47 protein-coding genes and 3 rRNA genes (2 of these 50 cut by a window edge) are annotated in these 57,671 nt (G+C 70.0%); 6 read left to right on the top strand and 44 right to left on the bottom strand.

The genetic code is table 11. The features are described from left to right. The 7 genes in view from BJ986_RS13940 to pyrR are tightly spaced (each overlapping or abutting the next) and all read right to left on the bottom strand, a layout consistent with a single transcriptional unit that may run on beyond the window. Positions 1-453: the 5' end (the start) of an iron-sulfur cluster-binding protein gene (locus BJ986_RS13940; protein WP_179422611.1), read on the bottom strand. The gene continues 453 nt to the left of window position 1, outside the view; the window shows 453 of its 906 coding nt (coding positions 1-453); its start codon is at positions 451-453; its stop codon lies off the left edge, out of view. After that, positions 450-3,791: a carbamoyl-phosphate synthase large subunit gene (gene carB, locus BJ986_RS13935; RefSeq protein WP_179422609.1), complete on the bottom strand. Its 3,342-nt coding sequence runs from the start codon at positions 3,789-3,791 to the stop codon at positions 450-452. Before carB ends, BJ986_RS13940 begins: the two co-directional genes overlap by 4 nt. After that, positions 3,791-5,059, bottom strand: a complete 1,269-nt coding sequence (gene carA, locus BJ986_RS13930) for a glutamine-hydrolyzing carbamoyl-phosphate synthase small subunit (RefSeq protein WP_202881260.1) — start codon at positions 5,057-5,059, stop codon at positions 3,791-3,793. Before carA ends, carB begins: the two co-directional genes overlap by 1 nt. Beyond that, on the bottom strand, positions 5,056-5,655 hold the full coding sequence (locus BJ986_RS13925) for a PH-like domain-containing protein (RefSeq protein WP_179422607.1): 600 nt from the start codon (positions 5,653-5,655) through the stop codon (positions 5,056-5,058). Before BJ986_RS13925 ends, carA begins: the two co-directional genes overlap by 4 nt. Next, positions 5,652-6,947 carry a dihydroorotase gene (locus tag BJ986_RS13920; RefSeq protein ID WP_179422605.1) on the bottom strand — a complete coding sequence of 432 codons (1,296 nt, stop codon included), beginning with the start codon at positions 6,945-6,947 and terminating at the stop codon, positions 5,652-5,654. Before BJ986_RS13920 ends, BJ986_RS13925 begins: the two co-directional genes overlap by 4 nt. Further along, a complete protein-coding gene (locus BJ986_RS13915) occupies positions 6,947-7,921 on the bottom strand; it encodes an aspartate carbamoyltransferase catalytic subunit (RefSeq protein ID WP_179422603.1) in 975 nt (324 codons plus the stop codon). The genes BJ986_RS13920 and BJ986_RS13915 overlap by 1 nt, the downstream gene beginning before the upstream one ends. Next, a complete protein-coding gene (gene pyrR, locus BJ986_RS13910; RefSeq protein WP_179422601.1) occupies positions 7,918-8,598 on the bottom strand; it encodes a bifunctional pyr operon transcriptional regulator/uracil phosphoribosyltransferase PyrR in 681 nt (226 codons plus the stop codon). Before pyrR ends, BJ986_RS13915 begins: the two co-directional genes overlap by 4 nt. Positions 8,599-8,753: 155 nt before the next feature. On the opposite strand from pyrR, the gene BJ986_RS13905 reads away from it, so the two are divergent. Together BJ986_RS13905 and BJ986_RS13900 are read left to right on the top strand one after the other, a co-directional pair. Then, positions 8,754-9,089 (top strand): hypothetical protein, encoded by a 336-nt coding sequence (locus tag BJ986_RS13905; protein ID WP_179422599.1) that lies wholly within the window; start codon positions 8,754-8,756, stop codon positions 9,087-9,089. Positions 9,090-9,256: 167 nt separating this feature from the next. After that, complete coding sequence (locus tag BJ986_RS13900; RefSeq protein WP_179422597.1) at positions 9,257-12,271, top strand: S8 family serine peptidase; 3,015 nt, start codon at positions 9,257-9,259, stop codon at positions 12,269-12,271. A 542-nt stretch (positions 12,272-12,813) separates the two neighbouring features. Here the strand turns inward: BJ986_RS13900 and nusB are convergent. From nusB to BJ986_RS13835, 13 genes are all read right to left on the bottom strand, one after another. Beyond that, entirely contained in the window at positions 12,814-13,227 is a 414-nt protein-coding gene (gene nusB, locus BJ986_RS13895; protein WP_179422595.1) for a transcription antitermination factor NusB, read from the bottom strand. Positions 13,228-13,242: 15 nt separating this feature from the next. Continuing rightward, positions 13,243-13,803 (bottom strand): elongation factor P, encoded by a 561-nt coding sequence (gene efp / locus BJ986_RS13890; RefSeq protein ID WP_179422593.1) that lies wholly within the window; start codon positions 13,801-13,803, stop codon positions 13,243-13,245. 155 nt (positions 13,804-13,958) lie between these two features. Then, positions 13,959-15,074: an alpha/beta hydrolase gene (locus BJ986_RS13885; protein WP_179422591.1), complete on the bottom strand. Its 1,116-nt coding sequence runs from the start codon at positions 15,072-15,074 to the stop codon at positions 13,959-13,961. Between the two features lie 112 nt (positions 15,075-15,186). Continuing rightward, positions 15,187-16,272 carry a 3-dehydroquinate synthase gene (aroB, locus tag BJ986_RS13880; RefSeq protein WP_238338101.1) on the bottom strand — a complete coding sequence of 362 codons (1,086 nt, stop codon included), beginning with the start codon at positions 16,270-16,272 and terminating at the stop codon, positions 15,187-15,189. After that, the gene (locus BJ986_RS13875; protein ID WP_179422589.1) at positions 16,269-16,808 is read right to left on the bottom strand and encodes a shikimate kinase; all 540 of its coding nucleotides are present in this window, start codon (positions 16,806-16,808) and stop codon (positions 16,269-16,271) included. Before BJ986_RS13875 ends, aroB begins: the two co-directional genes overlap by 4 nt. Next, positions 16,802-18,025, bottom strand: a complete 1,224-nt coding sequence (gene aroC / locus BJ986_RS13870) for a chorismate synthase (RefSeq protein ID WP_179422587.1) — start codon at positions 18,023-18,025, stop codon at positions 16,802-16,804. The genes BJ986_RS13875 and aroC overlap by 7 nt, the downstream gene beginning before the upstream one ends. A 37-nt stretch (positions 18,026-18,062) precedes the next feature. Further along, entirely contained in the window at positions 18,063-18,758 is a 696-nt protein-coding gene (locus tag BJ986_RS13865; RefSeq protein ID WP_179422585.1) for a prepilin peptidase, read from the bottom strand. Then, complete coding sequence (locus tag BJ986_RS13860) at positions 18,755-19,573, bottom strand: shikimate dehydrogenase (protein ID WP_179422583.1); 819 nt, start codon at positions 19,571-19,573, stop codon at positions 18,755-18,757. The genes BJ986_RS13865 and BJ986_RS13860 overlap by 4 nt, the downstream gene beginning before the upstream one ends. Further along, on the bottom strand, positions 19,566-20,747 hold the full coding sequence (gene mltG / locus BJ986_RS13855) for an endolytic transglycosylase MltG (RefSeq protein WP_179422581.1): 1,182 nt from the start codon (positions 20,745-20,747) through the stop codon (positions 19,566-19,568). The genes BJ986_RS13860 and mltG overlap by 8 nt, the downstream gene beginning before the upstream one ends. Then, positions 20,744-21,259: a Holliday junction resolvase RuvX gene (ruvX, locus tag BJ986_RS13850; RefSeq protein ID WP_179423901.1), complete on the bottom strand. Its 516-nt coding sequence runs from the start codon at positions 21,257-21,259 to the stop codon at positions 20,744-20,746. The genes mltG and ruvX overlap by 4 nt, the downstream gene beginning before the upstream one ends. A 20-nt stretch (positions 21,260-21,279) precedes the next feature. Further along, positions 21,280-23,982 carry an alanine--tRNA ligase gene (gene alaS, locus BJ986_RS13845; protein WP_179422579.1) on the bottom strand — a complete coding sequence of 901 codons (2,703 nt, stop codon included), beginning with the start codon at positions 23,980-23,982 and terminating at the stop codon, positions 21,280-21,282. A gap of 111 nt (positions 23,983-24,093) precedes the next feature. Continuing rightward, entirely contained in the window at positions 24,094-24,408 is a 315-nt protein-coding gene (locus BJ986_RS13840) for a DUF6167 family protein (RefSeq protein ID WP_179422577.1), read from the bottom strand. 5 nt (positions 24,409-24,413) lie between these two features. Then, positions 24,414-24,797 (bottom strand): DUF948 domain-containing protein, encoded by a 384-nt coding sequence (locus tag BJ986_RS13835; RefSeq protein WP_179423899.1) that lies wholly within the window; start codon positions 24,795-24,797, stop codon positions 24,414-24,416. A gap of 191 nt (positions 24,798-24,988) precedes the next feature. Between BJ986_RS13835 and BJ986_RS13830 the strand changes: the two genes are divergently transcribed. After that, positions 24,989-25,888, top strand: a complete 900-nt coding sequence (locus tag BJ986_RS13830) for a DUF559 domain-containing protein (RefSeq protein WP_179422575.1) — start codon at positions 24,989-24,991, stop codon at positions 25,886-25,888. A gap of 51 nt (positions 25,889-25,939) precedes the next feature. On the opposite strand, the gene BJ986_RS13825 is transcribed toward BJ986_RS13830, so the two are convergent. Continuing rightward, positions 25,940-27,280 carry a replication-associated recombination protein A gene (locus BJ986_RS13825; RefSeq protein ID WP_179423897.1) on the bottom strand — a complete coding sequence of 447 codons (1,341 nt, stop codon included), beginning with the start codon at positions 27,278-27,280 and terminating at the stop codon, positions 25,940-25,942. An 82-nt stretch (positions 27,281-27,362) separates the two neighbouring features. Here BJ986_RS13825 and BJ986_RS13820 point away from each other — a divergent pair, with 82 nt between their 5' ends. Together BJ986_RS13820 and BJ986_RS13815 are read left to right on the top strand one after the other, a co-directional pair. Further along, on the top strand, positions 27,363-29,588 hold the full coding sequence (locus tag BJ986_RS13820) for an MMPL family transporter (protein WP_337795321.1): 2,226 nt from the start codon (positions 27,363-27,365) through the stop codon (positions 29,586-29,588). 88 nt (positions 29,589-29,676) lie between these two features. Then, positions 29,677-30,501, top strand: a complete 825-nt coding sequence (locus tag BJ986_RS13815; RefSeq protein ID WP_179422571.1) for an alpha/beta fold hydrolase — start codon at positions 29,677-29,679, stop codon at positions 30,499-30,501. 97 nt (positions 30,502-30,598) lie between these two features. On the opposite strand, the gene aspS is transcribed toward BJ986_RS13815, so the two are convergent. Together aspS and BJ986_RS13805 are read right to left on the bottom strand one after the other, a co-directional pair. After that, positions 30,599-32,398: an aspartate--tRNA ligase gene (gene aspS, locus BJ986_RS13810; RefSeq protein ID WP_179422569.1), complete on the bottom strand. Its 1,800-nt coding sequence runs from the start codon at positions 32,396-32,398 to the stop codon at positions 30,599-30,601. An 85-nt stretch (positions 32,399-32,483) separates the two neighbouring features. Continuing rightward, positions 32,484-32,876, bottom strand: coding sequence for a YchJ family metal-binding protein (locus tag BJ986_RS13805; protein WP_179422567.1), 393 nt, complete (start codon positions 32,874-32,876; stop codon positions 32,484-32,486). Positions 32,877-33,097: 221 nt separating this feature from the next. Between BJ986_RS13805 and BJ986_RS13800 the strand changes: the two genes are divergently transcribed. After that, positions 33,098-33,565: a hypothetical protein gene (locus BJ986_RS13800; RefSeq protein ID WP_179422565.1), complete on the top strand. Its 468-nt coding sequence runs from the start codon at positions 33,098-33,100 to the stop codon at positions 33,563-33,565. Here BJ986_RS13800 and BJ986_RS13795 read toward each other — a convergent pair. The 21 genes from BJ986_RS13795 to BJ986_RS13695 all read right to left on the bottom strand — a co-directional run. After that, on the bottom strand, positions 33,562-34,233 hold the full coding sequence (locus BJ986_RS13795) for an NUDIX hydrolase (protein WP_337795319.1): 672 nt from the start codon (positions 34,231-34,233) through the stop codon (positions 33,562-33,564). The two genes, BJ986_RS13800 and BJ986_RS13795, sit on opposite strands and share 4 nt — an antisense overlap. Next, entirely contained in the window at positions 34,230-35,936 is a 1,707-nt protein-coding gene (locus BJ986_RS13790) for a CTP synthase (RefSeq protein WP_179422563.1), read from the bottom strand. The genes BJ986_RS13795 and BJ986_RS13790 overlap by 4 nt, the downstream gene beginning before the upstream one ends. An 11-nt stretch (positions 35,937-35,947) precedes the next feature. After that, entirely contained in the window at positions 35,948-37,084 is a 1,137-nt protein-coding gene (locus tag BJ986_RS13785; RefSeq protein ID WP_179422561.1) for a glycosyltransferase, read from the bottom strand. Next, complete coding sequence (gene murJ, locus BJ986_RS13780) at positions 37,081-38,727, bottom strand: murein biosynthesis integral membrane protein MurJ (RefSeq protein ID WP_179422559.1); 1,647 nt, start codon at positions 38,725-38,727, stop codon at positions 37,081-37,083. The genes BJ986_RS13785 and murJ overlap by 4 nt, the downstream gene beginning before the upstream one ends. 16 nt (positions 38,728-38,743) lie before the next feature. Continuing rightward, the gene (locus BJ986_RS13775) at positions 38,744-39,604 is read right to left on the bottom strand and encodes a hypothetical protein (RefSeq protein WP_179422557.1); all 861 of its coding nucleotides are present in this window, start codon (positions 39,602-39,604) and stop codon (positions 38,744-38,746) included. A 5-nt stretch (positions 39,605-39,609) separates the two neighbouring features. Further along, entirely contained in the window at positions 39,610-40,551 is a 942-nt protein-coding gene (locus tag BJ986_RS13770) for a copper transporter (protein WP_179422555.1), read from the bottom strand. After that, a complete protein-coding gene (gene steA, locus BJ986_RS13765; protein WP_179422553.1) occupies positions 40,548-41,732 on the bottom strand; it encodes a putative cytokinetic ring protein SteA in 1,185 nt (394 codons plus the stop codon). The genes BJ986_RS13770 and steA overlap by 4 nt, the downstream gene beginning before the upstream one ends. Before the next feature lie 93 nt (positions 41,733-41,825). Beyond that, on the bottom strand, positions 41,826-43,547 hold the full coding sequence (recN, locus tag BJ986_RS13760; RefSeq protein ID WP_179422551.1) for a DNA repair protein RecN: 1,722 nt from the start codon (positions 43,545-43,547) through the stop codon (positions 41,826-41,828). 55 nt (positions 43,548-43,602) lie between these two features. Next, positions 43,603-44,565 carry an NAD kinase gene (locus BJ986_RS13755; protein ID WP_179422549.1) on the bottom strand — a complete coding sequence of 321 codons (963 nt, stop codon included), beginning with the start codon at positions 44,563-44,565 and terminating at the stop codon, positions 43,603-43,605. Positions 44,566-44,590: 25 nt separating this feature from the next. After that, on the bottom strand, positions 44,591-45,397 hold the full coding sequence (locus BJ986_RS13750) for an SAM-dependent methyltransferase (protein ID WP_179422547.1): 807 nt from the start codon (positions 45,395-45,397) through the stop codon (positions 44,591-44,593). Next, positions 45,394-45,735, bottom strand: a complete 342-nt coding sequence (locus BJ986_RS13745; RefSeq protein ID WP_179422545.1) for a hypothetical protein — start codon at positions 45,733-45,735, stop codon at positions 45,394-45,396. The genes BJ986_RS13750 and BJ986_RS13745 overlap by 4 nt, the downstream gene beginning before the upstream one ends. Next, positions 45,732-46,484: a hypothetical protein gene (locus tag BJ986_RS13740; protein WP_179422543.1), complete on the bottom strand. Its 753-nt coding sequence runs from the start codon at positions 46,482-46,484 to the stop codon at positions 45,732-45,734. Before BJ986_RS13740 ends, BJ986_RS13745 begins: the two co-directional genes overlap by 4 nt. Positions 46,485-46,533: 49 nt before the next feature. Continuing rightward, entirely contained in the window at positions 46,534-47,547 is a 1,014-nt protein-coding gene (locus BJ986_RS13735) for an HAD-IIA family hydrolase (protein ID WP_337795308.1), read from the bottom strand. A 1-nt stretch (position 47,548) separates the two neighbouring features. Then, complete coding sequence (locus BJ986_RS13730; protein WP_337795307.1) at positions 47,549-48,274, bottom strand: tetratricopeptide repeat protein; 726 nt, start codon at positions 48,272-48,274, stop codon at positions 47,549-47,551. 530 nt (positions 48,275-48,804) lie between these two features. Then, positions 48,805-48,921 (bottom strand): 5S ribosomal RNA (gene rrf, locus BJ986_RS13725). 77 nt (positions 48,922-48,998) lie between these two features. Then, a 23S ribosomal RNA gene (locus BJ986_RS13720) occupies positions 48,999-52,111 on the bottom strand. Between the two features lie 352 nt (positions 52,112-52,463). Beyond that, a 16S ribosomal RNA gene (locus BJ986_RS13715) occupies positions 52,464-53,989 on the bottom strand. The 16S, 23S and 5S rRNA genes sit together here, the layout of an rRNA operon. Positions 53,990-54,667: 678 nt before the next feature. Further along, on the bottom strand, positions 54,668-55,939 hold the full coding sequence (tyrS, locus tag BJ986_RS13710; protein WP_179422541.1) for a tyrosine--tRNA ligase: 1,272 nt from the start codon (positions 55,937-55,939) through the stop codon (positions 54,668-54,670). 62 nt (positions 55,940-56,001) lie between these two features. Further along, the gene (locus BJ986_RS13705; protein ID WP_179422539.1) at positions 56,002-56,661 is read right to left on the bottom strand and encodes a DNA-3-methyladenine glycosylase; all 660 of its coding nucleotides are present in this window, start codon (positions 56,659-56,661) and stop codon (positions 56,002-56,004) included. Continuing rightward, positions 56,625-57,377: a succinate dehydrogenase/fumarate reductase iron-sulfur subunit gene (locus tag BJ986_RS13700; protein ID WP_179422537.1), complete on the bottom strand. Its 753-nt coding sequence runs from the start codon at positions 57,375-57,377 to the stop codon at positions 56,625-56,627. Before BJ986_RS13700 ends, BJ986_RS13705 begins: the two co-directional genes overlap by 37 nt. After that, positions 57,374-57,671 carry the final stretch of a fumarate reductase/succinate dehydrogenase flavoprotein subunit gene (locus BJ986_RS13695; protein ID WP_179422535.1) on the bottom strand. 1,622 nt of this gene lie beyond the right edge of the window, so only the last 298 of its 1,920 coding nucleotides appear in the window; its start codon lies beyond the right edge, outside the window — the gene reads right to left on this strand; the stop codon is at positions 57,374-57,376. The genes BJ986_RS13700 and BJ986_RS13695 overlap by 4 nt, the downstream gene beginning before the upstream one ends.

Raw genomic sequence — 57,671 nt, 5'->3', positions numbered from 1 at the left:
GACGTGGCAGCCACGCTCGCGCAACGCCTCGGCGAGCCAGAACAGCGGCGCGCTGCCGTAGCCACCTCCCACGAGTACACACGCCACCGGCTCCGTGGGCAGCGGGAAGGGGCGACCCAGCGGGCCGACGATGTCGACCTCGTCGTGCGCTCGCAACGTGCTGAGCCACCGGGTGCCCGGCCCGACGGCCGAGATCACGACGTCGACCGTGCCGCCATAGGTGCCCGACGGACTGACCTTGTGGATCGAGAAGCACCGGCGCAGCAGGGTGGCGCTGGTGTCGCCACCGACCGCAAGGGCCACGAACTGGCCGGGACGGGCCAGCTCGGCCAGCCCCGGGGCCACGAACGTGAGGTGGTGGTAGGCGCCGACCCGTCGGGTCGCGATGAGCTCTCCGGTCACCTGCACGACGCCACTGCCCTGCGAGGTATGCCGCGTGGTCGCCGCGCTCACGCGACCCCACCCGTCCCCGTGGCTGTGCCCGGGCCGGTGCCCGTGCCCGTGCCGAAGAGGTCGAGGTCCCGGGCGTGCTCCTGCAACGGCTTCACGGTGAACTCCCCCTGCATCTGGGCCTCGATGCCCTGGACGGCCGCGGCCAGCTCCTGCACGGTGGTGACGATCGGCCGGTCCATCGAGGTCGTGGCCGCGCGGATGGCATAGCCGTCGGCCCGCGCGTTGGGACCGCTCGGGGTGTTGACGACCATCGCGATCTCGCCGGCCAGGATCAGGTCGACGATGCTCTCGTCCCCGGCGTCGCGCTCGCTGTGCTTGCGGGCGACCTGGGACGGGATCCCGTTGCGCCGCAGCACATCCGCGGTGCCCGTCGTGGCGACGATGGTGAAGCCGAGGTCGGCGAGGCGCTTGACGGGGAAGATCATGGCCCGCTTGTCACGGTTGGCCACCGACACGAAGATGCGCCCTTCGCGCGGCAGGCCTGAGCCGGCCGCGAGCATTCCCTTGGCGAACGCCGTCCCGAAGTCCTGGTCGATGCCCATGACCTCGCCGGTCGAGCGCATCTCCGGGCCGAGCAGGCTGTCGACGACCTGGCCGTCGCGGGTGCGGAACCGCTTGAAGGGCAGCACCGCCTCCTTGACCGCGACCGGTGCGTGGCTGGGCATCGAGCCGCCGTCGCCCTGTGGTGGCAGCAGGCCCTCCTCGCGGAGCTCCTTGATGGTCGCCCCGAGCATCACCCTGGCCGCCGCCTTCGCGACCGGCACCCCGGTCGCCTTGGCCACGAACGGCACGGTGCGCGACGCCCGGGGGTTGGCCTCCAGGACGTAGAGGATGTCCTGGGCCAGCGCGAACTGGACGTTCATCAGGCCGCGCACGCCGATGCCCTCGGCCAGCCGCAGGGTCGCCTCGCGGACGCGCTCCAGCTCGGCCACGCCCAGCGTCACCGGCGGCAGGGTGCAGGCCGAGTCCCCGGAGTGGATGCCGGCCTCCTCGATGTGCTCCATGATCCCGCCGAGGTACATCTCGCTGCCGTCGTAGAGCGCGTCGACGTCGATCTCGATCGCGTCGTCGAGGAACCGGTCGACCAGGACCGGGTGCTCGGGACTCGCCACGGTCGCCCGGGTGACGTAGGTGGCCAGGGTCTCGTCGTCGTAGACGATCTCCATGCCGCGTCCGCCCAGGACGTAGGAGGGCCGCACGAGCACGGGGTAGCCGATCTCGCGGGCCACCTCCACCGCCTCGGCTGCGCTGTAGGCCGTGCCGTGCTTGGGTGCCGGCAGCTGGGCCTCGGCGAGGACGCGTCCGAAGGCGCCACGGTCCTCGGCGAGGTCGATGGCCTCGGGGCTGGTGCCGACGATGGGCACGCCGGCCTCCTTGAGCGCCTTGGCCAGGCCCAGGGGTGTCTGGCCACCCAGCTGGACGATGACCCCGGCGACCGGGCCGGCCTGCTGCTCGGCGTGAACGACCTCGAGCACGTCCTCGAGGGTCAGCGGCTCGAAGTACAGCCGGCTGCTGGTGTCGTAGTCGGTGGAGACGGTCTCGGGGTTGCAGTTGACCATGACGGTGTCGTAGCCCGCGTCGCGCAGGGCGAAGCTGGCGTGGACGCACGAGTAGTCGAACTCGACTCCCTGGCCGATCCGGTTGGGGCCGCTGCCGAGGATGATGACGGCGGGCTTCTCGCGCGGCGCCACCTCGGTCTCCTCGTCGTAGGTGCTGTAGTGGTACGGCGTCGTGGCGGCGAACTCGGCCGCACAGGTGTCGACCGTCTTGTAGACCGGCCGCACCCCCAGCGCGTGCCGCACACCGCGGACGACCGCCTCCGGCATACCGCGCAGCGAGGCGAGCTGTCCGTCGCTGAAGCCGTGTCGCTTGGCCAGCCGCAGCACCGCCGGCGTCAGCTCGGGTGCAGCGACGACCCGGTCGGCGATCGCGTTGATGAGCGCCATCTGGTCGAGGAACCAGGGGTCGATGCCCGTCGCCTCGTGGACCTCCTCGACCGAGAGCCCACCGCGCATCGCCTGCTGGACGGTGACGATCCGCCCGTCGGTCGGCGTCCTCGCGATGTGCAGCAGGGTGCGGGCCTGCTCCTGGCTCGGCGTCGGGCCGTCCCAGTGGAACGTGCTGTCCTTGCGCTCCATCGAGCGCAGCGCCTTCTGGAGGGCCTCGGTGAAGTTGCGGCCGATGGACATCGCCTCGCCCACCGACTTCATCGTCGTGGTCAGGGTGGGGTCTGCCGCCGGGAACTTCTCGAAGGCGAACCTCGGCACCTTGACGACGACGTAGTCCAGGCTGGGCTCGAAGCTGGCAGGCGTCTCCCGCGTGATGTCGTTGGGCACCTCGTCGAGGGTGTAGCCGATGGCCATCTTCGCGGCGATCTTGGCGATCGGGAACCCGGTCGCCTTGGAGGCCAGGGCCGACGACCGCGACACGCGCGGGTTCATCTCGATGACGATGATGCGACCGTCGACGGGGTTCACCGCGAACTGGATGTTGCAACCGCCGGTGTCGACCCCGACCTCGCGGATGATCGCGATCCCGATGTCGCGCAGGCGCTGGTACTCGCGGTCGGTCAGGGTGAGTGCGGGGGCCACGGTGATCGAGTCACCGGTGTGCACGCCCATCGGGTCGAGGTTCTCGATCGAGCACACGACGACGACGTTGTCCACGTGGTCGCGCATCACCTCGAGCTCGTACTCCTTCCAGCCGGTGATCGACTCCTCGAGGAGCACCTCGGTGACCGGGGAGTACTGCAGACCGTCGCCCGCGATGCGCCGCAGGTCGGCCTCGTCGTAGGCGAAGCCCGACCCGAGGCCACCCATGGTGAAGGACGGGCGTACGACGACCGGGTAGCCGAGCTCCGTTGCGGCACCGAGGCATTCGTCCATCGAGTGGCAGATCATCGACCGGGCCGACTCGGCGCCGCAGCGCTCCACGACGCCCTTGAACTTCTCGCGGTCCTCCCCCAGCTGGATGGCCTCGACGTTGGCGCCGATGAGCGGGCAGTCGTACTTCTCCAGGACGCCGGCCTCGTGCAGGGCGATCGCGCAGTTGAGGGCAGTCTGCCCACCCAGGGTCGCGAGCACCGCGTCGGGCCGCTCCCGCGCGATGATCGCCTCGACGACCTCCGGGGTGATGGGCTCGACGTACGTCGCGTCGGCGAACTCCGGGTCGGTCATGATCGTGGCGGGGTTGGAGTTCACCAGGATCACCCGGATGCCCTCCTCGCGCAGCACCCGACAGGCCTGCGTGCCCGAGTAGTCGAACTCGCAGGCCTGGCCGATGACGATCGGTCCGGACCCGATGACCAGGACGCTCTTGATGTCTTCCCGCTTCGCCATCAGGCGCGGTTTCCCTTCTCCATGAGCTGCACGAACCGGTCGAACAGGTAGCCCGCGTCGTGCGGTCCGGCCGCAGCCTCCGGGTGGTACTGGACCGAGTAGGCGGGCAGGTCGAGGCACTCCAGCCCCTCGACCACGTCGTCGTTGAGGCACACGTGCGACACGCGCACCCGCCCGTATGCCGTGCCGTCACCGTCGCTCGGTGCGGTCACCGCCCCGTCGAGCGGGGCGTCCACGGCGAAGCCGTGGTTGTGGGCCGTCACCTCGACCTTGCCGGTGCTGCGGTCCATCACCGGCTGGTTGATCCCGCGGTGGCCGTACTTGAGCTTGTAGGTGCCGAAGCCCAGCGCGCGCCCGAGCAGCTGGTTGCCGAAGCAGATGCCGAAGAACGGGATCCGTGCGTCGAGCACCTCGCGCAGCACGGCCACCTCGGCGTCGGCAGTGGCCGGGTCGCCGGGCCCGTTCGAGAAGAACACGCCGTCGGGGCCGGCCTCCCCCACCGCGCGGATGTCCTCGATCGTGGACGCCGCCGGCAGGACGTGCACCTCGATGCCCTGCTGGGCCATCAGCGCTGGGGTCATCGCCTTGATCCCGAGGTCGAGAGCGGCCACCGTGAAGCGCCGTTCGCCCACCGCCGGCACGACATAGGCCTGCTCGGTGCTCACCTCGGCCGCGAGGGCCGCCCCCTTCATGAGGGGGGCCTCCCGCACGGCGGCGACGAGCTCGGCCACCGGCGCCGTGGCGCGGTCGCCCGAGAAGATGCCGACTCGCATCGCACCCCGCTCACGCAGGTGCCGGGTCAGGGCGCGGGTGTCGATGCCGCAGACCCCGACGACACCCTGGTCGACGAGGGCGTCCTCGAGCGACCTCGTGGACCTCCAGCTCGAGGGCCGCAGGGCGGGGTCTCGCACGACGTAGCCGGCGACCCAGAACCTGCTCGACTCGTCGTCCTCGTCGTTGACCCCGGTGTTCCCGACGTGGGGGGCCGTCATGACCACGACCTGCCGGTGGTAGCTCGGGTCGGTCAGGGTCTCCTGGTAGCCGGTCATCCCCGTGGAGAAGACCGCCTCGCCCACCGTCTGACCCGTGGCGCCGTAGCTGTCGCCCCGGAAGACGCGACCGTCCTCGAGGACGAGGACGGCAGGCTCCCTGGCGAGCTCCTTGTCGAGCACCCTGTCGAAGTCGAACCCGGCGGCGTCGAATCCGGCGGCGTCGAATCCGGCAGCGTCGAATCCGGCAGCGTCGAATCCGTGTGCAGCGGCGCTCATGATGTCGTCGTTCCTTCGGTGTGTTGATCGGTGGGCGGCTCGCGGAGGGCATCCGACGTGTCGCCGGTGTGCCACCACAGGGCCGACTCGACGCGGTCGACGTCCGCCTTGTAGCGCGGCAGGAAGCCGGTCTCGTAGATGTCGTCGTTCTCGGCGCGCCACTGGAGCACCACGAGACGCGGGGCCCCGACGAACTTGCCGACCATGCCGCGGTCCCGTCGGACGGAGAGGAGCCGGCCGGCCGGGATGATGACGCTGGACTCACCCTGCCGGTCGATGCGGACCAGCTCGTCGACGTCACCGCGGCTGATGATGATGGTCGCCTTGGCACGGTTGCCCAGGCCCTCGACGGCGACCCGCTCGAGCCTGCTCTGCGCGGTCGTCGTGCTGACGTAGGTCCCCTCGGCGGTGACCTGCGCCGGCTTCTCCTTGACGGCAGACGCCTCCTTGTCGTGGTCGCTCGCCATCCGGGTGCGTTCGGCGGCGATGGCCGCCGACGCGTGGTCGCGCCCCTTGCGCAACCACGCGGCATACAGCAGGGCGTAGATCAGGCCGAGGGCCACGAGCATCACGCCGACGGCTTGGAGACGGGTCACGCGATGACTCCTTTCTGGGCCGTCACACGGCCGGCGAAGACGGTGGCGTGGACCGCGCCGCGCAGGGTGCTGCCGTGCCAGGGGTTGTTGCGCGACAACGACAGCGAGGAGCCGCGGTCGACGGTGACCGTCGCGGTGGGGTCGACCAGGGTCAGGTGGGCGGGCGATCCCACGGCGAGCGGCTGGCCGTGGGAGGCCAGCCCGGCGATCCTCGCCGGAGCGACCGACATGACGCGCGCGACCCCGTCCCAGTCGAGCAGCCCGCCGCCGACCATGACGTCGCTGACGACCGACAGGGCGGTCTCGAGGCCGAGCATGCCGAATGCCGCGTCGACGAAGGCGTGCTCCTTGTCGTGGCGGGCGTGCGGCGCGTGGTCCGTCGCGACCGCGTCGATGGTGCCGTCGGCCAGCGCGGCGCGCAGCGCGTCCACGTCCTCCTGGGGTCGCAGCGGCGGGTTCACCTTGTAGGTCGGGTCGTAGCCCGACAGCAGGTCGGTGGTGAGGACGAGGTGGTGGGGGGTGACCTCGGCGGTCACGTTGATGCCCTGGGCCTTGGCCCAGCGGACCACCTCGACGGTACCGGCGGTGGAGACGTGGGCGATGTGCACCCGCGAGCCGGTGTGGCGCGCGAGCATGACGTCCCGGGCCACGATGGACTCCTCGGCGATGCCGGGCCAGCCGGGCAGGCCGAGGCGGCCGGAGAGCTCTCCCTCGTGGGCGCACGCCTGGGGACCCGCCAGGTGCGGGTCCTGGGCGTGCTGCGAGACGACGCCACCGAAGGAGCGCACGTACTCCAGGGCCCGGCGCATCACGCGGGCGTCGTGCACGCAGTGCCCGTCGTCGGAGAAGACGGTGACCGAGGCCCTCGACCGGTGCATGAGGCCGAGCTCAGCGAGCTCGTCGCCCGCGAGGCCCTTGGTGACCGCGCCCACCGGGACGACGTCGACCAGGCCTGCCGCCCGACCCAGGTCGAGAATGCGTTCGGCCGACTCGGCGGTGTCGGTCACCGGACTGGTGTTGGCCATCGCGAGGATCGCCGTGAAGCCACCGACCGCGGCGGCGGCCGAACCCGAGGCGATGGTCTCGGCGTCCTCACGGCCGGGCTCGCGCAGGTGCGTGTGCAGGTCGACCAGGCCCGGGAGCGCGACGAGGCCGTCGGCATCGAGGACGTCGCGGTGCCGTTGCCCCTTGGCGCTGAGCCGTCCGACCTCGGTGATGACCCCGTCCTCGATGAGCAGGTCCTGGGCCCCGGACCCGAGCAGGTTCGCCCCCGTGACGAGCAGCGCGGCCATCAGCTCTCCTCTCCTACGCCGGCAAGCAGGTGGTAGAGCACCGACATCCGCACGGCGACGCCGGCACTGACCTGGTCGAGGATGAGCGACTGGGCACTGTCGGCCGCGTCGGCCGCGATCTCCAGGCCGCGGTTCATCGGCCCGGGGTGGCAGATGACGGCGTCCGGGTTGGCTGTCGTGAGCGCGTCGAGCCGTGCCCGGGTCAGCCCGTAGCCGACGGTGTACTCCCGTGCCGTCGGGAAGAACCCGCCGCTCATCCGCTCGCGCTGGACCCGCAGCATCATCACCGCGTCCGCCGTCGGCAGCACGGCGTCGAGGTCGTTGCTCAGCTCGAACCCGTCGGTCCGCGCCCAGGTCGTGATGCCGCTGGGCATCAGGGTGGGCGGGGCGACCAGCGTGACCCGGGCGCCGAGGGTCTTGAGGGTGATGAGGTTGGAACGCACCACGCGGGAGTGGGTGAGGTCGCCGACGATGACGACGTGCCGACCCTCGAGGTCACCGAGCCGGCGCTCCATCGTGTACGCGTCGAGCAGCGCCTGGGTCGGGTGCTCGTGCATGCCGTCGCCGGCGTTGATGACGTGCGCGTCGACCCACCGGCTGACCTGCTCGGCTGCTCCGCTCGCGTGGTGCCGGATCACCAGAGCGTCCACGCCCATCGCTGCGACGGTCAGGACGGTGTCGCGCAGCGACTCCCCCTTGGAGGTCGACGACCCCTTGCCACTGATGTTGATGACGTCGGCAGACAGCCACTTGCCCGCGATCTCGAACGAGCTGCGCGTGCGCGTGGAGTCCTCGAAGAAGAGGTTCACCACCGTGCGTCCCCGCAGGGTCGGGAGCTTCTTGACCTCGCGTTGCTGCACGCGGTGCATCTCCGCGGCGGTGTCCAGGATGGCCCGGACCTGGTCGCGGCTCAGGTCCGCGGACGACAACAGGTGCCGACGGGTGAGCGTCTCGGTCATCGCTGTGGCGGTCATCGGGACTCCCCTCCGGCGATGGTGACCTGGTCCTCGACCTGGTCCGGCTCACTCAGGCGCACGCGCACCTTCTCCGTGCTCGAGGTGGGCAGGTTCTTGCCCACGTGGTCGGCTCGGATCGGCAGCTCGCGGTGACCCCGGTCCACGAGCACGGCCAGCCGCACGATCCGGGGGCGGCCGAGGTCGGAGAGGGCGTCCAGGGCCGCGCGGACGGTGCGACCGGAGTAGAGCACGTCGTCGACGAGCACGACGACCTTGTCGTCGATCCCGGACACGGGGATGTCGGTGTGCATGGGGCTGCGGGTCGGCTGCCTGCGCAGGTCGTCACGGTGCATCGTGACATCGAGAGCGCCGACCGCCACAGGCACGCCCTCCACCTCCCCGATGAGAGTGGCGAGGCGGCGAGCCAGCGCGACCCCCCGGGTGGGGATGCCGAGGACGACCAGGTCGGCCGCGCCCTTGTTGTGCTCGAGGATCTCGTGGGCGATGCGTCGCAGCACCCGGGACACGTCGGCCTCGGTCATGACCGTGCGCGAGTCCTCATCGGGGACATCAGCGTCACCGGGGACAGCTGCGTCGGCCGACGCGGCAGCGTCAGCGGAGGGGGCAGCATCGACGGAGGGGGCGACGGGGCCGTCGGGGTCGACCGCCGAGGGTGCAGCAAAGTCAGGACGCATCGCGCCAGGACCTCCTTCCCTGCCTCACGGGACAGGTCGTTAAAGGATGTCGTTCGTCGATGACTCTACAGCCCCTCGCCTCTCGCCTGGCAACGTGGCCACGTGTCGGGAGAGGAGTCCATTGCCAGGGCGGCCGGGACTACTACCGTGGATGGATGAGCGGCGAAGATGTCCTGCGGCCCGCGGCGGACCTACCGGTCGCTCGCCCGCCCCGCCAGCGCGTGGTGGTCGACGGGGTGGACCCAGAGCTGCTCGACTGGGCCGAACTCGCCCGTGCCGACCTGGCCACCCGCCTCCACCTGCCCGTCGACACGGTCCTCGTGACGGCTCTGGGGTCTGTCACGTGGTCGGACCACTCCTGCGGGTGCCCTCAACCAGGAATGGCCTACCCTCAGGTCCCCGTCGACGGCGCCTATGCCCGGCTCGAGGCCGCGGGCCGTTCCTGGCACTACCACGGCGGTCCGCGGGGCCCCTTCCTCTGCGAGCCCTGAGCCCGACCAGAGGGCTCCCGGCTCCCCGGCGACTTTTCGAGGTGTGGGGTGGCGTGAACGGGTCTAGATTCCGGCCAGGGACGGTCGGGGGGAATCAGGTCACTCCGTACAGGGACGTCCTGTCCGTTGGCTGGCTCCGGTACGCGTACCGGACGGGAGGAGATGACGTGAGACGCATTATCGCCATGGCAGGGGCTGCAACAGCAGCTCTCTGCGTCGCCACCACACCAGGCTGGGCGGCGACCTCGTCGCCGGGGGCCAGCGCCTTGGGCTCGGGGGTCGTCAAGAGCAAGACCGGCAGCTACATCGTCGTGATGAAGGCGGACCCGCTGGTGCGCTCGATCGCCACCAAGGACCTCGGCACGCCCAGGGCCAAGCAGCGCAAGGCGGCCCTCAGGGCCAGCCACGAGGCCGTCCTCAGGGCAGCGGGGGTGGCGTCGTCGCGCAAGACGTCCGACTACAGCAACGCCCTCAACGGGTTCGCGGTCCGCACCGACCTGCGTAGCGCCGACGCCATGGCGCACAACCCCAACGTCGCGCTGGTCCTGCCCGACGAGCTGCGCCAGCCCACAGCGGTGCGCAACGACGACCATCAGGGCGAGCAGGGTTCCGGGGCGGTCAACGGGCTCAACGCCTTCCTGGGCCTGACCGGCAAGGGGGACGCGTATGCCTCGGGCGTCACGGGACAGGGGGTGCTGGTCGGTGTCATCGACACAGGCATCTGGCCCGAGCACCCGAGCTTCGCCGACGACGGCACGTTGCCGCCCGCGCCCAAGCTCGACTCCAGCGGGCGGTCCGCCTGCGCCTTCGGGAACACAGCGTGGAACCCCAACGACAAGCCGTTCACGTGCAACAACAAGCTCGTCGGCGCGCGCGAGTTCCTCGACACCTACAAGGCGAACGCAGGCCTGACCCCGCACGAGTTCGACTCGGCGCGCGACAACGAGGGCCACGGCACCCACACGGCATCGACCGCGGCCGGTGACGCCAACGTCCACGCGAGCATCTCCGGCGTCAGCAAGGGCGTCATCTCCGGGATCGCCCCGCGCGCCCAGGTCATCGCCTACAAGGCCCTCGGCGACGGCGGTGGCTTCACCTCCGACCTCTCCGCTGCCATCGACCAGGCCGTCGCGGACGGGGTCGACGTCATCAACTACTCGATCGGCGGGGGTGCCCAGACCGTCTCGGGAGACACGATCGCCTTCCTGTTCGCTGCAGACGCGGGCGTTCTCACCGCGGTGTCAGCCGGAAACAGCGGCCCTGGCGCCGCGACGATCGGCGGCCCGGCGGACGTCCCGTGGGTGACGGCGGTCGGCGCGACCACGCATCCCACCTTCTACCGCGGGATCGTCAAGCTCGGCAACGGAAAGTCGTACGTCGGCGGGTCGGTGACCAAGGGCTTGGGCAGGGCCCCCATGGTCGACGCGGCGAGGGCCGGGATGGCGGGGGCGAGCAGCCCAAGCCTGTGCACGGCAGGATCTCTGGACCCCGCCAAGGTGTCCGGCAGGATCGTCATCTGTGGTCGGGGCAGCAACGGTCGCATCGCCAAGAGCTTCGAGGTGCAGCGGGCGGGCGGTGTCGGGATGGTGCTCTACAACCAGAACGACGTCGACAACATCTTCACCGACAACTTCTACGTCCCGACCGTCATGGTCGACAAGACGCCGGGCCAGGCCATCCTCGACTGGGCCAACTCTCGGCCCGACGCCGAAGGCCAGCTGGTGGCCGGGGGCATCACGACCGCCCCGTTCCCGACGCCGACCGTCGCGGCCTTCTCGAGCCGCGGTGAGAACCCGACCGCCGGGGACATCATCAAGCCGGACATCAGTGCTCCCGGAGTCCAGGTGATGGCCGGCAACACGCCGTTCCCGAGCCCTGGCAGCCAACCTGCGGGCGAGCTCTTCCAGGCGATCGCAGGGACGTCGATGTCCAGCCCGGTCGTCGCAGGGTCCTACGCCCTGCTCAGGCAGGTCCACCCGGACTGGTCCGCGGCCGCGGCCAAGTCGGCCCTGATGACGACGGCTGACACGAACGTCCGTGACAACGACCGCCGGAGCAAGGCGGGACCGTTCGCCATGGGTTCGGGCTTGGCCATGGTCGGGCAGCCGCGGGAACGGGGTTCGGCCTTCCAGCCTGGCCTGGTCTACGACGCCGGGCTCACCCAGTACCTCGGCTTCCTCTGCGCGGAGGGGCCGGAGATCTTCAGGAACCCCGCGGCCACCTGCGCCAACCTCGCGGCCTCCGGCGTCCCGACGACAGCTGCCGGCCTCAACTATGCGGCCATCGGCGTCGAGGCCGTCCCGGGAAGCACGACGGTCACGCGCACGCTGACCAACGTGTCGGGCCGGCGGATCTCGGTCCGGCCGTCCATCTCGGCGCCGCCCGGGTACTCGGTCAAGGTCTCTCCGTCGACGCTGGCCATCGCGGCCGGCGACTCGGCCTCCTTCACCGTGGCCATCACAAACACCGGCGCGGCACCGTCGGGTGAGTGGCGCTTCGGGTCCCTGACCTGGGAGGGCGGCGGCTACTCGCTGCGCAGCCCGATCGCCGTGAAGGGAGTCGACATCCAGGCGCCGTCCGCGGTGTCCGGCAGCGGCACCAGCGGGAGCACCTCGCTCAGCGTCCAGTTCGGCAAGAGGGGCGCCTACACGGCGACGCCTCACGGGCTGGTCCCGGCCACGGACAACCCTGGCACGATCGACCAGGACCCCGACCAGACCTACCCGAGCCCTGACGACGGCGCGGGAGTCAAGCAGATCCCGTTCACCCTGTCGGGAGTCACCTTGGCCAAGTGGTCGCTGGTCCTGCCCGATCCCACCGACCTGGACCTCTACCTCAAGGGTCCGGACGGGCGGATCATCGCCTCGAGCACCAATGGCGGGACGAAGGAGCAGATCACCCTGACCAACCCGGCCGACGGCACGTACACCATGGTCGTCCACGGGTGGGCGGTCCCGGCACCGGGCACGGCGTTCGACCTGCGCAGCTGGCTGGTCCCGTCCACCTCCGGCGGCAGCCTCGCCGTGACCTCGGGCAGCCCGGTGGCTGCGGTGATCGGCGGGACCACGACGGTCGGCCTGTCGTGGACCGGCCTGACCGCGGGGACCGACTACCTCGGTGTCGTGTCCCATGCGATCGACGGCACCCCGGTCGGCTCCACGGTCGTCTCGGTCACCGGCTGATCGACCGCAGAACCGCACCTCTCACCCTTCGGGGGCTCGGCGCTCGCCGGGCCCCCGAAGGTCGTCCTACCGAGGTGCGTAGCCGCCTGGCGCGGGCGTCATCTTCTCGACCTGCTGGACCTGGAAGGGAACCCCCGCCTGGCAGGTCGTCCTCAGGGAGGGGGCCGGCCGGCCGGTCAGCCTGACACGCTCCCCCGCCACGACAGCGGTGGTGTCACCCACCAGGAGGTAGACGCGGCCAGCGGCACTGAGTACGAGGCACGAGCCCTCGACCCCCGCCGCGACGGTCCCCTCGATGGTGAGCTGGGGCTGCTTCGGACCAGAGGGCTGCGTCGTGGTGAGATCCGTCGAGGACGACGGCGATGCCGAGGGCCCACGCGAGCCCGAGCCCGAGCTGCCCCCTGGGCCCCTTGGGCCCCCTTGGCTGCCGCACCCCGTGGCCAGGAGACCTGCCACAAGAGCTGCCGTGAGCAGCCTGGCGGAGCCGGACCTCATCCGTGGCATACCGGTGTGACGTCTGGCGGTACCCGAAGGGTTCCGCGTCAGGCGAGCGTCGGCTTGACCTCGGCCAGGCGGCCGAGCAGGCCGTTGACGAACTTCGGCGAGTCGTCCGTGGACAGGCTCTTGGCCAGCTCGACGGCCTCGGCGATGGCGACGCTCTCGGGGACCTCGGTGGCGTAGAGCACCTCGAACGCCCCGAGCCGCAGGATCGCGCGGTCGACGCTGGGCATCCGGTCGAGGGTCCAGCCCTGCGAGTAGGTCGCGAGCAGCTCGTTGATGTCGGTCCAGTGCGCGACCACGCCTTCGACGAGGTCGGAGGTGTACTGGTTGAGCGGAGCCTCGGTGACCGGCTTCGCGAGTCGCTCGGCGAGCAGGTCGCGAGCGTTCAGCCCGCGGTTCTCGGCCTCGAAGAGGAGGTCGATCGCGCGCTTGCGCGCTTTGCTTCTGGCAGACACAGGGTCGGGGCTCCGTTAGTTGACGCGGCCGAGGTAGGAACCGTCGCGGGTGTCCACCTTGACCTTGGTGCCCTGCTCGAGGAACAGCGGGACGTTGATGGTCGCCCCGGTCTCGAGGGTGGCCGGCTTGGTGCCACCCGTGGACCGGTCGCCCTGCAGGCCCGGCTCGGTGTAGGTGATCTCGAGGACGACCGAGGTGGGCAGCTCGACGTAGAGAACGGTCCCGTCGTGGGTGGCGACCTGCGCCGTCTGGTTCTCCAGCAGGTAGTTGGCGACGTCGCCGACGGTCGCCTCGGGGATGTGGATCTGCTCGTAGGTGGACCCGTCCATGAAGACGAAATCGGACCCGTCCTTGTACAGGTACTGCATGTCGCGGCGGTCGACGTTGGCGGTCTCGACCTTGACGCCCGCGTTGAAGGTCTTGTCGACCACCTTGCCCGACAGGACGTTCTTGAGCTTGGTCCGCACGAACGCCGGGCCCTTGCCGGGCTTGACGTGCTGGAACTCCACGACGGACCAGAGCTGGCCCTCGAGGTTCAGGACCAGGCCGTTCTTGAGGTCGTTGGTCGATGCCACGTGTGTTCTCTTCTCTTCAAGGCAGCCGGTATGCCGCGCGCGCGTGAGCGCGCGACAGTCCCGGACGTTTTCATTTCCTGCTACGCCCGGATGGTTCGGGGTGGGAGTCGGCGGACAGTCTAGCCGTCGGCCCCACGCTCCCCCGAATCGCTCACCTACGCGTGGAAGCCCGGCAGCGTCTGGCCGAGCCAGGCCATGGCGTCGGGGATGTGCGGGTCGAAGACCGCAGCCCGGTGGCCGCCGTGGGCGAGCACGGTGGCCACGATGTCGAGGGGCGGTCGCGCCACGCTGAGGAACTTCGACGTGGTGGGGTAGGACAGCGAGTCCTCGCGGGAGGTGAGCACCCACATCGCGACGGGCGGAGGGTCCCTGCGGGCGAGGGCGATCAGGTCGTACGCGTGGAGGCTCGCCTTGCCCAGTGGGTCGTACCCGGCGCTGAAGTCCGGCCGGAAGTACCCCTGCAGGAGGACCGCGGCGCCGAAGACGTCAGGGTGGCGCAACGCGAGCGACGCGGCGCACCAGGCACCGTAGGAGTACCCCACGGTGGCCCACGAGGTGCGGTCGGTGCGGACGTGGAAGTGGCGCAGCGTCCACGCCGGGATGTCCTGGGAGAGCCAGGTGTCGGTCTGCTGCTGACCCGCGGCACCGTTGACGCACTCGGTGTCGAGGGTCGAGGGGGTGTCGATCCTCGGGATCACGACGATCGACGGCGCGAACCGGTGCTCGGCGGTGAGGGAGTCGATGCTCTTGAGGAAGCTGAGCCGCACGAAGCTCTGCGGGCCACCCGGGAAGCCGTGCAGCCCGAGGACCACCGGGTAGGTGCGCGACGACGTCGGGTCGTAGCCGACGGGCAGGTAGACGAGCACCTGGCCCTGGGCGTCCGAGCGATGGTCGACCACGTTGTAGGTCTGCAGCCGCGAGCCGGGCTGGGGAAGCGGTGGAAGCGGGCCCAGGCTGACGACGTGAGACAGGCCCGGGCCGGCCACCTGGGCAGCGATCGCCTGGTGGGCCGTCCCACCGTGGTGGAGCCTCACCTGCGTCGCCCGAGAGCCGAACATGTCCGCCCAGCTCGAGTAGAAGACGTACTGGTCGTTGAGCACTGCCCCGCACAGAGCCACCACCACGAGGTTCAGCAGCAGGACCTGGGCAGCGCGCATGGCGCGAACCGCCAGGACGTTGTGGAAGCGAGGCACCCCGGCCACGACGAGGCCGAACAGCGCGAGGGCCACCAGGCCCAACAGGACCAGCAGGCTCACGTCAGTGATTTCCATCAGTCGCCCCACCCTGATCGACGGCGACTTCCCATGGGGCGACTATGGACTGGGGTTCTGAACGTCGGCTGAACGTTGGCTCTGAAGGATCTGGAAATCTCTCGGGCCCTGGTCAGTCGCGGCTGACCTCGGCATACGCCGCCTGGAGCAGCGCCGGATCGGGCCCCTCGAGACGGACCGGCCGCCCCACCCCCGACAGGATGACGAACCGCAGCAGCGACCCACGCGACTTCTTGTCCCGCTTCATCGCCTCGAGCAGCTGCGGCCATCGGTCGCCCCGGTAGGACACCGGCAGGCCCACGGAGCCCAGGATGGAACGGTGCCGCTCCACCAGGGCGTCGTCGAGCTTGCCCGCGAGGCGTGCGAGCTCCGCGACGTAGACCATGCCGATCGAGACCGCGGCGCCGTGCCGGAACTCATAGCGCTCGACCTGCTCGATGGCGTGCCCGAACGTGTGGCCGTAGTTCAGGATCTCGCGCAGGTCGGCCTCCTTGAGGTCCTGCGAGACGACGTCCGCCTTGACCCTGACCGCTCGCTCGATGAGCTCGCGCACGTGGGGTCCGTCGGGGCGCTTCACCCCTTCGGGGTCGGCCTCCACCAGGTCGAGGATGACCGGGTCCGCGATGAACCCGCACTTGACCACTTCGGCCAGCCCGGCCACGAAGTCGTGGGGCGGCAGCGTCCCCAGCGTCGCGAGGTCGCACAGGACCCCGGCCGGCGGGTGGAAGGACCCGACGAGGTTCTTGCCCTCGGGCGTGTTGATCCCGGTCTTGCCTCCCACGGCGGCGTCGACCATGGCGAGCAGGGTGGTGGGGACGTGGACGACCTTGATGCCGCGCAGCCACGTCGCCGCCACGAACCCCGCGAGGTCGGTCGTCGCTCCTCCCCCGATGCCCACGATGGCGTCGGAGCGGGTGAAGCCGGCCTGCCCGAGGACGCCCCAGAGGAACGCCGCGACCTGCGCGGTCTTGGCCTCCTCCGCGTCCGGGACCTCCGCGGCATACGCCTCGAAACCCTTGGCCACCAACGCCTCACGCACACCCTCGCCCGTGGCGGCCAGCGCGCGTGGGTGCACGACGAGGACTCGCTGGACGCCCTCCCCGATGAGGCCGGGCAGCTCGTCGAGCAGCCCGGTCCCGATGACGACGTCGTACTCTCCACCGACGCTGATGCGGCTCGCGCTCATGCTCGTGCTCATGCCTGGCCTCCTGCGGTCACGGCGCCGAGGAGCCCGACGATCTCCTCGACCACGGCAGCCGGCTTGCGTCCGGCGGTGTCGACCGTCAGGGTGGCCAGCCGCTGGTAGGTCGGTCGGCGCTCGTTCATCATCCTGGTCCAGCTCGCCCTGGGGTTGACCGTCAGCAACGGGCGGCTCGCGTCGAACCCGATCCGCCGCGCCGCATCGGCGATGCCCACGTCGAGGAAGACCACGGTGCGTCCGGTCAGGGCGGCCTGCACCTCGGGGTCCATCGGGGCTCCCCCGCCGACCGACACGACCCCGGTCTCCTGACTCAGGGAGCGCAGCACCTCCGCGCGCTCGAGGTCGCGGAAGTGGGCCTCCCCGTGGTCGACGAAGAGGTCCGCGATGGACTGTCCCGCCGACTCCTCGACGGCCCGGTCGGTGTCGTGCCAGCTCAGGTCGAGTGCCTTGCCCAGGCGACGGCCGATCGTGCTCTTGCCCGCTCCCGGGGGTCCGATGAGGACGACACGGGGTCCGGTGACGGCGTTCACCACGTGCGCATCGCCTCGGGGATGGAAGCGAGGTATGCCGCGTGGTTGCGGGCCGTCTCGCTCACCGAGTCGCCGCCGAACTTCTCGACGCACGCCTGTGCGAGCACCAAGGCGACCATCGCCTCGGCCACCACCCCCGCCGCCGGCACCGCGCACACATCGGACCGCTGGTGGATCGCCTTGGCCGCGTCGGCACCGGTCGTGTCGACCGTGTCGAGGGCGCGGGGCACCGTCGAGATGGGCTTCATCGCAGCCCGCACCCGCAGGACGTCACCGGTGGACATGCCGCCCTCGGTGCCGCCCGCGCGACCGGTGCGCCGCTGGATGACCCCCGACTCGTCGCGCTCCATCTCGTCGTGGGCCGCGGACCCGCGACGGGCAGCCGTGCGGAAGCCGTCGCCGACCTCGACGCCCTTGATCGCCTGGATGCCCATGAGTGCGGCCGCGAGCTGGGCATCGAGACGCCGGTCCCAGTGGACGTGGGAGCCCAGGCCAGGAGGCAGGCCGTACGCCAGGACCTCGACCACGCCGCCGAGGGTGTCGCCGTCCTTCTTCGCGGCCTCGACCTCGGCGACCATCGCGGCGGAGCCGGCCGCGTCGAGGGTGCGCACCGGGTCCGCGTCGATCTGCTCGACCTGGTCGGGGGTGGGCAGCGGGGCGTCCGGCGCGACCCCGGCTGCCCCGATGGCAACGGTGTGCGAGACGAGACGGATCCCGTATGCCTGGTCGAGGAACCGCGAGGCGACCTCGCCGAGCGCCACCCGGGCCGCGGTCTCCCGCGCCGAGGCCCGCTCGAGCACGGGACGAGCATCGTCGAAGCCGTACTTCTGCATCCCGACGAGGTCTGCGTGACCGGGGCGGGGGCGGGTCAGGGGCCGGTTGCGGGCAACTTCCTTGTCGGCGTTGACGTCGTCGGACGCGGCATACGCCTGCGCGGAGACGGGGTCCGGCGACATCACCGTCTCCCACTTCGGCCACTCGGTGTTGCCGATCCGGATGGCGACCGGGGAGCCCATCGTCACGCCGTGGCGCAGGCCACCGAGGAACTCGACGTCGTCCTGCTCGAACTTCATCCGGGCACCACGGCCGAAGCCGAGGCGGCGCCGGGCCAGGGCGGCCGCGATGTCCTTGGTCGTCACCTGCACCCCGGCCGGCAGACCCTCGATCGTCGCGAGGAGGGCCGGGCCATGGGACTCACCTGCGGTCAACCAGCGAAGCATGCCCCGATCCTCCCATGCAGGCCACGGGCCGGTTCGGCTAGGCCAGCACGTGGTACTCGAAGACCAGCGCGACGAACGCGCCGGCGATCATCGACGGCCCGAACGCGATGTGCGAGCGCAGCCCGACCCGTTGCCCGACCAGCATGACCACCGCGATCAGCCCACCCACGACGAACGCCGCCAACAGGCCGACCACGGCCTGCCCGACGCCGATCCACCCCAGCAGCAGCCCGATCAGGCCGGACAGCTTGACGTCGCCGAAGCCCAGCGAGCTCGGCGAGACGAACGCCAGGACGAAGTACAGGGCGTACATGCCCGCCAGGCAGGCCAGCGCCCGCACGAGGGCGCTCCAGTCACCCAGGCCGGCCGTGGCGATGACGACCAGCACGAGCAGGGCAGGGTAGGCCGGCAGCACCAGCCCGTCCGGGAGCCGGTGCACGTCGGCGTCGATCCACACCAGCCCGACGGCCAGCCAGGCGAACAACAGGTACGGCGGCAGGGCGGCCCAGCCCGCGAAGTCGCCGAACCGCCAGCCCACCAGCGCCCACAGGAGCGCCAGCTCGACGGCCGGCCACCACCAGTGGCGAGGGGGCGCGCCGGCCTCGTCGGACTCGATCCGGTAGCCGGCCCGCGCGAGCGTGCGCCCCGTCAGCGCTCCGAGGCCCGCCCCTGCCACGGCCAGCAGGAGGACGACCCAGGCGGCGACCCCCGAGCCGGTAGCGACGTCGATCATCGGCCGAGGGCCTGTCTCCCGGCCGCGTACATCGCCTGGACCGGCGCCTGCTCACCGGTGAACAGCCGGAACTGCTCGGCCGCCTGATAGACCAGCATGTCGAGCCCCGACACCACCTCCATGCCCACCGCGGCGGCCGCGCGGGCCAGCGGCGTGGGCCAGTCCGCGTAGACCACATCCATCAGGGTGCCCGGGCGGCTGTGGTGCCCCATGGCCAGCGCAGCCGACTCGGAGGCCGCGGGCGGCAGGGTGCTGACCACGAGTCCGCCGCGGTGACCTCTGCCCCACGACGCCAGCGGGACGACCTCCACGGCGATGCCGGCGTGCACGGCGACGCGCAGGGTCTCGGGCCGGGGCTCACCGCGCACCGCGAGCCGGATCCGTTCCACCCCGAGGCCACCGAGGGCGATCACCGCGGACCGCGCCGTGGCGCCCCCTCCGAGCACGGTGGTGCTACCGCCGTGCTCGACGGCCGCCAGCGCCGCCTCGATCCCCCGGACATCGGTGTTGTGGGCGTCCCAGCCACCGTCGCCCCGGCGCACCAGCGTGTTCACCGCACCAGTGACGCGGGCCGTCTCGGTGGTGGTCGTGGCGACGGTGGAGGCGACCTCCTTGAGGGGCATCGTGAGGCTGAGTCCCCGCCACGAGCCGTCGAGGGCGCCCACCCACCCGGCGAGCTCCGACTCGCGCACCTCGTGCGCGGCATACGACCACTGCGTGAGGCCCAGCGCTCGGTAGCCCGCGCTGTGCAGCACCGGTGACAGGGAGTGCGCCACCGGTGATCCGAGGACCGCCGCGCGGCGCGGGTCAGCCACCGCCCTCGCACTTCGGCTTGTTGGCGTCGCACCAGGCCTGCCGCTGCGCGTTGTTGCGGTCGTGCTCGGCCTGGGTGGTGGCGAAGAGGGTCTCGCCGGTGTCGTAGTTGACCGTCACGAAGTAGAACCACGGCCCCGGGGTCGGGTGCGCAGCGGCCTCGATGGCCTTGGCGCCCGGACTGCTGATCGGACCCGGGGGAAGGCCCTTGTGGGTGTAGGTGTCGTAGGGGTTGGACTTCGCGGAGTCGTACTGGGGCTTGGTGAGGTTGCCGCGCTTCTGGAGCGCGAAGTTGACCGTCGAGTCCATCTGCAGCAGGCCGACGGTGGGGCCCCTCGGGTTGTCGAGGCGGTTCTCCACGACGCGGGCGACCTTGCCACGGTCGGCGACCCCGGCCTCGCCCTCGACGATCGAGGCCACGATGAGCGTCCGCTGGTAGTCGGCCTCCGCGACGCCGGCCTTCTGGAGCTCGGCCAGCGCCTGGGCCACCATGATCTTGAGCTGCTGGGCCGCCGTCGCCTTCACCGGGAACTCGTAGGTCGCGGGGTAGAGATATCCCTCGACGTTGCCCTTGGCGGCCGCCGGCAGGCCGAGGGCCTGGGCGTCCTTGGCTGCCGCGATGTAGTCCGCGACCGGCACGCCGGTGCCCTTGGACAGGGCCGCGAAGACCTCGCTCTTCCAGAGCCCCTCGCGCACGGTGACGCGCGGGACGACGCGGTTCTTGGAGTCCACGAGGATGGCCAGGGCGGCCTTGGCCGTCATCTGCTTGCGCATCGTGTAGCTGCCGGGCTGGATCGCCGCCGAGCGCGGGTCGGCCGCGGCGGCGTCGAGGTAGGCCTTGACCGACTTGACGACGTCGGCCTTCTGCAGCGCGGCGCCGATGGTGCGGCCGGTGTCCCCATCGTTGACGACGACCTGCACCTCACCCGTGCCGGGGCCCGGGTAGTCGTTGCTCGCGAAGAAGCCGTCGACCACGGGGCGCAGCACCGTGTATGCCGCGAACGCCGCCCCCGCGACGATCGCGAGCGCCACGAACAGGCAGCCGAAACGCCGCCCCCGACGGCGCGGTCGCCGCCCGGGCCGGCGACGGTCCGATCGGCTGCGGATGTCGGACGGGCTCCCGTGCCCGTCCTCGTGCCCCCCGAAGATCGAGTGCTCCAGATGGGGGTTGGTCATCGCCGCCTGTCCTTCGTCCTGGGCTTGCGCCCGTCCGTCCTGACCAGCTCACCGGGCGGTCGCCCGGAGTTGCGCTCCGCGTCGAGCGCACCCTGCAGGATGAGCACCGCGGCGGCCTGGTCGACAACCGAACGCTGACGCCGACCGTCGACCCCGCTCTCGCGGAGGTTGCGGTGTGCGTCGACCGTCGTGAGCCGTTCGTCGACCAGACGCACGGGCACCGGGGCGATGCGCACCGACAGCCGCCCAGCATACGTGCGGGCCGCCTCCGCGGCAGGTCCTTCCGCACCGGCCAGGGTGCGAGGCAGGCCGACCACGACCTCCACGGCCGCCAGCTCGGTCACGATGGCGGCCACCTCCTCGAGGTCGGCCGAGGCTGCGGCGGTGGGGTCGGGATCCCTCGCCACGGTCCGCACCGGCGTGGCCAGGAGGGCGTCCGGGTCGCTGGCAGCGACGCCGATGCGCACGCTGCCGACGTCGATGCCCACCCGCCGGCCGTGGCGGGTGGGCATCGAGGTGGGGGCGGACTGGTTCACCCAGGTCCCTGGGTCGCCGCGTGGACGGCGCTGTCGATCTGGCCGAGCGCCTCGCCGGTGCGGCTGGGGTCGGTCCCGCCGCCCTGCGCCAGGTCGTCCTTGCCGCCACCGCCGCCGCCGAGCACCTGGGCCGCGAGCCGCACCAGGGCGCCGGCCTTGATGCCCCGCTCACGGGCGCCGGGGTTGGTGGCCACCACGATGGCCGGCCGACCGGCAGACACACCCGTCAGCGCCACGACCGAGGGCGCGGTGTCGCCGAGGCGGCCGCGCAGGTCCAGGACCATCGTGCGCAGGTCGTCGGCCGATGCGCCATCGCCCGCGTCGTGGGTGAGCACCCGGACGCCGGCGACGTCGTGGGCGTAGTGGACCAGCTTGCCGGTGGCTGCCTGGACCTGCTCGCGACGCAGCTTCTCCAGCTCGCGCTCGGCGTCGCGGACGCGCGTCACGAGGGCCGCCACCCGGTCCCGGAGCTCGCTGGGCTGCACCTTGACGATGTCGGTCAGCTCGGCGACCAGGGCCCGCTCCTTGGCGAGGTAGCGCAGTGCCTCCATGCCGACGAAGGCCTCGAGGCGTCGCACCCCGGATCCGACGGACGACTCCCCCGTCACCGTCAGCGCGCCGATCTGCGAGGAGTGGCCGACGTGCGTCCCACCGCAGAGCTCGCGCGACCAGGGGCCGCCGATCTCGATGACGCGGACCTGCTCGTCGTAGGTCTCACCGAACAGCGCGAGGGCGCCGAACTCGCGCGCCTGCGGGAGGGTCATGTACTGCGCGGAGACCGGCAGGTCCTGGCGGACGGCGAGGTTCGCGACCTCCTCGATCTCGCTGCGGGTCTCGGGCGAGAGGCCCTGGCCCCACGCGAAGTCCAGTCGCAGGTAGCCCGGCTTGTTGTACGAGCCCGACTGCAGGGCGGTCGGGCCGAGCACCTGGCGCAGCGCCGCGTGCACGACGTGGGTGCCCGAGTGCGCCTGGCAGGCCGAGACCCGCCAGTCGGCGTCCACCTGCGCGGACACGTCCTGACCGGTCCGCAGCGGACCCGAGACCACCTCGACGGTGTGCGCGACCAGTCCCTTGACGGGTCGCTGGACGTCCACCACCTTCAGGTGGGCGCCGTCGGCGGTGATGACGCCCTCGTCGGCGATCTGGCCGCCGGACTCGGCATAGAACGGCGTGCGGTCGAGCACGACCTGACCGCGCTGGCCCGGCTCGAGCTCCTCGACGCGCTCACCGTCCACGACGATGCCGAGCACCTTCGCGTCGCTGGTCAGCTCCTGGTAGGCGCGCCAGTCCGTGGCGCCGAGGGCACGCAGGTCCTTCCAGACCTCGGTGTTGGCGTGGCCGCCCTTCTTCGCCTTGGCGTCGGCCTTGGCCCGGTTGCGCTGCTCCTGCATGAGCCGGGTGAAGCCCTCGCGGTCGACCTCCAGGCCCTGCTCCGACGCCATCTCGAGCGTCAGGTCGATGGGGAAGCCGTAGGTGTCGTGCAGCGCGAACGCCTGGTCACCGGCGAGGGTCGTGCCACCGGAGTCCTTGGTGCGCGAGACCGCCGTGTCGAGGATCGTCGTGCCCGCGGCGAGGGTTCGACGGAACGCCTCCTCCTCGGCATACGCGATCTGGGAGATGCGGTCGAAACCGGCCTCCAGCTCGGGGTAGGAGTTCTTCATCCGCTCGAGGGACACCGGCAGCAGCAGCGGCAGGCTCGGCTCGTCGAACCCCAGCAGTCGCATCGAGCGCACCGCGCGACGCAGCATCCGGCGCAGCACGTAGCCGCGACCCTCGTTGCCGGGGGTCACGCCGTCGCCGATGAGCATCAGACTCGACCGCACGTGGTCCGCGACGACCCGCAGACGCACGTCGTCGGGGTGCGACTCGCTGGCCGCGTGGCCGGAGTGGGCGCCGTACTTCTTGCCGGTCAGCTCGGCCGCCCGGTCCAGCACCGGGTAGACCTCGTCGATCTCGTACAGGTTGTCGACCCCCTGGAGCAGGGTCGCCATCCGCTCGAGGCCCATGCCGGTGTCGATGTTCTTCTTGGGCAGGTCGCCGGAGATGTCGAAGTCGTCCTTGGCGCGGACGGCGGACAGCTCGTACTGCATGAACACGAGGTTCCAGAACTCGAGGTAGCGGTCCTCGTCGACGGCCGGACCGCCTTCGCGGCCGTACTCCGGGCCACGGTCGAGGTAGATCTCGCTGCACGGGCCGCCGGGGCCGGGGACCCCCATGTGCCAGTAGTTGTCGAGCTTGCCGCGCCGGACGATCCGCTCCGTGGGCACGCCGATGGTGTTCTTCCACAGGTCGAACGCCTCGTCGTCGTCCTCGTAGACCGTGGGCCAGATCTTGTCGGGGTCCAGGCCGTAGCCTCCCTGGCCCTGGGGCGTCGTGATGAGCTCCCAGGCGAACGTGATGGCGCCTTCCTTGAAGTAGTCGCCGAACGAGAAGTTGCCGTTCATCTGGAAGAAGGTGCCGTGCCGTGAGGTCTTGCCCACCTCCTCGATGTCACCGGTGCGCACGCACTTCTGCACCGAGGTGGCGCGGTCCCACTGCGGAGCCTGCTGACCGAGGAAGTACGGCTTGAACGGCACCATCCCGGCGTTGACGAACAACAGGTTGGGGTCGTCGTAGACCAGCGGCGAGGAGGGGACGATCGTGTGGCCCTTGCTCTCGTAGAACGAGAGGAAGCGGCGCCTGATCTCGGCGGTTTCCATGGAGTACTCAGTCCTTAGGCGCATGCGGGGCCACCGACGGGCCGGCATGACGAATCGTACGGGCAAACAACAGGGGTGTGCCGGGGCGGCGGCGCAGGTGCGCTGGCGCCCCTACGAAGCTCGGCCGGGCCGTGGACCCGTGGGGTCGTCGAGCAGGGCCCGGGCCGACGCGGCGTCGAGCCGTGCCGCGCTCGCCTGGGGGTCCTCGGCGGTGCCGGCATCGATCCCTAGGGCCAGACGCAGCTCGCCCTCACGCTCGGCCATGCCCTCACGCACGGCAGCCGCGAGCTCGCGCAGGCCGTCGCCGAAGTCGGCCAGCCCGTGCGCGACCCCGGTCGGCGTGTAGGCCTCGGCGGCCTTGCTGACCTTGCGCACGGCATACACACCCGCTGCGGCCCCGAGAGCCACCCAGAACAGACGCGCCACGGTGATCAGCCCCTGCGGCGGCGACGGCCGCCTGCGCTGCGGGTGCCCTTGGCACCCATGGCCGAGCGGACCCCGTACGTGAAGGCGGCGACCTTCACGACGGGCGAGCCGAGCGTGGCCGCGAACAGGGAGGTCAGCGCGCTGGCGTTGGTCGTCATGGCCGAGACGTTGGTCGTGATGCCGTCGACCCGGGCCAGCTGCTCGTTGGTCAGGCTGACCGTGTCGGTGAGCTTGAGCAGGGTCGGCTGGACGTTCTCCGTGGTGTTGCGAAGGCTGACCCTCGTCTCGTCGAGGATCTTGCCGGCCTTGCCGATGACGCTGCCCAGTCGGAAGACGAGGAACGCAAAGGCCAGCGCCGCGATCATGCCCGCGATGTCGCCCAGACTCACTGAATCCATGCGGGCACCCTACCCCGCACGCGAGGTCGTCCTCGCGCGAGTTGCCACGGGCAATGGCACTCCGACCTGCGGCGCGGCGCGGCGTGTCTGTCGCCGGACGACAAAGACTGACCGTTCGTGGCCACACCTGACCCCCTGTGGACAACTCCGAATCGCGTCCCCAGCCGCGCCAGCATGGACCGATGACCCCGACCGAGGCGCTGAGCCAGCTCGGGGGGCGTGCCACCTGGAGCCAGCTGCGGCGGGTGACCACGGAACGGGCCCTGAGCCGGGCCGTGCGCGAAGGCAGCGTGGTCAAGGTGGGGCGCGGCCGCTACGTCCTGCCCTCGGTCGTCGGACACCGTCAGGCCGCGGCGCGGCATACCGCGGTCCTGTCGCACCTCAGCGCGGCGGTCGAGCACGGCTGGGCGGTGAAGTGGCCGCCCACCCGCCCCTGGCTCACCGTGCCGCGCAAGCGCAAGATCTCCCACCGCGGTCTCGAGGTGACCTACCGCGACCTGTCCGAGCGGGAGCGGGCCAGGGGGGTCACCGGGTTCGTCCGCACGGTCGTCGACTGCGCGCGCAAGCTCCCTTTCGACGAGGCTCTCGCCATCGCGGACTCGGCTCTTCGTGCGGGGGACGTCACCCGGGACCAGCTCGAGGCAGCAGCCCGAGCCGCGAACGGTCCGGGTGCCACCCGGGTGCGTCGCGTGGTGGAAGCCGCCGACGGCCGGGCTGCCAACCCCTTCGAGTCCGTGCTGCGGGCGATCGCCCTCGGCGTGCCCGGGCTCGAGGCACGACCCCAGGTACAGATCGCCGATGCCGGGTGCTTTGCCACCGTCGACCTCGGGGACGTGCGGCGCCGCCTGGCCATCGAGGCCGAGTCCTTCGCCCACCACGGGCAGAGGGACCAGCTGGTGCGCGACTGTCGGCGCTACACCGAGCTGGCCACGTGCGGCTGGACCCTCCTGAGGTTCACCTGGAACGACGTGATGCGACGCCCCGCGTGGGTCGCCTGGGCCATCGCTGCGTGCGTGGCGGTCCAGGACGGGCAGCCGCGCCCCCTGCCGCCGCGAGAGCACGGACGGGCAGTGGCCGGCTGACGAACCGAGCCCTCGGCGGGTCCCCGTCCGGCCGGGGACCATTGCCCGTCGTTACCGACGCTCCCGACGAATCCGGGACCTCAGCCACTCCCACCGCGGACCGAGGCGCTCCTCGAAACCGCGGTCCGTCGGCCGGTAGTAGTCGGTCCTGCCCTGGAGGTCGTCCGGCAGGTAGTCCTGCTGGGCGACCCCGTCCGGCTCGGAGTGCGCGTAGACGTAACCATCGCCGTGCCCCAGCCTCGTCGCACCGGCATACCCGCTGCCGCGCAGGTGCGGGGGCACCGCGCCGCCGCGACCGGCGCGGATGTCGGCGATGGCCTCGTTGATGCCCGTGTATGCCGCGTTGCTCTTGGGTGCGAGGGCGTTGTGGACGACCGCCTGGGCGAGGATGATCCGGGCCTCGGGCATGCCGATCTGCGCGACCGCGTGCATGGCTGCGACCGCGGTCTGCAAGGCGGTCGGGTCGGCCATGCCGACGTCCTCGCTGGCCGCGATCACGATGCGCCGCGCGATGAACCGCGGGTCCTCCCCGGCCTCGAGCATCCGCGCGAGGTAGTGCAGGGCCGCGTCGACGTCGGAGCCGCGCATCGACTTGATCAGCGCCGACGCGACGTCGTAGTGCTGGTCACCGGTCCGGTCGTAGCGCACGCTCGCGAAGGCCACCGCCTGCTCGGTGTGCGCGAGCGTGATCTCGACCGGCCCTTCGCGCGAGGAGCCGGCGGGTATGCCGTCCTGCGCCACTCCCGCGGCCGCCTCCAGCGCCGTGAGGGCTCGCCGGGCATCCCCGCCGGAGATCCGGACGAGGTGCTCGGTGGCGTCGTCGGCCAGCGCGTACTCCCCCGCCAACCCCCGGTCGTCGGCCACGGCGGAGGCCAGCACGTCGCGAACCTCGTCGTCGGACAGGGAGGTGAGCGTGATGAGCATCGAGCGGGACAGCAGCGGCGCGATGATGGAGAACGAGGGGTTCTCGGTGGTCGCCGCGACGAGGATGACCTGGCGGGTCTCGACCCCCGGGAGCAGGGCGTCCTGCTGGGCCTTGGTGAACCGGTGGATCTCGTCGAGGAACAACACGGTCTGGCGGTCGTACATGTCTCGCTCGCGGGCGGCCTGGTCCATCACCGTCCGGACGTCCTTGACCCCCGCCGTCACGGCGGAGAGCTCGACGAACCGGCGGTCCGCGGCAGTCGCCACGAGATGCGCCAGGGTCGTCTTGCCCGTGCCGGGAGGTCCCCAGATGATCGCACTGAGCGCCCCCGCCGATCCGCCCGAACCCTCGATCAGCCGGCGGAGCGGGCTCCCGGGTCGCAGCACGTCGGTCTGACCCCGGACCTGCTCGAGCGAGCGCGGCCGCATCCGGACGGCGAGGGGAGGCAGCGAGGCGCCGGACGGCATGCCGTCGCCGTCCCGCGCGGACACGGCCGCACCGAACAAGTCACCGTCAGCGCCAGGTCCCACGAGTGGCAGGCTATCCCCCGTGTCCGACGCCCCAGACCATCCGCTCCCCGCCGCCGCCCACCCCGACCGGTCCGCGTCGGCCCTGTCGCACCTCGGTGGTCTCGTGGGGCGTCACCCCCGGACGGTCATCGTGGTCTGGCTCATCGCGGTCGTCGCCGCCTTCGCGGGCGCGACCGGCGCCTTCGGCAACCAGTCGCTGTTCGACCGCCTCAAGTCCGGCGAACCCTCCGTGGCCGGGGAGAACCTCCACGGCCGCGACCTGCTCGTGGCCGCCGGCCGATCCGGCACCTCGACCCACCTGCTCCAGGTCACCGGGGTCGATGCCTCGGCCCCCGCGAGTGTCAGGGCCGTGCGCACTGCCGCCGAGGCGATCAGCCGCATCGACGGGGTGGCCTCGTTCGCCGCGCCCCAGCTGGTGCCCGGGGGCCTCGGCAGTCCGGCAGCCAGGGCCCTGCTGCCGACCTCCGGAAACGGGTTCGCGGCGGTGGTGACCTACGACCCCGGTCTCGCGAGCGCGGCGCGCGACCGGGCGCAGACCCAGGTCGACGCGCAGTTCGCGCGCCTCGTCGCCGCCGTGCCCGGCGCCAAGGGCACGACGGGCGGCCTCGCCGACCTCATCAAGTCCATCACCTCCCAGGTGGAGGTCGACCTGCGGGCCGGCGAGGGGATCGCCCTTCCGATCAGCTTCCTGGTCATGGTGCTGGTCTTCGGTGGTTTCGTGGCCGCCGGCATGCCGATCTTCGGCGCCATCGCCTCCATCGGCGGCGCGCTCGCGTCGCTGCTCGCGTTCTCGCACGTCATCGACCTCGACGCCAGCGTGGTGAACGTCGTCACGGTCCTCGGGCTGGGTCTGTGCATCGACTACGGGCTGCTCACGGTCAGCCGCTTCCGCGAGGAGCTGCGCGGCCGCGTGCAGGGTCGACCTGCATCCGAGATCACCCAGGAGGAGATCCTCGCGTCGGTCGCCCGCACGGTGGACTCGGCCGGGCGCACCGTCGTGTTCTCCGGCCTGACCGTGGCGATCTCCCTCGGCGGTCTGCTCGTCTTCGAGGCGTCGATCCTCAAGGCCATCGGGTCCGCCGGTCTGTCCGTCGTCCTCGTGGCCATGCTGGTGGCGCTCACCCTGGTGCCCGCGCTGTGCGTCGTCGGCGCGCGCCGACTGCTCAAGCGAGGCACCGAGATGGCTCCCGACGTGGGCGTCTTCTCGCGCCTCGCCACGAGGGTCTTCCGGCACCCGCTCCTCATCATCGTCGCGGTGCTCGCCGTGCTCGGGACCCTGGCCGCCCCGGCGCTGCACCTGCGGCTGACCTCCTCCGGCCGCGAGCTGCTGCCGGTCAGCGCGCCCCAGCGCGAGTTCTTCACGGCCCTGGAGCGCAGCTACCCGCAGCTGTCCGGTCCCGACGTGCAGGTGGTCGCCCAGGCTGGGCTCCAGGAGACCCAGGCGTATGCCGCGGCGTTGCCCGTCGTCGACGGGCACCGCCTGGTCGGCAGGGTCGAGCGGGTCGCCGACGGGCTGACCCTCGTGGACATCGACACCCCCGGCGGACCGCTGGACGAGGGCGCGCGCCATGCCGTGGCGGCGCTGCGAGCCGACCGCCCCGCCTTCCCCACCTCGGTGATCGGCCAGGCCTCCGGGTTGCGCGACTTCACCGACTCGCTGCGCGCGCGGGCCCCGATCGCCTTCGCCCTCGTCGCCCTCGCCACCCTGGTGCTGCTCTTCCTCATGACCGGCTCGGTCGTCATCCCGGTCAAGGCGCTGCTCATGAACGTCGTGTCCCTCGGTGCCAGCCTGGGGGTCGTCGTGTGGGTCTTCCAGCAGGCCCACCTCGAGGGCCCGCTGGGCTTCCAGTCCGTCGGGGCGATCGAGTCGACGATCCCGATGCTGGTGCTGGCCTTCGGTTTCGGGCTGTCGATGGACTACGAGGTGTTCCTGCTGTCGCGGATCGTCGAGCTGCACGAACGGGGCGCGAGCAACGACCAGGCCGTCATTGCGGGGCTCCAACGGTCGGGGCGGATCATCACCTCGGCAGCGGTGCTCGTCGTGATCGTCTTCTCGGGCTTCGTCGCCGGTCAGCTGCTCGTCATCAAGGAGACCGGTGTGGGTCTGGCCGTCGCAGTGCTGATCGACGCGACGCTGGTCCGGATGCTGCTCGTGCCGGCCACGATGGCCCTGCTCGGGGACTGGAACTGGTGGGCCCCGGCAGGACTGCGCCGCTGGCACGCCCGTTTCGGCATCACTGAGTGACCCGCTGAGTCCCGACCTGCGCGAAGGTCGGAGTGTGCCTAGATTCGTGCGTGAATGCGTGTGACCCGACCCGGACGAGAGGACTGACATGACGACCGTCAGCAACGGCGACGTCGAGATCCACTACGAGGACAGCGGTGGCTCCGGCCGACCTGTCGTGCTGATCCACGGTTGGCCGCTCAGCGGCGCCTCGTGGTCGGACCTGACCCCGGTCCTGCGGGAGGAGGGGTACCGCGTGCTCACCTACGACCGTCGGGGTTTCGGCCAGTCGGACAAGCCGGGTCAGGCCTCCTCCTACGACTACGACACGCTCACCAGCGACCTCGACGTCCTCATGACCGAGCTCGACCTGCGGGACGCCAGCCTGGTGGGCTTCTCGATGGGTGGGGGCGAGGTGGCGCGCTACGTCGGGACCCGTGGAGAGGAGCGCGTGCACAGCGTGGTCTTCGCCGCGGCGATCCCACCCTGCCTGCTCAAGGACGACGACCACCCCGGCGGCGGCCTCGACCTCGACACGGTCAGCTCCATGCAGGGCCAGCTGCGCGCCGACCCGCCTGGGTTCTTCGACGGGTTCCTGACGAACTTCTTCAGCGCGCACGGCGAGCTCAAGATCACCGAGGAGCAACGGCAGGCGGCTCTGGCACTCGCGGCCCAGGCCGACGTCCACGCCGCTGCCGAGTGCATCCACTCCTGGGTCAGCGACTTCACCGGCGACCTTTCTCGGGTCACCGTGCCGACCCTGGTCATCCACGGCGACAGCGACGCGATCGTGCCGTTTCAGGTCTCGGGTCAGCGCACCCACGAGGCCGTGAAGGGCAGCGAGCTCGTCGTCCTCGAGGCCGGACCACACGGCATCAACACCAGCCACGCCCAGGAGTTCAACGCGGCCGTGGTGGCGTTCCTGGCCAAGTGACCGCGTCAGCGGGGAGTCGGTGGTCGACCCCTGCGGGGCATGGGTATGCCGCCCGCTCGAGGTGAGCGGGCGGCATACCGATCGGTGCTGGTGGGCTTCAGGCCCCGGTGTCGGGCTTCGCCTCGGGCACGACGTCGACGCCGGCCTCCTTGCGCTGCTCGGGGGTGATCGGCGCGGGAGCGGCCGTCAGCGGGTCGTAGCCGCCTCCGGACTTGGGGAAGGCGATGACGTCGCGGATCGACTCGGTGCCCGCCAGCAACGAGACGATGCGGTCCCAGCCGAACGCAATGCCACCGTGCGGCGGCGCGCCGTACGCGAACGCGTCGAGGAGGAAGCCGAACTTCTCCTGCGCCTCCTCCTGCGACAGGCCCATGACCCTGAAGACCCGCTCCTGCACGTCGCGGCGGTGGATACGGATCGACCCGCCGCCGATCTCGTTGCCGTTGCAGACCATGTCGTAGGCGTACGCGAGGGCGGGACCCGGGTCGGTGTCGAAGGTGTCGAGGAACTCGGCCTTGGGAGAGGTGAACGCGTGGTGCACCGCGGTCCAGGCACCGCCACCGACGGCCACGTCGCCGGCCGCGACGGCCTCGGAGGTCGGCTCGAACAGGGGGGCGTCGAGGACCCAGAGGAACGACCAAGCGTCCTCGTCGATGAGGTCGCAGCGACGGCCGATCTCGAGCCGGGCGGCACCGAGCAGCGCGCGGGACGACTTGGTGGCGCCCGCGGCGAAGAAGACACAGTCACCGGGCTGGGCACCCACGTGCGCGGCGAGGCCGGCCCGCTCGGCGTCGGACAGGTTCTTGGCGACCGGACCGCCGAGCTCCCCGTCCTCGCCGACGAGGACGTAGGCGAGACCCTTGGCCCCGCGGCTCTTGGCCCAGTCCTGCCACGCGTCGAGCTGCTTGCGCGGCTGCGAGGCTCCCCCGGGCATGACGACGGCGCCGACGTACTCGGACTGGAAGACCCGGAACGGGGTGTCCGCGAAGTAGTCGGTGCACTCGACCAGCTCGTTGCGGAACCGCAGGTCGGGCTTGTCCGAACCGAACCGGCGCATCGCCTCGGCATAGGTCATCTGCAGGAACGGCGTCTGCAGCTCGACCCCGATGAGCTGCCAGACAGCCTTGACGATCTCCTCGCCGAGCTCGAGGACGTCGGCCTGCTCGACGAAGGACATCTCGATGTCGAGCTGGGTGAACTCGGGCTGCCGGTCGGCGCGGAAGTCCTCGTCGCGGTAGCAGCGGGCGATCTGGTAGTAGCGCTCCATGCCGGCGACCATGAGCAGCTGCTTGAAGAGCTGGGGGCTCTGCGGCAGGGCGTACCACGAGCCGGGGGCCAGACGGGCCGGCACGAGGAAGTCGCGGGCACCCTCGGGCGTCGACCGGGTCAGCGTCGGCGTCTCGATCTCGACGAAGTCGCGCGCCCCGAGCACCGAGCGGGCAGCAGCGTTGACGCGCGAGCGCAGCCGGATCGCCGACCCCGCTGACGATGCACCCGGGCGGCGCAGGTCGAGGTAGCGGTGCTTGAGGCGAGCCTCCTCGCCCACGGTGACCCGCTCGTCGATCTGGAACGGCAGGGGGGCCGAGGCGTTGAGCACCTCGATCTCGCCGGCGATCACCTCGATCTCGCCAGTCGGCAGGTCGGGGTTGGCATTGCCCTCCGGGCGGGCCTTGACCTCACCGACGACGCGCACGCAGTACTCGTTGCGCAGGTCGTGGGCCCCGCCCTCCTCGAGCACCTCGTCCCGGACGACCACCTGGGCGACACCGCTGGCGTCGCGCAGGTCGAGGAACGCCACTCCACCGTGATCGCGCCGACGGGCAACCCAGCCCGTGAGCGTGACGGTCTGGCCGGAGTGGTCGGCGCGCAGGGTGCCGGCCTCATGGGTGCGGAGCACGAGAGATCCTTCGATTCGGGCGGGTGGTGAACCCGGCCATCCTACGGACCGGGCCACGCGGCATACGAATCGGTTTGCCGCCCGGTCAGGCTCGGACGTCGCCGTCGACGTAGACCCAGCGACCCGCCCGCCGGACGAAGCGACTCCGCTCGCGCAGCACTCCCCCGTCGTGGGCCGCTTCGAACTCGACCTCACCGATCGAGTCGTCCTCGCGGCCGTCCGCGGTCGCGATCACGGTCAGACCGCGCCACACCGGACCACCCTGCACGTCGAGCTCGGCCGGCCGGGTGCGGGGGTGCCAGGTGCGCGCCAGGTATGCCGCGTCGCCGACGACGAACGCGGCGTAGCGACTGCGCACGAGCTGCTCGGCGGTCCGCGCAGCCCGGGCGCCCTCGTGCAGTGGTCCGCAGCACGCGGCATAGGCCAGACCCGTCCCGCAGGGGCAGCCCGTCGTGGCGCCCGCCCCGAAGGCGCCCACTCAGCGCACCCGGCCCGCGGGCACCCGGTCGGACGCGCGCTGTAGCGCGCCGTGGGAGGTCGCGATGGGGGCGGTCATGGCGTCACGCTAGCGCAGCGCCACGGGCCGTGCCCTGCCTCCGTCCACAACTGCGGCGTCCCCTACCGCGGCCTCCACCACTGCGGCCTCCACTACTGCAACGGGTTGAGCCGTCGGCCGAGCGACAGACCTACCGTCGTGGCATGAGTACCCGTGGGTGGATCGGCGCCCGACGCGCCGCACTGGAAGTCGGCACGGCCTTCGGGGCGAGCGCGGCCCTGCTCTGGCTGGCGGTCGTCGGGATTGGCCACGTCGTGCCCGGCGACGCCACGGTGGCCGCCCTCCTGGTGTTCGCCGCCGCAGCGGGTGCTGGCTACTCGTCTCGCCGCGGGGGGCTGGTGCAGGCGTCCCTCACCGCGGGCACGATCGCGTCCCTGTCGATCGTGGTCAGCGTGAGGGCGCTGATGAGCCTGGTGCCGGACAGCTGGGTGTCGCCCATCGTGACGGTGGCCCTGACCCCGGCGGACAACGTGGCCCAGAGCCGGGTCGAGACGTTCGACCCCTATGTCGGGCTGCTCCTGCTCGGCGCGCTCTTCGGCCTCGCGCTCTTGGTGGACGTCCTGCCCCGACTGCGCCGACCGGCGCAAACCAGCCCCATCCAGCCTGTCTAGCCCCGGTGTGCCGGGTGGCTGGGCCACGGGGCGTCGGGCGCCCGGAGCGTGGTCCAGCCCAGCTCCCTGGCTGCCAGTGCCGCCAGCGCCGCGATCGTCACCGTGGCGTTGTGCACGCGCCCCGCGAGGACCGCGTCACGCACCTCTTCGAGCGGGACCCAGCGCACCGGCATACCCAGCTCCTCGCCGTCCCTGACGTGGCGCTCGGACTCGGGCACGGCGGTGAGGTCGCGGGCGAGGTAGATGCGCAGGGCCTCGTCGAGGCCCCCGGGTGAGCTGACGTAGTCGGCGAGCACGTGCCAGGTGGCGGCGACCAGGTCCGCCTCCTCGTGCAGCTCACGGGCGGCGCCCAGCTGCGGCGCCTCCCCCGCGACGTCGAGGAGCCCGGCCGGGATCTCCCACTCGAACGTCCGCACGGGGTGCCGGTACTGCTGGATGAGGCAGAGCCGGCCCTGCTCGTCCAGGGCGGCCACGGCCACGGCGCCGGGGTGGCGGACGTACTCCCGCGTGACCTCACCGGCCTCGCCCAGGTCGACGCGGTCGCGCACGACGTCCCAGACCCGTCCGTGCATCGCCACCTCCGAGTGGCGCACGGGCAGCGACTCGTGGCGGTCGGCGAGCGGCGCCGTCCCGCCCGACCCGTGCGAGCCTTCGGGCCCGTCGGTCACGCGGTGGCGTCGACCGTGCTGCGCGGCCGCTCCACCTCGACCAGCCGAGCAGCGCGCTGGGCGTCGATGGCGGCCTCGACCAGTCCGGCGAACAAGGGGTGGGCCCGGTGCGGTCGCGACTTGAACTCGGGGTGCGCCTGCGTCGAGACGTAGTAGGGGTGCACCTCACGAGGGAGCTCGACGAACTCGACGAGGTTGTCGTCCGGCGACAGGCCGGAGAAGACCAGGCCGGCCTCCTCGAGCTGGGCGCGGTAGGCGTTGTTGACCTCGTACCGGTGTCGGTGGCGCTCGTCGACCGCCACGGCGCCGTAGGCCTGCGAGATGACCGATCCCTCGGCCAGCTTGGCGGGGTAGGAGCCGAGGCGCATGGTGCCGCCCAGGTCTCCCGCGCCCTCGACGAAGGCCTTCTGCTCCTCCATCGTCGCGATGACCGGAGCGGGCGTGCCGGGGTCGAACTCGGTGGAGCTCGCACCCGCGATCCCGGCGACGTTGCGGGCGTACTCGATCACCATGCACTGCAGGCCGAGACAGATCCCGAGGGTGGGGACCTGGTGCTCGCGGGCCCACCGGAGCGCGCCGAGCTTGCCCTCGATGCCCCGGACGCCGAAACCGCCCGGCACGAGGACCGCATCGACTCCGCCGAGCGCCTTCTGCGCCCCGGCCTCGGTCTGGCACTCGTCACTGGCGACCCAGCGGATCGAGACCTTGGCGTCATGGTGGAACCCACCGGCGCGCATCGCCTCGGTGACCGAGAGGTAGGCGTCCGGCAGGTCGATGTACTTGCCGACGAGCGCGATCTCCACGGTGTGCTCGGGGCTGTGGACCCGCCGCAGCAGCTCGTCCCAGTCGTGCCAGTCGACGTCGCGGAAGTTCAGGCCGAGGCGACGGATGACGTAGGCGTCGAGGCCCTCCTTGTGCAGCACCTTCGGGATGTCGTAGATGCTCGGGGCGTCGACGGCCGCGGCACAGGCCTCGGTGTCGACGTCGCACATCAGCGAGATCTTGCGCTTGATGCCGTCGGGGATCTCGCGGTCGGCGCGCAGCACGAGCCCGTCGGGCTGGATGCCGACCTGCCGCAGGGCTGCGACCGAGTGCTGGGTGGGCTTGGTCTTGAGCTCGCCGCTCGGGGCGAGGTAGGGCACCAGCGAGACGTGCAGGAAGAACACGTTGTCGCGGCCCACGTCGTGGCGGACCTGTCGGGCGGCCTCGAGGAACGGCAGGGACTCGATGTCGCCGACCGTGCCGCCGATCTCGGTGATGATGACGTCGGGAGCGTCGACCCTGGAGACGCCGGGGCTGCCGGCCGCCTGGGCCCGCATCCGCTCCTTGATCTCGTTGGTGATGTGCGGGATGACCTGGACGGTGTCGCCGAGGTACTCGCCGCGACGCTCCTTGGCGATCACCTGGTTGTAGACCTGCCCGGTGGTGACGTTGGCCTTGCCCACGAGGTTGCTGTCGAGGAACCGCTCGTAGTGACCGATGTCGAGATCGGTCTCCGCACCGTCGTCGGTCACGAAGACCTCACCATGCTGGAACGGGTTCATCGTGCCCGGATCCACGTTGAGGTAGGGATCGAGCTTCTGCATGGTCACGCGCAAGCCGCGAGCACGGAGCAGATGCCCGAGGCTGGACGCGGTCAGACCCTTGCCGAGAGAAGAGGCAACGCCGCCGGTTACGAAGATGTGTTTCGTCTGTTCCACCACGGGGTTCAAGCCTACGTCATGCCGGGCAGCGCTGCGTACCACTCGTGCCAGCGACTCGCCGTGGCTTTGCCGTCATCCCACGATGCGGCCCGCTCGCGGCCCGCCGCCGACGCCGTATGCCGGGCGGCCGGCTCGGCGAGGTAGCGCCCCACGGCGTCCGCCGTCTCGTCCGCCCGCCCGACCGGCACGAGCACGCCGACACCGCCCACGAGGTCGGGCAGCCCCCCGGCGTCAGTCGCCACGACCGGCACGCCCGCCGCCATCGCCTCCTGGACGACGAGCGCCCGGGCCTCCCAGGTCGAGGTGAGCACGAACACGTCGGCCGCACGCAGCCAGCGACCGGGGTCGGGCTGCGCACCCACGAAGTGCACGGGTGCAGCCTGCGCCAGGGCCCGCCGCCGCAGGCTGGTGAGCAGGGCGTCGTCGCCCTCCCCCACCACCACCCACACCGGTCCTGGCGCACGGGTGCCGTCCATCCCGGACGCGGTCGAGGCGGCGGCGTCGACGAGGGTCGCGAGGTCCTTCTGGGGAGCGATCCTGGCGATGGTCAGCACCATCGGCGTACCCGGCTCCGTCTCGATCCCGTTCTCCTGCAACAGCTCTGCGGCCAGGGCGCGTCGTGCGTCGTCGGCGAGCGGCTCCCGCTCGAGGAGTTCCTGCACCCGGGGTGAGGGCACGGCCGCCAGCCGCGCCTGAGGCGCGCCCATCCGCACCGCCTGGTCGACCAGGTCGCTGCTGGCGCCGGTCACGAGCGTGGCCCGACGGGCCACCAGGCGCAGGATGCCGTCGAGCAGGCGTCGCCGCGGACCGGCTCCCAGGACAGCATTGTGCTGGCTGACAACCACGGGGGTCCCCGTGCCCGCCGTCGCGACCACGGCAACCAGGCCCGCCTGGTGGCCGTGGGCATGCAGCACGTCAGCGCCTCGCGCCAGCCCGCGCAACCGCCAGAGCCCGCGCAGGGATCCGAGGAGTCCCGAGCTCCTGCCCGGCCACCACAGCCGGGCGCCGGACAGGGCGAACCGCTCAGCCGTGGACCGGTCGGTGACGACGGTGACGTCGGCGCCCAGCGCCCGCAGGTCCGCGGTGAGGTCGGCGACGTGGGTGCCGATGCCGCCGGTGCTGCGGCCCAGGAGCATGACGACCCTCACGCGGAGGTCCCCCGGCGCCGGCCACGGTCGCGCAGGGCCGTCATGGCCTTCCGGTCGGCGACCATCATGACGCCGAGGTAGGCCACCACGGTCACCAGCGCCACGAGCAGCCCGCTGCCCAGGGCCGACCACGTCCCGCTCGGCGACAGCTGGCGTGCCACGGTGTCGCCGATCGCCAGGCCCACCGCGACCGCCACGACGGCCGCACCGAGGGTGCGGCCCGAGCCCTGGATCGCCTCGACGCCCCAGGCCTTGCGCACCAGGAGCGCCAGGACCACCGCGGAGACCGTCATGCCGACCGTCGAGCCGATGCCGAGCAGTCCGAGCGTCGTTCCCGCGACAGAGCCCTCGGGGATCAGCACCAACGGGATGAGGGCGGCCAGGGCCCATCCCGCCGCGACGGCCAGTGCGGCGTGCAGCGGGCGCCCTCGGAGGTAGAGCGCCCTGGTCAGCAGTGCTGCCACGGAGAGCCCCACGAGGCCCGGTGCATACGCCGACAGGGCACCGGGCAGCGCCGTCAACGCCGCGGCTCCCCCGGAGCTGCGGGCGCTGTCGAACGAGTCGAAGAACACCCCGATAGGTCGGGAGACGGCCATCAGCACCGTGACCGCACCGGCTGTGAGCAGCAGGATCGCCCGCAGGGCGGCCGCGAGGGTGTCCCTCGCGGGGGTCCCTCCGTGCTCCTGGAGCGCCTCCAGGGCGCCCGACCGGGCCAGCGCCGGGAAGGCGGACGTCGCGATCGGCACGGCCAGCACGGCATACGGCAGGAGGTAGACCGCCTGGACGTAGGCGTAGACGTTGACGACGCCGGTGTCGATCGTGCGCGGCGCGTGGGTGAGCCACAGGGTGGTCGAGACCGCGGCCTGCTGGGCGACCAGGGCCAGGACGCCCGCCCCGGCCAGCGAGCCGGCCCGCCGGGCCACTCCTTCGGGGAAGGTCAAGGTCGGCCGCAGCCGTACGCCGGCCCGCAGGGCGGGCACCAGCAGCGGCAGGCTCAGCACGACCACCCCGAGGGTCGTCCCGCCCGCCAGCACCCAGGTCGCCCCGCTGGAGATGTTCGCAGGCGTGGTCCGCGGCTCGGCCACCGCGCGGTACCCGAGGTACGCGGCGATGACCACGAGGCTGGACAGCAGCGGGGCGAGGGCCGCGGCGAGGAACCTCCGGTGCGCCTGCAGCACCCCCGCGAGCACGACCCCGACGCCGTAGAGGGCTACCTGCGGAGCGAAGACCAGCAACATGGTCGTGCCGAGGTCTGCCGCGCCCGGCATTGCGGTGTGGCCGAGCAGGGCCTTGCTCAGCCACGGCGCCGACAGCGCCAGCAGGATGGAGAGCGGCACCAGCACGGTGACCGCCCAGGTCAGCAGGGCCGAGGCGGTCCGGTCCGCGTCCTCCCGGCGTCCCGCCCCGAGCTGGCCGGCGATGAGGGGCACCGCCACGGCGGCCAGAGCTCCGCCGGCGGCGACCTCGTAGACGACGTTGGGGAGCATGTTGACGGTCTGGTACGTGTCACCCACGCCACCCGCGCCGACGGTGCGCGAGAACACGATGGTCCGCCCGAAGCCGGCCACCCGGGCGAGCAGGGTGACGACCGCGATGACCGCGGCGGCCTTCGCGACGGACGAGCCCACCGACGTGGTGGTCATCGACGGCACCGCGCAGTCATCGACGACCCAGGGCGTCGAGCTCGCGCAGCCCGGGGGTGGACTCGATCACCCGGGTGAACGAGACCCTCTCGGACGCCAGGGTCAGGGCCGTCAGGGCGGCGAGGGCGACCAGCCGGCCGCGGCGCCCCGCGCGCTGGACCAGCGCGGCGCCGAGCAGGGCGCCCGCGCTGTTGGCGCCGGTGTCACCGAGCATCGCCTCACCAGCCAGGTCCGGGCGGAGCAGGCCGATGGCGGCACCGGTGGCGGCTCCCGCCGCAGCCGCCGAACCCGGCGAGGTGGCGGTGAGCGCGCCGAGCAGGATCGTCGCCTTGAGGGCACGACCGGGGCGCAGGTCGAGCAGGTTGAGCAGGTTCGCCGTGCCGGCGATCACCGCACCCCCGACGAGCGTGTCGATCGCACCGGGTATGCCGCGCGGGCGGCTGCCTCCCCCAGCGTGGGCACGGTCGGTGACCCAGGCCCCGTCGCTGACCCCGGCCCGGTCGATGAGGGCGGCGGACACCAGGCCCGTGACGCCGAGGCCGAGGATCTTGACGGCCCCCGTCGTGACCTGCCCGCGGGCGAGCGCGCCCAGGTGTCCCTTGAGACCTTTGCTGTCCGAGTCCCCGGCCAGGTCGTCGAGGGCGCCGAGTCCGGCGGAGGCCGCCGCGGCGACGACTGGGCCCGGGCCGGCACCCAGCAGGGCCGACGCGCCCGCTGCCCCGACGGCATACGCGGGGCCCTCGAGGAGGGTGACGGTGCGCCCGGCGTGGTTGGTGCGGTCCCAGGTGGTCGCGCCACCGGGCGGGCGGTGGCGCAGCAGGCGCAGTGTCGAGGCCGCGAGCGCGCCCGCGACGGCGCCGGACACCAGTGCACGCACGGCGGCTACTTGGTCGCCAGCGGGGGGAAGGTCGCCGAGGAGTCCGGCGCGAGGCCGTACTGACCGGACCTTCCGGCCTCCTGCTCGAGCACACCGAAGACGAGGCTGGCCTGGCCCATCGGGATGTCGGCGTCGTCGACCGTGGACAGGAGCTTCGACTGGTCACCGTCCGCACGCGAGGTGCTGACCACGGACGTCGTGTTCGTCGCCCCGGGGGCAAGGCTCTGGGTGACGAGGACTGCTCCGGCACCGGCCGCGTCGAGGGCACCGGCCAGGTGGCTCAGTCCGGTCGCGCGCTGTTCGCGGACCGCCGCGTCCGAACCGGTCACCATCCCGGCCACGATGACGGCGACCGAGGATGCGGTGACCTTGTCCGGGGTGTAGCGGATGAGCTCGCCGGTGCGCAGGCCCTCGAGGGCCGCGGCCGCGCCGGTGGACGTGGAGCCGGCCTTGGCCAGCACCGACCGCGCGAGCACGGCGTTGACGACGTCACCCCCGGACTGGTCGATGGGCACGCCGACCTGGCTGGCCAGCTGCTGGCCCAGGGTCGCCCTGAACGCCGCCTTGTCCTGGTCGACCCAGGTGTCCTGCACCGAGATCGTCGATCCGACCACCGCACCAGCCGTGGCCAGGGTGCCCTGGGTGGTCTTGACCAGGTTCGAGTCGGCGCCCGGCAGCACGACGAGGGTCACCGTGGTGCCCTTGAGCCGCCCCGCGAGCAGGGTGCGGTTGCTCGCCAAGGTGAACTCGTCTCGGGCCTGGGTGCCCTTGTCGGCCGCGGTGAGCTCACTGCGCAGGGCGGCCTTGTCGGCCCGCAGGTTCGCGACCTCGGAGGTGAGCGTGTTGCCGATGTTCTCCTTGAGCGGGCCGGCGCCGAGCACGATGCCCACGGCGAGGGCCATGAAGATCGAGACGATGGAGACGAGGTGGTAACGGAAGTCGATCACGTGACAATTCCTACGACGAAGGACCAGATGTCATCCCAGCGGGCGCCGAGTACCTGGAGGAACGCGCGCCCACCCGTGGTGGACCACAGCGCCGCGAACAGGGCGCACAGCCCCACCAGCAGCATGCTGGTGAGGGCGAGATTGGAGATCCGCGAGCGGTAGAGCCGGCTGACACCCTTGGCGTCGATGAGCTTGCCGCCCACGCGCAGTCGGGTCAGGAAGGTGCTGGCCATGCCGCTGCGACCCTTGTCGAGGAACTCGACCAGGGTGGCGTGCGTGCCGACGGCAACGATGAGCTCGGCACCCTTGTCATCGGCGAGGAGCATCGCGACGTCCTCGCTGGTCCCGGTGGCCGGGAAGACGACGGGCTCGATCCCCAGGCGTCGAACCCGCTCCAGACCGGGGGCGTTGCCGTCGCGGTAGGCGTGCACGACGATCTCGGCGCCGCAGCGCAGGGTCGAGTCCGAGACCGAGTCCATGTCGCCGACGACCAGGTCGGGCATGAGCCCGACCTCGAGGAGCGCGTCGGCCCCACCGTCCACACCGATGAGGATCGGGCGGTACTCGCGGATGTAGCTGCGCAGCATGCGCAGGTCTTCCTTGTAGTGATAGCCGCGGACGACGATCAGGGCGTGCCGACCATCGATCTTGGTCCGGATCTCGGGGACCCCGACGCCGTCCAGCAGCAGCTCCCGCTCGCGGCGGAGGTACTCCATGGTGTTCGCCGCGAAGGCCTCGAGCTGCACCGCGAGACCGGCCCGCGCCTCGACCATGGACGACTGGACCAGGTCATGGTCGAACGCCTGCCCCTTGGCGACGACCTCGTCGCCCACCCAGACCTCATCGCCCTCGATCCGGACCTGCTGGCCTTCGTGCAGGTCGTGCATCACGTCCTTGCCGACGTTGTCGATGAGCGGGATGCCCGCGTCGACGAGGATCTCGGGGCCGAGGTTGGGGTAGCGCCCCGAGATCGACGGTGCCGCGTTGATGACTGCCGCGGGCCTGCACGCCAGCAGCGCCTCGGCACTGACCTTGTCGATGTCCTGGTGGTCGATGACCGCGATCTCGCCGGGCCGCAGCCGCTTGGTGAGGTTCTTGGTGCGGGCGTCGACGCGGACCAGCCCGCGCAGCCCCGGGGTCTCGGGGTCGCGGGCACGTTGGCGGGGGAACTTCAGAGGCATGGTGTCCCATCCTCCCATGGGCCCTCAGGTATGCCGCGGCCCCCACGCGGGCGCCCGCCAGCGACGTGAGTCAAGGGCGCCCGGCTTCGCTGGTCAGACGCGAGCGGCGGAGCCGCGCCGGGAGGCGGTCTCGTCCACGAGCTCGCGGGCGTGGTCGAGAGACGTCCCGGTGTCGACGCCAGCCATCATCCGAGCCAGCTCGCGAAGGCGGTCCTCCCCTTCGAGGGCGTGCACGCCACTGGAGGTGATGTGCCCGTCGCTGGACTTGCGGACCACGAGGTGCCGGTCAGCGTAGGCCGCCACCTGGGGCAGGTGCGTCACCACCACGACCTGCGCGTGCTGGGCGAGGGCAGCCAACCGGGCTCCGACGTCGAGGGCGGCGGTGCCCCCGACCCCCGCGTCGACCTCGTCGAAGACGAACGTGGGGACGTCGCTGCCACCCGCTGCTCCGGTGACCACCTCGAGCGCCAGCATGACGCGCGAGAGCTCACCACCGGAGGCGGCCTTGGCCACGGTGCGGGCCGGGCTGCCGGGGTTCGCCGCCAGCAGGATCTCGACGTCGTCCCCGCCGTGGACGGCCAGGCCACCGGTGCGGGGGCTGACCGCCACGTCGACGGTCGCCTGACCCATCGCCAGGTGGGCGAGCTCGCCCGTCACGGCGGCAGCCAGGCGCTTGGCAGCGGCGCTGCGCGCCTTGGTCAGGGCTTGCGCCGCGGTGTCACGCTCCTGGGCGAGCCTGACCACCTCCGGCTCGAGGGCCTCGATCCGGCTGTCCGAACCCATCAGGGTGTCGAGCCGTTGGGCCGAGACGCGACCCCACTCCAGGACGTCGTCGATGGTCTCGCCGTACTTGCGGGTCAGCGTGGTGAGGTCGGCGCGGCGCTGCTGGACCCAGGCCATCCGGGCGGGGTCGACCTCCACGTCGGAGAGGTAGCCGCTGAGATCCGCGGCCAGGTCGGCGGCCAGGTACCCGAGATCGGCCAGCCTGCGGTCCAGCTCACGCAGCGCGGGGTCGTGCTCGACCTCGCCGGTCAGGGCCTGACGCGCCGCGGCGATCCGCTCGACCGCGCTGGGAGCCGACTCCACGGCATACTCCTGCTCGCCGGCCAGGTGGTCGTGGGCCAAGGACGCCGCCCGGCGAAGTCCCTCGGCGTGACCGAGGCGTTCGTCCTCGACCCGCAGGTCGGCGTCCTCGCCGGACTGCGGGTGGACCTGCTCGAGCTGCTCGAGCCCGTGCTGGAGGACCTCGATCTCGCGGGCCCGGTCCCGGGCCTGCTCACGCAGGCTCGCGAGCTCGGCGGCCGCGGCCCGGTGGGCCTCGTAGACCTCGGTATAGCGCTGGAGGACCTTGTCCAGCGGTGCCCCGCCGAACTGGTCGAGCACGGCCCGGTGCTGGTCGCTCTGCCGCAGTCGCCACTGGTCGGCCTGGCCGTGGACGGCGACGAGGTGCTCCCCGATCTCGCCGAGCACGCCGACCGGAGCGGTGCGTCCTCCGACGTGGGCGCGGGACCGGCCCTCGGCCGACACCGAGCGCACCAGGACGAGGCCGTCGGCGACGTCTGCCCCAGCCTCGGCGGCCCGCAGGGCGGCGGGATGGTCGCTGGCCACGTCCACGACGCCCTCCACCACGGCCGTGCCCGCTCCGGCGCGCACCAGTCCGGCATCCGCGCGGGCGCCCAGCAGCAGTCCCAGGCCGGTGACCACCATGGTCTTGCCCGCGCCGGTCTCGCCGGTGACGACGTTCAGCCCCGGGTGCAGCTCGAGCACGGCGTCGTCAATGACGCCGAGTCCCTGGATCCTCAGTTCGGACAGCACGGTCGAAGCCTCTCACGCACGACCGACGCGGCCGGTCAGGCTGGCGGTGGGTGGTTCAGGCGGTCGAGGGCGCCTGGCCACCGCGGACCGCGCCCTCACGCCGCGCCTCACCGCGCCAGCCGTGGATGGACAGGTCGAACTTGGCCACCAGCCGATCGGTGAAGGGCGACGTGGTCAGCCGCGCCAGCCGGACGGGGGTCTGCGAGCGCACCACCTCGATGCGGGCGCCGGGCGGCAGGTCCACGGCCCGCCTGCCGTCGCACCACAGCGCGCCCGTCCCCAAGGTGTCGGGGACCACCTCGAGGGCGAGGTGCGAGCTGGGTCCGAGCACCATCGGCCGGGCGAACAGGGCATGCGCGCTGATCGGGACCAGGAGCACCGCCTCGACGTCGGGCCACACCACCGGCCCTCCCGCGGAGAAGGCGTACGCGGTCGACCCGGTGGGCGTCGCCACGACCACGCCGTCGCACCCCCACGTGGTGAGAGGGCGACCGTCGATCTCGGCGACGACCTCCAGCATGCGTTCGCGGTTGGCCTTCTCGACCGTCACCTCGTTGAGGGCCCAGCTGGTGTAGACCGGATCCCCGTTGACGTAGGCCGAGACCTCGAGGGTCATCCGTTCCTCGACGGAGTAGGTCTTCGCGACGATGTGCTCGACGGTGGCGTCGATGTCCTCCCGCTCGGCCTCCGCGAGGAAGCCGACGTGGCCCAGGTTGACCCCCAGCAGGGGCGCCCCGGTCCCCCGCGACACCTCGGCGCCGCGCAGGATGGTCCCGTCACCGCCGAGCACGCAGACCAGCTCGCACCCCTCCGCGGCGGTGTCGGCGTCGTCGACGAGGGTGACCCCGGGGTGCTGGACCAGCTTGACGGCGGTGGCCTCGTCACGCTGGACCACCACGTCGATGCCCGCGGCGTGCAGCCGTTCGACCACCTCGGCCGCCACGTCCTGGGCTTCCTGGCGGCGCGGGTGGGCCACGAGCAGCACCTTGCGTCGCTGCGTCGTACTTCCTGCGCTCACGGTGTCCCCTCCACGATGGTTCCGGTCACGGTGCCGTGACCTCGTCCGCTCTGCTCACCAGAGCCTCCCATCCCATCGACTCGGCGTCGCGCGGGGTCAGCCACAGCAGGTACTCGGCGTTGCCTTCACCGCCCTCGATCGGGCTCCTCGCCAGGGCTCGGGGGTGCAGCCCGGCAGCGATGCCCGCGCGGGCGACTTCCGTCACGGCCCAGGCGCGGTCGCCGTGGGCGCGGACGATGCCGCCCTTGCCGAGGCGGGTGCGGCCCACCTCGAACTGCGGCTTGACCAGGACCATCGCGTCGCCGGTGTCGAGCAGCAGGCCTCGAAAGGTGTTCAGCACCAAGGTCAGCGAGATGAAGCTCAGGTCGGCCACGAGCAGGTCCACCGCTCCCCCGATGTCGCCAGCCCTGAGCTCGCGGACGGTGGTCCGGGACCGCTCGGTGACCCTCGCGTCCGCGGCGAGCTCCGGCACCAGCTGGTCGTGTCCGACGTCGAGCGCCGTCACGTGGGCGGCACCGTGGTGCAGGAGCACCTGGGTGAAGCCGCCCGTGGAGGCGCCCACGTCGAGGCACCTCTTGCCCTGCGCCGTGAGCCCGTCGGGACCGAACGTCTCCAGGGCACCCACGAGCTTGTATGCCGCGCGGCTCACCCAGCGCGGTCCCTCCTCGCGCACCTCGACGTGCTGTCCGGGCCCCACGAGGGTGGCCGGCTTGGCGGCGGACGCACCGTCGATGCTCACGTCACCCGCGTCGATCAGGGCTCGGGCGTGCCCCCTGGACCGTGCCAGTCCACGCCGGACGAGCTCGAGGTCGAGGCGGGTCGCGTCGCTCACTCGCCGGCGAGGTCGGACAACCGCGCGTGGAGGGTCTGCTGTACCCGCTGACCTGCCTGGATCTGGGCGTCGAGGTCGTCGGCGGGGGCGTCCTGCAGGTCCTGGAGCGCTGCGTCGATCACGATGTCACCCGTCGCCTGGTCGCCCAGGCCCGTCCCGAGCGACTCGGCGCGGTCCGTCGGATTGTCGTGCCGCGAGGTACGAGCCACTTCGGCGGCGTGGCCCGAGTCCGGACCCGCGGAGTCTGTGGGGGCAGAGTCCGCGGAGTCTGTGGCGGCGGAGTCCGCGGCGGCAGAGTCCGAGGGACGGTCGAGGTCGACGGGGTGGTGTTCGTTCACGTTGAAGCCTTCTTGGCAGTCGTCTTCTTGGCAGTCGTCTTCTTGGCAGTGGTCTTCTTCGATGCGGTCTTCCTCGCAGCCGTCTTCTTGGCTGTGGTCGACTTCGCCGTGGTCGATTTCTTCGCCGCTGTCGACTTCTTCGCAGGCGTCGCAGTCTTGCTGGCCGCCGCCCGCTTCGTCGCAGCCTTCTTCGCGGTCGTTGACTTCGCCGCCGTCTTCCTCGCCGCGGGGGCAGTCTTGCGGGCAGTCGTCGTCTTCGCCGCGGTCTTCCTCGGCGCGGCCGTCGCGGGCGGCGGGGTCGGCGCCGACTCTGCTGAGGGTGCCGCTGCCCGCTGGGCTGTCGTCACGGCACCCGAGACGCCGACCGAGCGAGCCAGTGAGCTGCGCGACGCCCCGGCCACCGCTGCCGCGCCGGTGGCCGCGAGCATGGCCCGCAGCTCGGCGATCTCCTTGGTCACCACCGCCATCGCGGCCCGGGCCGCATCGACGTCGGCGACTCGAGCCACGTCAGCCTTCTTCAGGGCGGTCTCCACCTCGCCCTGCACCAGGGTGAGCAGGTTGGCCCGGTTCGCCCGGGCGGCCTCCAGCAGCTGGTCGGCAAGCGTCGAGGCCTGCACGGCACGTCGAGTCACCTCGTCGGCGCCGGGAAGCGCCAGCAGCCCCTGGGCCGCCTCCATCGCCCTTGCCCTGGTCATCTCGCCCAAGCCACTCGCGAGCTGCACATAACTGCGCACGGATTCGAAAGCCACGATGGTCCTCCTCGATGGAGCGGGCCGGGCGCCGCTCGCGCCCCTCACGCTACTGCCACGCGTCGATCTCGGGAACGAGTCTGAGAACCGCGTCCAGTCCGAGCTCCTCGTGGTCGATCGCCTCGTGCAGGCAGGCCGTTCCGGCCCGGGCCGTCTCGATGGGGCTCCCTGCGCTGGCCACGTCCCAGGAACCGTCGACGAGCCGACGACGGTCGCCGCCGCAGACCCACCACACATAGTCGGTCTCGACCGACAGATACGGCTCCGTCAACGCGCGCAGGTCCTCCAGCAGGTAGGTGGGGCGCTGCGAGGGTGGTGCCACGGCCAGGCTCGAGACGGAGTCGACCCCGGTCAGCACCAGCGCCGAGTCCATCCCCGCCTCGACGGCCCCTGCCACATCGGTGTCCAGCCGGTCGCCGACCGCAAGGACCTGGGCCGGCGGACGCTCGAGCCGGTCCGCGCACAGGCGGTACAACGGCGCATGGGGCTTGCCGACCACGAGCGGATCGCGACCCGTCGCCCGCTGCACCGCCGCGACGAGGGTGCCGTTGCCCGGAGCGGTACCCCGGTGGGTGGGCAGCGTGGCATCGGTGTTGGTCGCCACCCAGACGGCTCCGTTGGACACGGCATACGCCGCCTCTGCGAGGTCTGCGGCGGTGACCGACGGGCCGTAGCCCTGGAGCACACCGGCGACCACCAGGTCCGGCTCCTCGCCTGCCTGCTGGGGCGTCACCACCTCGAAACCCGCGTGCTCCAGTGCCTCGCGCACGCCAGCGCCGCCGATGGCCAGCACCCTGGCCCCAGCCGGCAGCAACCCGGACAGCGCGACGGCACCCGCCTGCGAGCTCGTCGCGACATCGCGGCCCGTGACATGCAGGCCCAGGTCGCTCAGGTGCGCCGCAACCTCTTCGGGCGGACGTGAGGCGTTGTTGGTCGCGTAGAGGATCGGCACCGTCAGCGCCGTCAGCGCCGTGACAGCGAAGTCCACTGCGTCGGGACCGCGGTAGACGACCCCGTCGAGGTCACAGACGACCGCCGAGTAGTCGTCGATCAGTCCCGGCACCCTAACGGGCTTCCCTGCCCGGAGCCTCTCCGCGCGTCGGCAGGGTGCCGCCGACCGGGTCGCCGGAGTCGACGATGTCGTCGTCCTCCTCACCCTCGAGCAGGTCGGTCAGAATGACCCCGTCCAGCTCGGCGAGCCGCTCGGCGGCGTCGGTCTCCAGGTCGTCGTCCGCGTCGGCTGCGCGCGCGAACCAGTCGCGGGCGTCCTCGTCCCGACCGACACCCAGCAGGGTCTCGGCGTAGGCGTAGGACAGGCGAGCCGTCCACGGCTTGCGCGTCGACTTGAGCTGCGGAATCTCCAGTGCCAGCTGAGCCGCCTCGAGCTGCCCGAGGTCACGCCTGATGCCGGAGATCACGATGGCCAGCTCGACCCGGTCCTCGACGGCGAGGGTCTTGGCCTCGGGAGACATCGCGAGCTCGAGAGCGCGCTCCGGCCGCCCGAGGCCACGCTCACAGTCGACCATCAGCGCGAGCATGTGCGAGGAGCCGCTGAGTCGCCGCGCGGTCCGGAACTCGCTCAGTGCCCTGGCCCACTCCCCCTTGCGGTAGGCCACCAGGCCAAGCGCCTCCCGGGCCGCGGGCACGCGGCCGGCGCGACGAACGGCAGTCTCGGCATGCGCCTCGGCGCTCTCGAGGTCGTCGACCTCGAGGAGGGCCGCAGCCATGACGAGGTGCTGGGCGACACCCTCGGCGTTCTCCTTGCTCAGGGTGCGCAGCTGCTGGTGCACCGAGCGATCCAGCTCCTTGCCGGTGACGCCCTCCGCGATGCGGGGCTCGGGCAGCTTCGGCTTCTTCGGGGCAAGGCGCGGACCGCCGCGCTCACCGTTGTCGAAGGCGCCGGCCTCCCTCGAGCCACCCCGGGAGGCAGAACCACCACGGGGCCCCGAACCACCGCGAGCGGCTGACCCGCCACGAGCGGCTGACCCGCCACGGGGGGCGGACCCGCCACGAGCAGCCGACCCGCCGCGAGGTGCGGATGCACCGCGGCCACTGCCTCCACCGGAGGGGCGCCCACCTCCCGATGAGGGACGACGGTCCTGGCCACCTCGGCCTGACTGGTTCTCGGGCACGTTAGCTCCTCGCTGTGCAGGTATCGGTCGCAGTCTACGGACTGCGCTCCGCTTGGGTCACCACCCCCTGTGGCAGTGCCCACGAGCGCAGCATTCCCACAGGCTCTGCGGTGAGGGGGAATGCTGAAAGGAATTCAAAAGAGAATGCAAAAGGGCCATCCCGAGTGGGATGGCCCTTTTGAAAGTATGTCCGGCTGCGTCCTACTCTCCCACACCGTCACCAGTGCAGTACCATCGGCGCTGAAGGGCTTAGCTTCCGGGTTCGGAATGGAGCCGGGCGTTTCCCCTTCGCTATGACAGCCGAAACTCTATGGAGATATCAATCAGTGGTTCTGATCCCGACCGTATCTCGGGAACCACACAGTGGACGCGTAGCATCTTTATAATCAAGTTATCGGCTTATTAGTACCAGTCAGCTACATGCATTACTGCACTTCCACGTCTGGCCTATCAACCCAGTAGTCTAGCTGGGAGCCTCTCGGACCGAAGTCCATGGAAACCTCATCTTGAAGCACGCTTCCCGCTTAGATGCTTTCAGCGGTTATCGTTTCCGAACGTAGCTAATCAGCCGTGCTCTTGGCAGAACAACTGACACACCAGAGGTTCGTCCATCCCGGTCCTCTCGTACTAGGGATAGCCCTTCTCAAGTTTCCTACGCGCACAGCGGATAGGGACCGAACTGTCTCACGACGTTCTAAACCCAGCTCGCGTACCGCTTTAATGGGCGAACAGCCCAACCCTTGGGACCTACTCCAGCCCCAGGATGCGACGAGCCGACATCGAGGTGCCAAACCATGCCGTCGATATGGACTCTTGGGCAAGATCAGCCTGTTATCCCCGGGGTACCTTTTATCCGTTGAGCGACGGCGCTTCCACAAGCCACCGCCGGATCACTAGTCCCGACTTTCGTCCCTGCTCGACATGCCTGTCTCACAGTCAAGCTCCCTTGTGCACTTACACTCAAAACCTGATTGCCAACCAGGCTGAGGGAACCTTTGGGCGCCTCCGTTACCTTTTAGGAGGCAACCGCCCCAGTTAAACTACCCACCAGGCACTGTCCCTGATCCGGATCACGGACCGAGGTTAGATATCCAGAACGACCAGAGTGGTATTTCAACGTTGACTCCACCGACACTGGCGTGCCGGCTTCAAAGTCTCCCACCTATCCTACACAAGCCGTACCGAACACCAATACCAAGCTGTAGTAAAGGTCCCGGGGTCTTTCCGTCCTGCTGCGCGTAACGAGCATCTTTACTCGTAGTGCAATTTCGCCGAGTTCGTGGTTGAGACAGTGGAGAAGTCGTTACGCCATTCGTGCAGGTCGGAACTTACCCGACAAGGAATTTCGCTACCTTAGGATGGTTATAGTTACCACCGCCGTTTACTGGGGCTTAAATTCTGAGCTTCGTCCCGAAGAACTAACCCGTCCTCTTAACCTTCCAGCACCGGGCAGGCGTCAGTCCGTATACATCGTCTTGCGACTTCGCACGGACCTGTGTTTTTAGTAAACAGTCGCTTCTCCCTGGTCTCTGCGGCCGATCACGCTCGGGCAGCAAGTGCCGTCACGATCAGGGCCCCCCTTCTCCCGAAGTTACGGGGGTATTTTGCCGAGTTCCTTAACCACGATTCACTCGATCGCCTTGGTATTCTCTACCTATCCACCTGAGTCGGTTTGGGGTACGGGCGGCTCGAACCTCGCTAGAAGATTTTCTTGGCAGCATAGGATCACTGATTTCACCCATACGGGTTACCCGTCAGGTCTCAGGATATGTGTGAGACGGATTTGCCTATCTCACTCCCTACACCCTTAGACGTGGACTACCATCGCCACGCTCAGCTACCTTCCTGCGTCTCTCCATCGCTTGACTAGTACTAGATCGGGTCGCGCGCTCCACTCGAGTCAGTCCGAAGACGTCATCGAGCTTCAGGCGCTTAGCATCACTAGGTTCGTCATGGGCGGTTCTTCGCCGGTTCCGGAATATCAACCGGATGTCCATCGACTACGCCTGTCGGCCTCGCCTTAGGTCCCGACTTACCCAGGGCAGATTAGCTTGACCCTGGAACCCTTGGATATTCGGCGGACGGGTTTCTCGCCCGTCATTCGCTACTCATGCCTGCATTCTCACTCGTGTGGCCTCCACGGCTGGATCACTCCGCCGCTTCCCTGGCCACACGACGCTCCCCTACCCATCAACACGCTTGGACCGTGGATCCTCAGATGTCACGGCCGGGCAAAGTGTCAATGCCACAGCTTCGGTGGTGTGCTTGAGCCCCGCTACATTGTCGGCGCGGAATCACTTGACCAGTGAGCTATTACGCACTCTTTAAAGGGTGGCTGCTTCTAAGCCAACCTCCTGGTTGTCAATGCAACTCCACATCCTTTCCCACTTAGCACACGCTTAGGGACCTTAGATGGTGGTCTGGGCTGTTTCCCTCTCGACTACGGAGCTTATCCCCCGCAGTCTCACTGCCACGCTCTCACTTACCGGCATTCGGAGTTTGGCTAACGTCAGTAACCTGGTGAGGCCCATTAGCTATCCAGTAGCTCTACCTCCGGTAAGAAACACGTGACGCTGCACCTAAATGCATTTCGGGGAGAACCAGCTATCACGGAGTTTGATTGGCCTTTCACCCCTACCCACAGCTCATCCCCTCAGTTTTCAACCTAAGTGGGTTCGGTCCTCCACGACGTCTTACCGTCGCTTCAACCTGGCCATGGGTAGATCACTCCGCTTCGGGTCTAGACCCAGCGACTAAATCGCCCTATTCGGACTCGCTTTCGCTACGGCTTCCCCACACGGGTTAACCTCGCCACTGAGCACTAACTCGCAGGCTCATTCTTCAAAAGGCACGCTGTCACCCCACAAGGAGGCTCCAACGGATTGTAGGCAAACGGTTTCAGGATCTATTTCACTCCCCTCCCGGGGTACTTTTCACCTTTCCCTCACGGTACTTGTCCGCTATCGGTCACCAGGGAATATTTAGGCTTAGCGGGTGGTCCCGCCAGATTCACACGGGATTTCTCGGGCCCCGTGCTACTTGGGATACTTCTCTGGAGTGCACATCATTTCGTCTACGGGGGTCGCACCCTCTGTGCCGGGCCATTCAATGCCCTTCGACTATAACGCGCATTTTTGACTCCATGTCAGGATGTCAGTCCTGACTGAAAAGTCCCACGACCCCGACCATGCAACGCCTGACAGCTATCACACATGATCGGTTTAGCCTGTTCCGCTTTCGCTCGCCACTACTCACGGAATCGCGGTTGCTTTCTCTTCCTGTGGGTACTGAGATGTTTCACTTCCCCACGTTCCCTCTACTCACCCTATGTGTTCAGGTGAGAGTGACTGGACTTGCCTCCAGCCGGGTTTCCCCATTCGGAAATCCTCGGATCACAGTCTGGTTATCGACTCCCCGAGGCTTATCGCAGATTCCTACGTCCTTCTTCGGTTCCTGGTGCCAAGGCATCCACCGTTTGCCCTTATAAACTTGAGTTTATAAAGATGCTCGCGTCCACTGTGTAGTTCTCAAGGTACGGGCGGCCCCTTCCCCGTCTCGGTGCCTACCGCAGTGTGCCTGTTCAACAGCACCGTGCGGTGGTTCATCCGTGGGAAGGGTCCTGGCCGATCTACCGGCCTGAGGTTCAAGCTTTCGCCCGAAGCCCTCAGGACCCAACAACGTGTCAGGCGCCGGCACCCTCTCGGTCGCGTTCCCAGTCCGAAGACCTGTACTTGCTTGCGAGTTGATGTCAGCGCCAAATAATCGATGTTCCACCCTTGAGCACCTGCTGAGCGACATTCGCACTCAGACCAGGCTCTGGATCGCTTTCGCGACCAGTGCTCCTTAGAAAGGAGGTGATCCAGCCGCACCTTCCGGTACGGCTACCTTGTTACGACTTAGTCCCAATCGCCAGTCCCACCTTCGACGGCTCCCTCTCAAAGAGTTGGGCCACCGGCTTCGGGTGTTACCGACTTTCGTGACTTGACGGGCGGTGTGTACAAGGCCCGGGAACGTATTCACCGCAGCGTTGCTGATCTGCGATTACTAGCGACTCCGACTTCATGGGGTCGAGTTGCAGACCCCAATCCGAACTGAGACCGGTTTTTTGGGATTCGCTCCACCTCGCGGTTTCGCAGCCCTTTGTACCGGCCATTGTAGCATGCGTGAAGCCCAAGACATAAGGGGCATGATGATTTGACGTCATCCCCACCTTCCTCCGAGTTGACCCCGGCAGTCTCCTATGAGTCCCCACCATTACGTGCTGGCAACATAGAACGAGGGTTGCGCTCGTTGCGGGACTTAACCCAACATCTCACGACACGAGCTGACGACAACCATGCACCACCTGTATGCGAGTGTCCAAAGAGTTCTGCATCTCTGCAGCGTTCTCGCATATGTCAAGCCTTGGTAAGGTTCTTCGCGTTGCATCGAATTAATCCGCATGCTCCGCCGCTTGTGCGGGCCCCCGTCAATTCCTTTGAGTTTTAGCCTTGCGGCCGTACTCCCCAGGCGGGGAACTTAATGCGTTAGCTGCGGCACGGATCTCGTGGAATGAGACCCACACCTAGTTCCCAACGTTTACGGCATGGACTACCAGGGTATCTAATCCTGTTCGCTCCCCATGCTTTCGCTTCTCAGCGTCAGTAGTGGCCCAGAGACCTGCCTTCGCCATCGGTGTTCCTCCTGATATCTGCGCATTTCACCGCTACACCAGGAATTCCAGTCTCCCCTACCACACTCTAGTCTGCCCGTACCCACTGCAAGTCCGGGGTTGAGCCCCGGATTTTCACAGCAGACGCGACAAACCGCCTACAAGCTCTTTACGCCCAATAATTCCGGACAACGCTCGCACCCTACGTATTACCGCGGCTGCTGGCACGTAGTTAGCCGGTGCTTCTTCTGCAGGTACCGTCACTTTCGCTTCTTCCCTGCTGAAAGAGGTTTACAACCCGAAGGCCGTCATCCCTCACGCGGCGTCGCTGCATCAGGCTTTCGCCCATTGTGCAATATTCCCCACTGCTGCCTCCCGTAGGAGTCTGGGCCGTGTCTCAGTCCCAGTGTGGCCGGTCGCCCTCTCAGGCCGGCTACCCGTCGTCGCCTTGGTGAGCCATTACCTCACCAACAAGCTGATAGGCCGCGAGTCCATCCCAGACCGAAAAACTTTCCAGACGATAGCCATGCAGCTTCGTCTCGTATCCGGTATTAGCTCCGGTTTCCCGGGGTTATTCCAGAGTCTGGGGCAGGTTACTCACGTGTTACTCACCCGTTCGCCACTGATCAGATCAGAGCAAGCTCTGATCGTCACCGTTCGACTTGCATGTGTTAAGCACGCCGCCAGCGTTCGTCCTGAGCCAGGATCAAACTCTCCATTGATGTTTAGCTCGTGATCCGAGGACCACGAAACTGTTACCCAAGAAGGGTTGTTTCACTGACTGAGCAAGAACAACTAGCTATTGCTAGAAATTCATTGTCAACCAAAGGATTTTCGTTCGAGAGTGACTGCATCCCCAAGCCATACGACCTGGTTCGCTGCCACCTCGAGACGAGGTAATTGGCATCGATTTTTGACACGCTGTTGAGTTCTCAAGGTTCGGACGCGCACCATCGACTGGCCTTTCGGCCGGTGTCCCGGGGCAACCCTTCAAAGTTACTCGCATCGCTCTTGGGCGTCAAATCCTTGCGCTTCCTGCTGGAAGCGGTGGTTCGAGCGCGCTTGGCTCTCCGCGAGGTGTCCCACTCTAGCAGGCTGTTTCCGTTTCCAGAAACTCGCTGTTCGGCGTCCGGCTGCCCTCTCAGGCGATCCGGATGCCCTCCGACGAAGCGCTTGCTTTGCGGTGGGACGCCCACTGTAGCAGCCTCTCGGCCCGCTCCTGACCACCCTTGCGGGCGCTCCGAAACGTCCTGGTCTCCCAGTTGCTGTTCGGTGGGGTCTGCCCCGGGACCGGCCTACTTCGCGTGAACTCTCGTTCACCGCGGTGGTGTCCGTTCCTCCCTGTCGGGCTGACGTCGAGAACAGTAGACGGGGCCCGCGGGAAAACACAAATCCGCAGGTCAGCGGCTTGCGGGCCCTCGGCGACCCGCGGCCAGCGACCGACGGCCACGGCGAAAGAGCGCCACCTGTCCGTGCAGGAAGTCGTCCGGCGCGAGCAGCTGCTCGGGATCGGTCAGCTTGACGTTGTTGAGCGAGGCACCCCCGTCGCCGATCACCCGGCGGGCGGCGTTCCGGGAGTCGACCAGCCCCACCGCCACGAGGGCGTCGGTCACGGACATCCCGACCTCCACCTCTCCCCCGGGCAGCTCACCGGTGGCATCGGCCAGGGTCTGCTCGTCGAGGAGCGACACGTCCCCCTTGCCGAAGAGCGCCTCAGAGGCCGCCTGCACCGCCGCGGTCGCCGCCGCCCCGTGGACCAGGGTCGTCACGTCCGCGGCCAGGGTCTTCTGCGCCTCACGGAGGAAGGGCTTCTCGGCCAGCGACTGCTCGAGGGCAGCGATCTCCTCGCGGGACCGGTCGGTGAACACCTTGAGGAGCTTGACCACCGAGGCGTCCTCGGTGTTGACCCAGTACTGGTAGAAGGCGTAGGGGCTGGTCATGGCGGGGGCGAGCCAGATGGCGTTGCCCTCGCTCTTGCCGAACTTGTTGCCGGCGGCGTCCGTGAGCAACGGGGTCGTCAACAGGTGCACCGACTCCCCCTCCACCCGGTGGATCAGGTCGGACCCCGCGGTGAGGTTGCCCCACTGGTCCTGCCCACCGGTCTGCAGCGTGCACCCGTAGTCGCGGAAGAGCTGGAGGTAGTCCAGTCCCTGGAGCAGCTGGTAGCTGAACTCGGTGTAGGAGATCCCCTCCTCGGAGTTCAGCCGTGCCGCGACCGCGTCCTTCTTGATCATCTGGTTGACCCGGAAGTGCTTGCCGATGTCGCGCAGGAAGTCCAGGGCCGACATGGGTGCGGTCCAGTCGAGGTTGTTCACGAACACTGCAGGGTTCTCACCCTCGGCGGCGAGGAACGGCTCCACCTGCCTGCGGATGTTCGCCACCCACTCGGCGGTCTGCTCCTTGGTCTTGAGGAGGCGCTCGGACGACGGCCGTGGGTCACCGATCAGTCCCGTCGACCCCCCGACCAGGCAGATCACCCGGTGACCGGCGCGCTGGAGGTGGCGCAGCACGACCAGCTGCACGAGGTTGCCGAAGTGCAGCGACGGCGCGGTGGGATCGAAGCCGCAGTACGCCGTGATCGGCCCGTCGGCGAGTGCCTTGCGCAGAGCGGACTCGTCGGTGGTCTGTGCCACCAGCCCTCGCCACTGCAGCTCGTCGAGGATGTTCGTCACGGTGGTCGTGCTCCTTCGTGCTCACGGGTATGCCGGGCTCCCGGCGACGGTGCAAGCCTGCCCTATGCGTCGCTGCGCCGGGCACGGGGTTTTGCAGGTCGGTACACCGACACCGTCGGCTCGCCGTCCAGCCAGAACCGCCAGGGGTAGGCCGCAGCATCCCCGCCAGCGCCGGCGACACCCACCCGTGGACCCGTGCGGATGCGCCGGGCCGGCACATGCTCGGTCGGAGCGTGGAACGCCAGCGGTCCCTGCGGCACACAGGCGTCGACGCCACTCTGGTCGCCGCGCAGGGCCAGCGTCGTCGCCAGCCGGGCCGGGCCGCGCGTCCAGTCCCTGCGCGGGATGCCTGAGCGGCGCTGCGCCGCGAGGTCCTCTCCCCCCACGACCTCACCGGCCCGCAGCAGGACCGCGCTGGCTTCGCCCTCGGGGCCACAGACGACGTTGGCGCACCAGTGCATGCCGTAGGTGAAGTAGACGTAGAGGTGGCCGGCCCGGCCGAACATCACCTCGGTGCGCGGGGTGGGACCACGGAAGGCGTGCGAGCCCGGGTCTGCCGTCCCGGCATACGCCTCGACCTCGGTGAGCCGCACGGTGACACCGGCGTGCGCGATCGTGGCCCCCAGGAGGGCCGGCGCCACGTCGAGGACGTCCTCGGCGAAGAAGGCGCGCTCGAGGCGCGCGCCTAGCTCGAACGCCGACGGATCTTGTTGCCCAGCCACACGACGGGATCGTAGTGGCGGTCGACGACACGCTCCTTGAGCGGGATCAGTGCGTTGTCGGTGATCTTGATGTGTTCGGGGCAGACCTCGGTGCAGCACTTGGTGATGTTGCAGTACCCGAGGCCGTGCTCCTCCTTGGCCGCGGGGCGGCGGTCGGCGGTGTCGAGCGGGTGCATGTCGAGCTCCGCGACGCGCATGAGGAAGCGGGGCCCCGCGAAGCTGGTCTTGTTGTCCTCGTGGTCGCGCACCACGTGGCAGACGTCCTGGCACAGGAAGCACTCGATGCACTTGCGGAACTCCTGGCTGCGCTCCACGTCGACCTGCTGCATGCGGTACTCACCGGGCTGCAGGTCCGTGGGCGGGGAGAAGGCCTGCACCTCACGCGCCTTCTGGTAGTTGAAGGACACGTCGGTGACCAGGTCGCGCATCACCGGGAAGGTCCGCAGCGGCGTGACCGTGATGGTCTGGTCCTCGGTGAAGGTGCTCATCCGGGTCATGCAGAGCAGGCGCGGCATGCCGTTGACCTCGGCGCTGCACGACCCGCACTTGCCGGCCTTGCAGTTCCACCGGACTGCGAGGTCGGGCGCCTGGGTCGCCTGGAGCCGGTGGATGATGTCGAGCACGACCTCGCCCTCGTTCACCTCGACCGCGTAGTCCTCGAGGTCACCGCCTGCGGCATCGCCGCGCCACACCTTGAACCTGGCCTCATAGCTCATGACTGGTCACTCCCCTGCGCGCTGTCGGCGACGCCCGCGTCGAGACGGGCCAGTTCGGGTTCGGTGAGGTACTTGGACAGCTCGGTGCGCTCGAAGAGCTCGAGCAGGTCCTGGCGGATCTGCGGGACCGGCTGCCTGGTGAGCTGCACGCGGTCGGAGTCGTCGAGCGTGCAGATGAGGTTGACCGCCCGCCACTGCGGGTCCATGGCCGGGAAGTCCTCGCGCGTGTGTCCCCCGCGGGACTCGGTGCGCTCCAGTGCCGCGAGGGCGACACAGCGGCACACCGCGAGCATG

The organism is Pedococcus badiiscoriae, from assembly GCF_013408925.1.
GTDB classification, from domain to species: Bacteria; Actinomycetota; Actinomycetes; order Actinomycetales; family Dermatophilaceae; genus Pedococcus; species Pedococcus badiiscoriae.
This window is presented reverse-complemented; position numbering and strand designations above follow the sequence as displayed.

What these genes read in the sequence shown, in the direction of transcription:
- aroB (WP_238338101.1), bottom strand. Translation starts at nt 16,272, where the DNA reads ATGAGCACGAGCATGAGCGCGAGCCGCATCAGCGTCGGTGGAGAGTAC.
- BJ986_RS13700 (WP_179422537.1), bottom strand. Translation starts at nt 57,377, where the DNA reads ATGAGCTATGAGGCCAGGTTCAAGGTGTGGCGCGGCGATGCCGCAGGC.
- carA (WP_202881260.1), bottom strand. Translation starts at nt 5,059, where the DNA reads ATGAGCGCCGCTGCACACGGATTCGACGCTGCCGGATTCGACGCTGCC.
- murJ (WP_179422559.1), bottom strand. Translation starts at nt 38,727, where the DNA reads ATGACCACCACGTCGGTGGGCTCGTCCGTCGCGAAGGCCGCCGCGGTC.
- mltG (WP_179422581.1), bottom strand. Translation starts at nt 20,747, where the DNA reads ATGACCAACCCCCATCTGGAGCACTCGATCTTCGGGGGGCACGAGGAC.
- BJ986_RS13885 (WP_179422591.1), bottom strand. Translation starts at nt 15,074, where the DNA reads ATGGAAATCACTGACGTGAGCCTGCTGGTCCTGTTGGGCCTGGTGGCC.
- BJ986_RS13825 (WP_179423897.1), bottom strand. Translation starts at nt 27,280, where the DNA reads ATGCCGTCCGGCGCCTCGCTGCCTCCCCTCGCCGTCCGGATGCGGCCG.
- pyrR (WP_179422601.1), bottom strand. Translation starts at nt 8,598, where the DNA reads ATGCGTCCTGACTTTGCTGCACCCTCGGCGGTCGACCCCGACGGCCCC.
- BJ986_RS13800 (WP_179422565.1), top strand. Translation starts at nt 33,098, where the DNA reads ATGAGTACCCGTGGGTGGATCGGCGCCCGACGCGCCGCACTGGAAGTC.
- aroC (WP_179422587.1), bottom strand. Translation starts at nt 18,025, where the DNA reads ATGCTTCGCTGGTTGACCGCAGGTGAGTCCCATGGCCCGGCCCTCCTC.
- BJ986_RS13920 (WP_179422605.1), bottom strand. Translation starts at nt 6,947, where the DNA reads ATGGCCGCGCTGCTCGTCACGGGGGCGAACCTGCTCGGGTCCGGGGCC.
- BJ986_RS13905 (WP_179422599.1), top strand. Translation starts at nt 8,754, where the DNA reads ATGAGCGGCGAAGATGTCCTGCGGCCCGCGGCGGACCTACCGGTCGCT.
- carB (WP_179422609.1), bottom strand. Translation starts at nt 3,791, where the DNA reads ATGGCGAAGCGGGAAGACATCAAGAGCGTCCTGGTCATCGGGTCCGGA.
- BJ986_RS13915 (WP_179422603.1), bottom strand. Translation starts at nt 7,921, where the DNA reads ATGACCGCCACAGCGATGACCGAGACGCTCACCCGTCGGCACCTGTTG.
- BJ986_RS13865 (WP_179422585.1), bottom strand. Translation starts at nt 18,758, where the DNA reads ATGATCGACGTCGCTACCGGCTCGGGGGTCGCCGCCTGGGTCGTCCTC.
- BJ986_RS13830 (WP_179422575.1), top strand. Translation starts at nt 24,989, where the DNA reads ATGACCCCGACCGAGGCGCTGAGCCAGCTCGGGGGGCGTGCCACCTGG.
- ruvX (WP_179423901.1), bottom strand. Translation starts at nt 21,259, where the DNA reads ATGCCCACCCGCCACGGCCGGCGGGTGGGCATCGACGTCGGCAGCGTG.
- alaS (WP_179422579.1), bottom strand. Translation starts at nt 23,982, where the DNA reads ATGGAAACCGCCGAGATCAGGCGCCGCTTCCTCTCGTTCTACGAGAGC.
- BJ986_RS13815 (WP_179422571.1), top strand. Translation starts at nt 29,677, where the DNA reads ATGACGACCGTCAGCAACGGCGACGTCGAGATCCACTACGAGGACAGC.
- steA (WP_179422553.1), bottom strand. Translation starts at nt 41,732, where the DNA reads ATGCCTCTGAAGTTCCCCCGCCAACGTGCCCGCGACCCCGAGACCCCG.